This is a genomic window from Halorubrum saccharovorum DSM 1137 (genome assembly GCF_000337915.1).
Taxonomy (GTDB): Archaea; Halobacteriota; Halobacteria; order Halobacteriales; family Haloferacaceae; genus Halorubrum; species Halorubrum saccharovorum.
Genome location: NZ_AOJE01000043.1, coordinates 1 through 57,551 on the forward strand (window position 1 = coordinate 1; position 57,551 = coordinate 57,551).

Annotated in this window: 51 protein-coding genes and 1 pseudogene (1 of these 52 running past the window's edge); 35 read left to right on the forward strand and 17 right to left on the reverse strand. The window is 63.4% G+C overall.

The genetic code is table 11. From position 1 onward, the window contains the following. The first annotated feature begins 1,311 nt into the window (after nucleotides 1-1,311). Both C471_RS08645 and C471_RS08650 read left to right on the forward strand, forming a co-directional pair. Nucleotides 1,312-2,544: a hydroxyacid-oxoacid transhydrogenase gene (locus C471_RS08645; RefSeq protein ID WP_004048263.1), complete on the forward strand. Its 1,233-nt coding sequence runs from the start codon at nucleotides 1,312-1,314 to the stop codon at nucleotides 2,542-2,544. A gap of 6 nt (nucleotides 2,545-2,550) precedes the next feature. After that, a complete protein-coding gene (locus C471_RS08650) occupies nucleotides 2,551-3,552 on the forward strand; it encodes an alpha/beta hydrolase (protein ID WP_239638635.1) in 1,002 nt (333 codons plus the stop codon). A gap of 81 nt (nucleotides 3,553-3,633) precedes the next feature. Here the strand turns inward: C471_RS08650 and C471_RS08655 are convergent, their stop codons facing one another. Next, nucleotides 3,634-4,230 (reverse strand): DJ-1/PfpI family protein, encoded by a 597-nt coding sequence (locus tag C471_RS08655; protein WP_004048267.1) that lies wholly within the window; start codon nucleotides 4,228-4,230, stop codon nucleotides 3,634-3,636. A gap of 384 nt (nucleotides 4,231-4,614) precedes the next feature. On the opposite strand from C471_RS08655, the pseudogene C471_RS08660 reads away from it, so the two are divergent. Further along, a pseudogene (locus C471_RS08660) lies at nucleotides 4,615-5,255 on the forward strand (IS6 family transposase). A 98-nt stretch (nucleotides 5,256-5,353) separates the two neighbouring features. Here C471_RS08660 and C471_RS08665 read toward each other — a convergent pair. Continuing rightward, complete coding sequence (locus C471_RS08665; RefSeq protein ID WP_049909159.1) at nucleotides 5,354-6,511, reverse strand: Fic family protein; 1,158 nt, start codon at nucleotides 6,509-6,511, stop codon at nucleotides 5,354-5,356. A 254-nt stretch (nucleotides 6,512-6,765) separates the two neighbouring features. Here C471_RS08665 and tnpA point away from each other — a divergent pair, with 254 nt between their 5' ends. Continuing rightward, a complete protein-coding gene (gene tnpA, locus C471_RS08670) occupies nucleotides 6,766-7,173 on the forward strand; it encodes an IS200/IS605 family transposase (RefSeq protein WP_004048271.1) in 408 nt (135 codons plus the stop codon). Further along, nucleotides 7,173-8,417, forward strand: coding sequence for an RNA-guided endonuclease InsQ/TnpB family protein (locus tag C471_RS08675; RefSeq protein ID WP_004048273.1), 1,245 nt, complete (start codon nucleotides 7,173-7,175; stop codon nucleotides 8,415-8,417). Before tnpA ends, C471_RS08675 begins: the two co-directional genes overlap by 1 nt. 85 nt (nucleotides 8,418-8,502) lie before the next feature. On the opposite strand, the gene C471_RS08680 is transcribed toward C471_RS08675, so the two are convergent. Next, a complete protein-coding gene (locus C471_RS08680; protein ID WP_004048275.1) occupies nucleotides 8,503-9,705 on the reverse strand; it encodes an MFS transporter in 1,203 nt (400 codons plus the stop codon). Nucleotides 9,706-10,409: 704 nt separating this feature from the next. Between C471_RS08680 and C471_RS08685 the strand changes: the two genes are divergently transcribed. Further along, on the forward strand, nucleotides 10,410-13,115 hold the full coding sequence (locus C471_RS08685) for a hypothetical protein (protein ID WP_004048277.1): 2,706 nt from the start codon (nucleotides 10,410-10,412) through the stop codon (nucleotides 13,113-13,115). Nucleotides 13,116-13,377: 262 nt separating this feature from the next. Here the strand turns inward: C471_RS08685 and C471_RS08690 are convergent, their stop codons facing one another. Further along, nucleotides 13,378-13,986, reverse strand: coding sequence for a trimeric intracellular cation channel family protein (locus C471_RS08690; protein ID WP_394295188.1), 609 nt, complete (start codon nucleotides 13,984-13,986; stop codon nucleotides 13,378-13,380). Nucleotides 13,987-14,128: 142 nt separating this feature from the next. On the opposite strand from C471_RS08690, the gene C471_RS08695 reads away from it, so the two are divergent. The 8 genes from C471_RS08695 to C471_RS08730 all read left to right on the forward strand — a co-directional run bounded on the left by C471_RS08695 (nucleotide 14,129) and on the right by C471_RS08730 (nucleotide 23,711). Beyond that, on the forward strand, nucleotides 14,129-14,452 hold the full coding sequence (locus C471_RS08695; RefSeq protein ID WP_004048281.1) for a DMT family transporter: 324 nt from the start codon (nucleotides 14,129-14,131) through the stop codon (nucleotides 14,450-14,452). A 1,410-nt stretch (nucleotides 14,453-15,862) separates the two neighbouring features. Beyond that, nucleotides 15,863-17,107, forward strand: coding sequence for an MFS transporter (locus C471_RS08700; RefSeq protein WP_004048290.1), 1,245 nt, complete (start codon nucleotides 15,863-15,865; stop codon nucleotides 17,105-17,107). 156 nt (nucleotides 17,108-17,263) lie between these two features. After that, entirely contained in the window at nucleotides 17,264-17,773 is a 510-nt protein-coding gene (locus C471_RS08705; RefSeq protein WP_049909162.1) for a universal stress protein, read from the forward strand. A 160-nt stretch (nucleotides 17,774-17,933) separates the two neighbouring features. Beyond that, nucleotides 17,934-19,385, forward strand: a complete 1,452-nt coding sequence (gene xacF, locus C471_RS08710; RefSeq protein WP_004048293.1) for a 2,5-dioxovalerate dehydrogenase — start codon at nucleotides 17,934-17,936, stop codon at nucleotides 19,383-19,385. 170 nt (nucleotides 19,386-19,555) lie between these two features. Further along, entirely contained in the window at nucleotides 19,556-20,488 is a 933-nt protein-coding gene (locus tag C471_RS08715) for a dihydrodipicolinate synthase family protein (protein ID WP_004048295.1), read from the forward strand. A gap of 126 nt (nucleotides 20,489-20,614) precedes the next feature. Continuing rightward, complete coding sequence (locus C471_RS08720) at nucleotides 20,615-21,694, forward strand: mannonate dehydratase (RefSeq protein WP_049909180.1); 1,080 nt, start codon at nucleotides 20,615-20,617, stop codon at nucleotides 21,692-21,694. Between the two features lie 46 nt (nucleotides 21,695-21,740). Continuing rightward, nucleotides 21,741-22,598, forward strand: a complete 858-nt coding sequence (locus C471_RS08725) for an NAD-dependent epimerase/dehydratase family protein (RefSeq protein ID WP_004048297.1) — start codon at nucleotides 21,741-21,743, stop codon at nucleotides 22,596-22,598. A gap of 54 nt (nucleotides 22,599-22,652) precedes the next feature. Beyond that, nucleotides 22,653-23,711: a lactonase family protein gene (locus C471_RS08730; RefSeq protein WP_004048298.1), complete on the forward strand. Its 1,059-nt coding sequence runs from the start codon at nucleotides 22,653-22,655 to the stop codon at nucleotides 23,709-23,711. A gap of 54 nt (nucleotides 23,712-23,765) precedes the next feature. Here C471_RS08730 and C471_RS08735 read toward each other — a convergent pair whose 3' ends face one another. Further along, nucleotides 23,766-25,523 (reverse strand): glycoside hydrolase family 2 protein, encoded by a 1,758-nt coding sequence (locus C471_RS08735; RefSeq protein WP_004048299.1) that lies wholly within the window; start codon nucleotides 25,521-25,523, stop codon nucleotides 23,766-23,768. 207 nt (nucleotides 25,524-25,730) lie between these two features. Between C471_RS08735 and C471_RS08740 the strand changes: the two genes are divergently transcribed. From C471_RS08740 to C471_RS08750, 3 genes are all read left to right on the forward strand, one after another. After that, nucleotides 25,731-26,510, forward strand: a complete 780-nt coding sequence (locus tag C471_RS08740; RefSeq protein ID WP_004048300.1) for an IclR family transcriptional regulator — start codon at nucleotides 25,731-25,733, stop codon at nucleotides 26,508-26,510. A gap of 319 nt (nucleotides 26,511-26,829) precedes the next feature. Beyond that, on the forward strand, nucleotides 26,830-27,846 hold the full coding sequence (locus tag C471_RS08745) for a mannonate dehydratase (RefSeq protein ID WP_080505556.1): 1,017 nt from the start codon (nucleotides 26,830-26,832) through the stop codon (nucleotides 27,844-27,846). 106 nt (nucleotides 27,847-27,952) lie between these two features. Further along, nucleotides 27,953-28,777, forward strand: a complete 825-nt coding sequence (locus C471_RS08750) for an SDR family oxidoreductase (protein WP_004048302.1) — start codon at nucleotides 27,953-27,955, stop codon at nucleotides 28,775-28,777. Nucleotides 28,778-28,826: 49 nt separating this feature from the next. On the opposite strand, the gene uxaC is transcribed toward C471_RS08750, so the two are convergent. Further along, nucleotides 28,827-30,191, reverse strand: a complete 1,365-nt coding sequence (gene uxaC / locus C471_RS08755; RefSeq protein WP_004048303.1) for a glucuronate isomerase — start codon at nucleotides 30,189-30,191, stop codon at nucleotides 28,827-28,829. A gap of 695 nt (nucleotides 30,192-30,886) precedes the next feature. Between uxaC and C471_RS08760 the strand changes: the two genes are divergently transcribed. After that, nucleotides 30,887-33,760 carry a bacterio-opsin activator domain-containing protein gene (locus tag C471_RS08760; RefSeq protein WP_004048304.1) on the forward strand — a complete coding sequence of 958 codons (2,874 nt, stop codon included), beginning with the start codon at nucleotides 30,887-30,889 and terminating at the stop codon, nucleotides 33,758-33,760. Between the two features lie 187 nt (nucleotides 33,761-33,947). Then, on the forward strand, nucleotides 33,948-34,091 hold the full coding sequence (locus C471_RS16300; RefSeq protein ID WP_004048306.1) for a rubrerythrin-like domain-containing protein: 144 nt from the start codon (nucleotides 33,948-33,950) through the stop codon (nucleotides 34,089-34,091). A 79-nt stretch (nucleotides 34,092-34,170) separates the two neighbouring features. On the opposite strand, the gene C471_RS08765 is transcribed toward C471_RS16300, so the two are convergent. Both C471_RS08765 and C471_RS08770 read right to left on the reverse strand, forming a co-directional pair. After that, nucleotides 34,171-36,324, reverse strand: a complete 2,154-nt coding sequence (locus tag C471_RS08765; protein ID WP_004048308.1) for a PAS domain S-box protein — start codon at nucleotides 36,322-36,324, stop codon at nucleotides 34,171-34,173. A gap of 126 nt (nucleotides 36,325-36,450) precedes the next feature. After that, nucleotides 36,451-36,891: a DUF302 domain-containing protein gene (locus C471_RS08770; RefSeq protein WP_004048310.1), complete on the reverse strand. Its 441-nt coding sequence runs from the start codon at nucleotides 36,889-36,891 to the stop codon at nucleotides 36,451-36,453. Between the two features lie 279 nt (nucleotides 36,892-37,170). Here C471_RS08770 and trxA (C471_RS08775) point away from each other — a divergent pair, with 279 nt between their 5' ends. The 5 genes from trxA (C471_RS08775) (at nucleotide 37,171) to C471_RS08795 (ending at nucleotide 41,171) form a co-directional block, all read left to right on the forward strand. Further along, nucleotides 37,171-37,584, forward strand: a complete 414-nt coding sequence (gene trxA, locus C471_RS08775; protein WP_004048312.1) for a thioredoxin — start codon at nucleotides 37,171-37,173, stop codon at nucleotides 37,582-37,584. A 112-nt stretch (nucleotides 37,585-37,696) separates the two neighbouring features. Then, entirely contained in the window at nucleotides 37,697-38,947 is a 1,251-nt protein-coding gene (locus C471_RS08780) for a M20 family metallopeptidase (RefSeq protein WP_004048314.1), read from the forward strand. Nucleotides 38,948-39,163: 216 nt separating this feature from the next. After that, complete coding sequence (locus C471_RS08785) at nucleotides 39,164-39,400, forward strand: sulfurtransferase TusA family protein (RefSeq protein ID WP_049909164.1); 237 nt, start codon at nucleotides 39,164-39,166, stop codon at nucleotides 39,398-39,400. Continuing rightward, entirely contained in the window at nucleotides 39,397-40,542 is a 1,146-nt protein-coding gene (locus C471_RS08790; protein ID WP_004048317.1) for an NAD(P)/FAD-dependent oxidoreductase, read from the forward strand. Before C471_RS08785 ends, C471_RS08790 begins: the two co-directional genes overlap by 4 nt. Before the next feature lie 2 nt (nucleotides 40,543-40,544). Further along, nucleotides 40,545-41,171, forward strand: a complete 627-nt coding sequence (locus C471_RS08795) for a DUF1641 domain-containing protein (RefSeq protein ID WP_004048319.1) — start codon at nucleotides 40,545-40,547, stop codon at nucleotides 41,169-41,171. 229 nt (nucleotides 41,172-41,400) lie between these two features. On the opposite strand, the gene C471_RS08800 is transcribed toward C471_RS08795, so the two are convergent. Beyond that, the gene (locus C471_RS08800; RefSeq protein ID WP_004048321.1) at nucleotides 41,401-41,973 is read right to left on the reverse strand and encodes a DsrE/DsrF/DrsH-like family protein; all 573 of its coding nucleotides are present in this window, start codon (nucleotides 41,971-41,973) and stop codon (nucleotides 41,401-41,403) included. A 2-nt stretch (nucleotides 41,974-41,975) separates the two neighbouring features. Then, entirely contained in the window at nucleotides 41,976-42,221 is a 246-nt protein-coding gene (locus tag C471_RS08805) for a sulfurtransferase TusA family protein (protein WP_004048323.1), read from the reverse strand. A gap of 248 nt (nucleotides 42,222-42,469) precedes the next feature. On the opposite strand from C471_RS08805, the gene C471_RS08810 reads away from it, so the two are divergent. The 5 genes from C471_RS08810 to C471_RS08830 are packed head-to-tail and all read left to right on the forward strand — an operon-like array spanning nucleotide 42,470 to nucleotide 47,187. Beyond that, entirely contained in the window at nucleotides 42,470-43,663 is a 1,194-nt protein-coding gene (locus C471_RS08810) for an MBL fold metallo-hydrolase (protein ID WP_004048325.1), read from the forward strand. Nucleotides 43,664-43,671: 8 nt separating this feature from the next. Continuing rightward, on the forward strand, nucleotides 43,672-44,229 hold the full coding sequence (locus C471_RS08815) for a YeeE/YedE family protein (RefSeq protein WP_004048327.1): 558 nt from the start codon (nucleotides 43,672-43,674) through the stop codon (nucleotides 44,227-44,229). Then, the gene (locus C471_RS08820; protein ID WP_004048329.1) at nucleotides 44,226-44,684 is read left to right on the forward strand and encodes a YeeE/YedE family protein; all 459 of its coding nucleotides are present in this window, start codon (nucleotides 44,226-44,228) and stop codon (nucleotides 44,682-44,684) included. The genes C471_RS08815 and C471_RS08820 overlap by 4 nt, the downstream gene beginning before the upstream one ends. An 8-nt stretch (nucleotides 44,685-44,692) precedes the next feature. Beyond that, nucleotides 44,693-45,868, forward strand: coding sequence for an inorganic phosphate transporter (locus C471_RS08825; RefSeq protein WP_004048332.1), 1,176 nt, complete (start codon nucleotides 44,693-44,695; stop codon nucleotides 45,866-45,868). Between the two features lie 32 nt (nucleotides 45,869-45,900). Continuing rightward, nucleotides 45,901-47,187 (forward strand): MFS transporter, encoded by a 1,287-nt coding sequence (locus C471_RS08830; protein ID WP_004048334.1) that lies wholly within the window; start codon nucleotides 45,901-45,903, stop codon nucleotides 47,185-47,187. Between the two features lie 100 nt (nucleotides 47,188-47,287). Here the strand turns inward: C471_RS08830 and C471_RS08835 are convergent, their stop codons facing one another. Then, on the reverse strand, nucleotides 47,288-48,127 hold the full coding sequence (locus C471_RS08835; protein WP_004048336.1) for a universal stress protein: 840 nt from the start codon (nucleotides 48,125-48,127) through the stop codon (nucleotides 47,288-47,290). Between the two features lie 264 nt (nucleotides 48,128-48,391). Between C471_RS08835 and C471_RS18450 the strand changes: the two genes are divergently transcribed. The 4 genes from C471_RS18450 to trxA (C471_RS08850) all read left to right on the forward strand — a co-directional run bounded on the left by C471_RS18450 (nucleotide 48,392) and on the right by trxA (C471_RS08850) (nucleotide 50,769). Beyond that, on the forward strand, nucleotides 48,392-48,556 hold the full coding sequence (locus C471_RS18450) for a DUF7512 family protein (RefSeq protein WP_004048337.1): 165 nt from the start codon (nucleotides 48,392-48,394) through the stop codon (nucleotides 48,554-48,556). Continuing rightward, nucleotides 48,546-49,604, forward strand: coding sequence for a sulfite exporter TauE/SafE family protein (locus C471_RS08840; RefSeq protein WP_049909167.1), 1,059 nt, complete (start codon nucleotides 48,546-48,548; stop codon nucleotides 49,602-49,604). The genes C471_RS18450 and C471_RS08840 overlap by 11 nt, the downstream gene beginning before the upstream one ends. Nucleotides 49,605-49,788: 184 nt before the next feature. After that, nucleotides 49,789-50,193 (forward strand): helix-turn-helix domain-containing protein, encoded by a 405-nt coding sequence (locus C471_RS08845; RefSeq protein ID WP_004048343.1) that lies wholly within the window; start codon nucleotides 49,789-49,791, stop codon nucleotides 50,191-50,193. A 210-nt stretch (nucleotides 50,194-50,403) separates the two neighbouring features. After that, nucleotides 50,404-50,769, forward strand: coding sequence for a thioredoxin (gene trxA / locus C471_RS08850; protein WP_004048345.1), 366 nt, complete (start codon nucleotides 50,404-50,406; stop codon nucleotides 50,767-50,769). 19 nt (nucleotides 50,770-50,788) lie between these two features. On the opposite strand, the gene C471_RS08855 is transcribed toward trxA (C471_RS08850), so the two are convergent. The 6 genes from C471_RS08855 to C471_RS16305 all read right to left on the reverse strand — a co-directional run bounded on the left by C471_RS08855 (nucleotide 50,789) and on the right by C471_RS16305 (nucleotide 56,502). Next, nucleotides 50,789-51,772: an ornithine cyclodeaminase family protein gene (locus tag C471_RS08855; protein WP_004048347.1), complete on the reverse strand. Its 984-nt coding sequence runs from the start codon at nucleotides 51,770-51,772 to the stop codon at nucleotides 50,789-50,791. A gap of 122 nt (nucleotides 51,773-51,894) precedes the next feature. Then, nucleotides 51,895-52,317, reverse strand: coding sequence for a hypothetical protein (locus C471_RS08860; protein WP_004048349.1), 423 nt, complete (start codon nucleotides 52,315-52,317; stop codon nucleotides 51,895-51,897). Beyond that, on the reverse strand, nucleotides 52,317-53,201 hold the full coding sequence (locus tag C471_RS08865; protein WP_004048351.1) for a ParA family protein: 885 nt from the start codon (nucleotides 53,199-53,201) through the stop codon (nucleotides 52,317-52,319). Before C471_RS08865 ends, C471_RS08860 begins: the two co-directional genes overlap by 1 nt. A 329-nt stretch (nucleotides 53,202-53,530) precedes the next feature. After that, a complete protein-coding gene (locus C471_RS08870; protein WP_004048353.1) occupies nucleotides 53,531-54,832 on the reverse strand; it encodes a hypothetical protein in 1,302 nt (433 codons plus the stop codon). Between the two features lie 606 nt (nucleotides 54,833-55,438). Next, the gene (locus C471_RS08875; protein ID WP_004048356.1) at nucleotides 55,439-56,047 is read right to left on the reverse strand and encodes a TetR/AcrR family transcriptional regulator; all 609 of its coding nucleotides are present in this window, start codon (nucleotides 56,045-56,047) and stop codon (nucleotides 55,439-55,441) included. A gap of 2 nt (nucleotides 56,048-56,049) precedes the next feature. Beyond that, complete coding sequence (locus C471_RS16305) at nucleotides 56,050-56,502, reverse strand: zinc ribbon domain-containing protein (RefSeq protein WP_004048357.1); 453 nt, start codon at nucleotides 56,500-56,502, stop codon at nucleotides 56,050-56,052. Between the two features lie 226 nt (nucleotides 56,503-56,728). Between C471_RS16305 and C471_RS16310 the strand changes: the two genes are divergently transcribed. Together C471_RS16310 and C471_RS08880 are read left to right on the forward strand one after the other, a co-directional pair. Next, nucleotides 56,729-57,085 (forward strand): HalOD1 output domain-containing protein, encoded by a 357-nt coding sequence (locus C471_RS16310; RefSeq protein ID WP_239638638.1) that lies wholly within the window; start codon nucleotides 56,729-56,731, stop codon nucleotides 57,083-57,085. Between the two features lie 191 nt (nucleotides 57,086-57,276). Next, a protein-coding gene (locus tag C471_RS08880; protein ID WP_004048360.1) for a M48 family metallopeptidase crosses the window boundary here: on the forward strand, nucleotides 57,277-57,551 show its 5' end (the start). Its footprint extends 607 nt past the window's final position; 275 of the gene's 882 nt are visible here — the first part of the coding sequence; its start codon is at nucleotides 57,277-57,279; its stop codon lies off the right edge, out of view.

A 57,551-nucleotide genomic window follows, 5' to 3' on the forward strand; every position in this document is an offset into this window, starting at 1 on the left:
GTCGTGTTCGTCCCCGTGTCAGTTTCCTCTTCGAACGCGTCGGTGGTGCCCGCAGCGCCGTAATACCCGTTCTGGGCGTCAATCGGATCGCCCATCAGCGTGCCGTCGAGGTACGAGTCCATGGTCGCGCCGCAGTTGTACGCGCCGGCTTCGTAATCGGGCGCGCCATCGTCGTCGTAGACCGAGATCTGCTCGTCGCCGTCGAACCAGTCGATGTGGAACTCGCCGTTGGTTCCGGGTCCGGTCTCGTCCTCCGTCTCGTTGGAGGTGCCGTTTGCGTAGCCCGTCGCGCGGAAGACGGGCATATACTCGAGCGATTCGATCTCCGGCGGGTCGAGGTCGATNGTCTCGTTGGAGGTGCCGTTTGCGTAGCCCGTCGCGCGGAAGACGGGCATATACTCGAGCGATTCGATCTCCGGCGGGTCGAGGTCGATCTCGCCGGTGGCAGCTTCGATAAGGACGCGAACCTTTCCGACGACGTCGTCCATCCCGTCCCAGGTGACGGACAGCGAGGGGTTGATGAACACTTCGTCGACCTCGCCGTCATCGCTTTCGAGTGTATCAGGATTGGCTGACGAAATGTCGACCGTGGCGGCAGCGGCAGAGCCAGTTAAAGCCGTGACACCGAGGCCGGTGCCGGCAGCGACAGCACCGGTGCCCCCGATATATTTGAGTACAGTACGCCGATCCGCGTCTTTCAAACCGTCAAGTGGTTGCTTAGACATGTCTGTTACCTACCCGAGATGGGCATTCTCGCATACTCTTGTGTGGCTTCCACCCCCCACCAAGTATGCAAGNGTGGTTGCTTAGACATGTCTGTTACCTACCCGAGATGGGCATTCTCGCATACTCTTGTGTGGCTTCCACCCCCCACCAAGTATGCAAGTGGATATCAATCGATGGTTATTTATAATTTTTGGCACTCTCCAGTTAGCATCTTTTCAGTTGGTGCTCGATCGTCTGCTCCGTGGCTGAGCGGGTGGAACTTCGCCCAGGGCAGGCTTCGCGACGGGTTTGACCCGGTCCGAGGGAGCCCGTGCAGCCGCGGCAGCGACCCCCCGGCGAGCATCACGTCTCTGAGTCGATCCGCTGAATCGATCGACATCGGTGTCAACAGCGTCGCGGAGGTACTCTACGAGAGACGCGTTGGCAGATGGTCGCAGCCGTCGAGAGAGCGGCCCGTCGGCTATCGACTGGTGACTGCGTCGGAACTCCGCGAATGTTCGGCTTCGTCGCAGACGGGCTTCGACCGGCCGACCTGCGCGGGGGAAAAGTATTACCCCCCGGCCAAGGTTGTCAATACCACGCAGAATGGTGTACGAACCCGAATCAGTCTGGGAGTTCAGTACGACGGGAAACATTACGTTCGGCCTTGGTGCCGCCGAGGAACTTGAAGCCGTGGTCCAAGAGTACGAGGCGACGAACGTACTCGTCGTGACGGACGAAGGCGTGGCCGAGGCGGGGATCGTTGACGAGGTGATCGGTCCCATCGAGTCCGGAGAGTACACGGTCTACGACGGCGTGGAACCGGATCCGGCGCTTTCGACGTTCGAGGAGGCCCGAGAGGTAGCAACGGAGGTGGACCCGGACTTCGTGGTCGGTATCGGAGGCGGAAGCTCGATGGACGTCGCGAAGACGACCAGTATCGTCCACGAGCACGGCGGCGACATCCTCGATTACGTCGCAGCGCCGACGGGCCGCGGCGAGGACGTCCCCGGACCCGGCGTCCCCACGGCGTGTCTGCCGACGACCGCCGGAACCGGTTCGGAGACGTCGCCCGTGACCGTCATCTCCCTTCCCGACGAGGACCTCAAAGTCGGCATCTCCAGTGGGTACCAGCGACCGAACGTCGCACTGGTCGATCCCGGACTGACCGTGTCGCTGCCGCCGGGGCCGACTGCCTCCTCGGGAATGGACGCTCTTTGCCACGCGATCGAGGCCTACGTCACTCGGCGGTACGACGCCAAGCCGGCGCCAGCGAGCAGGTCCGACCGCCCGGATTACAACGGGAGGTCGGTTCTCACCGACCAGTTCGCTCGTTCGGCGATCGAACACGTCGGCTCGGGGCTTCGTGACGCCGTGAACAACGGCCAGGACCTAGAGGCGAGGCGAAACATGGCGCTTGGAAGCCTGATGGCGGGAATCTCGTTCACCAACGCGGGCCTCGGTGCGACACACGCCATCGCGATGGCCGCCGGTGCGATTCACCACACCCCTCACGGGGTCACGATCGCGCTCACGCTGCCTCAGGTGATCAGACACAACGCCGCGAGTGCGTTCGATCGGTATGCCGAAGTTGCCGAGTTGCTCGGAGAGGACACGTCTCGGGCGAGCCCGGGCGACGCGGCCGAAGACGCCGCGGTCGCAGTCGAGCGGCTCGCCAGCGACGTCGGTATCGACGGCGGCCTCTCGACGCTGGGCATCGAAGAGGACGATGTCGTTCACATCGCCGAACGCGCCAGTACGCTCGAACGGCTCCTTGCCGGTAACCCGCGCCGCGTAACGAAGACGGACCTCGAAGAGATCATCCGTCGGTCCATCTGATTCACCATGGCATACCTGCGCGCGGAGGAGCCGAACCCCGAGCTAGCCCCGTCATTGAATCCCACACCACTCGGACGACTGCTGTGGAACGCGACTGCGGTCGACGACGATCGGATGCTCCGCTCCAGGGCGAGGATCAAAGTGGTGCGAGCGCTTCGATCGGTGCTGTCCGAGGAGACGGAGAATCTGCCCACGGTGGACCACGTAGCCGAGTTCGCCGTTCCCGGACCGGGACGAGATGTCCCGGTCCGCGTGTACGTCCCGGACGGTGGGGGGGAGGCGGCACCGTGTCTGGTGTACTTCCACGGCGGCGGCTGGGTGCTCGGCGGTCTCGACTCCCCGGAGGGGACGCTCCGACACCTCGCCAACGACGTTCCGTGCGTCGTCGTGTCCGTCGGGTACCGCCTCGCGCCCGAACACCCCTTCCCCGCCGGATTGGAGGACTGTTACGCTGCGACGAAGTACGTCGCTTCCAATCCCGGGACGTTCGGCGTGGATCCGGACCGGATCGCCGTCGGCGGGCGATCCGCGGGAGGGAACCTCGCCACGGCGGTCGCGCTGCTGGCGCGAGACCGGGGCGGTCCGTCGCTCGTCCATCAGGTCCTCGACGTGCCCATCACTGACCGCTCGTTCGACACCAACTCCTATTCCGAGAACGCGACTGGCTATCTGCTCACGCGCGAGAAGATGATCTGGTTCTGGCGGTGGTATCTGCAGACGGAACTGCACGACACGAATCCCCACGCCGCACCGCTGCAGGCTAACTCGCTCAGCGACCTCCCCCCTGCGACGGTGATCACCGCCGGATTCGACCCGCTACGCGACGAGGGAATCGCCTATGCGAACCGGCTCGAGGACGAGGGCGTGGCAGTCCACCTCCACAACTATCCGGACATGATTCACGGTTTCTCCGGGAGAGCCTACGGTGAAGGCCTCTCTCGTGGCTTCGAGGCACTGAACAAGATCGGCGACCACCTCCGATCGGCGTTTGCCGATCCGTCCCCGTAGTAGAAACGACGGTATCGGGGGCGCGTCGTCGCAACGCTCCCGTGAAGCGCCGACACGATCTCCCGTGCAGCATCTGAGCGATCAGTCGTCTGCGGGCGCGACCTCCTCCTCGTGTCGGACCTCGGTCCCGAGCATCTCGAGGAAGATCGACAGGATCTCCGGATGGTCGTCCCACCCCTGGGCCGTCACGAGGTTGCCGTCGCGGGTGACCTCGTCCACCCAGGCGGCACATCCCGCGGCCTCACACTCGGAGCGCAGTGCGTGATACGACGTCATCTCGTACCCGTCGACGACGTCGGCGGCGTTGAGGATGTGCTGACCGTGACATAGCGCCCCGACCGGCTTGTTCGTGTCGAAGAAGTGCCGAACGGTATCGAGGACTTCGTCGTACGTTCGGAGGTACTCGGGTGCTCGCCCACCCGGCAGGTATAACGCGTCGTACTCGTCGAGGTCGGCATCAGCGAGCGTCGCGTTCAACTCGAAGTCGTGTCCCCGATCCTCCATGTACGTCTGGTCGCCGCGGAAATCGTGGATCGAGGTCTTGATCCGATCGCCCGCCTCCTTGTCCGGACAGACCACGTCGACGTTGTGGCCGACCATCTCTAGGCCCTGGTACGGTACCATAACGTCGTAGTCCTCGCCGAAGTCCCCGGTGATGAGCAGTATGTCTTTGGGCATTGAGTGCACCTACCACGCGCTACGCGACGGGGGCTTAAGAAACCTGTCGGTTGAACAATCGGAGTAATCCCCTGAGAGTAACGAGAGTGGGCGGTCGGGTGCAGCGCCGGCGTCGGAGCCATCCCACGCAGAGCTGTGCGTGCCGATAAGACGCACGGCCGTCCACCAAACGCACTCACGAGTTCGGGAAATCCGCGTGCCGTCGTCGCGTCCGCAACGAGATCCCTGGAGCATCTCTCCCCGCACCTGAGGACGCGGGAATCCCGCCACGGGAGTTCAGGCCGAGTGTCTGTTCGGCCCTGCGGTTTCAAGACGCATACGTTCCACGCGTCTCCTGCTTGTCACGTTACGTGAGAGACTGAGGCGGACGAGCTCTGAGTGTCTATGGCAGAATTCGACCGCCTCAGCGGACCTCTCGAATCCACTTGTCGTTTGTGGAGCGAGATCGAACTCCGCGCTGGGCGATTGAAGTAGGACTCTGATGTCAATTATCATGTGTCATTACGTGAGGTAAGTAAATATATCGACAAATACGGGATCGATCGGAGTCATGTCGCTATTCACAACTGGGTTCAGAAAGCCGATCTACAGCCAGCTGACGGTGAGAGCCCGGATCGGATCGCGGTCGATCAGAAACCGATCCGGATCCACGATGAGCAGTACTGGCTGTACGCCGCCGTCGATCCGCAGACGAACAGAATCCTTCATTCGCGGCTGTTTCCGACGTATACGATCCCGATCGCACGAGGGTTGCTCACTGAATTAGCTGAGAAATACGATGGTGAAGACGCTCCGTTCTCGTCGATGACGCAGACGATCTGATCGGCGGTCTCCGCCGCGAAAACTACAGCCATCGCGTCGAACAACACGGTTTCAGAAATTCTATTGAACGTATCTTTAAAGAAGTAGAACGACAAACCTCTTCGTTTTCAATATGTTTCAGCCACGTCGATCAACCGACTGCGGAAACGTGGTTACAAGCCACGCCGTCTGGTGGAACCATGCGCAACTTGACACGATACTAGTTCCGGAAAGCGCCATTGAATCTCTTCTGCCATTGTGTCGCTGTCTCCCGATTCTGATCGTGGAAGCACGTTGCTTCCGGAAACATCCGGAAACCAGGTCACCGGTGTGGAGCGCGCTCTAGGATATCGAAGATATCGACCGCTCTGTACTCTCGGTTGCGCTGTTGGCCAGTCACCTCGACAACGAGGCCATCTGCTTCGACTTCTTCGATCGCGTTGTAGGCGGTCTGTCGGCTCACATTGAATCGCTGCGTGATATCGTTCGCAGTGAAGTAGGGAAGCTCGAATAGATTGCGCGCGAGCTTGTGACTCGTCTTTTGACTCTGATACTGTTCTTCGTACTCTCGGCGAAGTTCGATCAGCTCGAACGTCCGCTCGTAGGAATCTCGGGCTTGTTCTTCGATACCCTCGATAAAGAACGCAATCCAGTCACGCCAGTTGCCCTCTTCGCTGACCGCACGCATCTTTTCAACGTACTCTTGCTTGTTCCGATTGAAATAGGCACTCGGATAGAGGTACGGATCGGACAGATAGCCGGCCTTGAGGAGTTGTAACACGATCAAGATGCGTCCGAGACGGCCGTTACCGTCCGAACAGGGGTGAATTGTCTCGAACTGGTAGTGAGTGATCGCCAGATCGACCAACGGGTGATACTCACCCCCCATCTGAATGTACGCCTCCAGAGAGTCCATTAATTCTGGGACGTTACTTGGTGGCGGCGGAACGAACGGCGACTGACTTCGACGTGGTGCTGGTATGTGAACGTCGCTATCTCGCCACTCTCCGATAAGTTCACCTTCGTTCCGAACTCCTTCGAGAAGTGTTTCGTGTAGGGATCTGAGTAGCGCTAACGAGATCGACTCCCCGCTTTTGATCGCATCAAATCCGTCTTTGAGTGCTTGTTCGGCGTTGAGAACTTCTTGTAAGTCACGACTCACACTCCCGGTGCCGTCGGACTTCCCCCGCGTGTGATACGCATACACCTCATCCATATCGACGTCTGCGCCTTCAATTTCGGCAGTTTCGACAGCTTCGATTCTGAGAAGCGACGTGTACAACACCGGCGAGAAATCGACTGTTGGACTGATTCCATCGATGCGGCCGAGCTGAAACGTTGCGTCCGATATCGTCGCTGTGAGATCGTCATCGATCTCGATTGGAGCTGAGACGGGCAACTTCTCTGGAATGTAGTAGGGACGTGGATGTGACTCCCGGTAGTGTCCCGGCGCTTCCGAAGGCAGATCTCGGATTCTCATTTTGAATTAGATGATGTCTGGTGCGTCTTAATCACATCGGTTATAAACCACTTTGAATAACTTGGAACACACCCACCGGCTTAGCTGGATATAGGCGCTAAGCCCCCACCCTCAACGGAGCGATCGAAGGGAGCGGAGTAGGGTGGGGATACAGCGCCGTCATCATCTGTTCATACAGCGATACGGTTACAGGCCCACAGACCCACGTAGTCGCAACGTTTTTTATTGGGATACCGTACAACAGTACGAACCCAATGGAGTACGACCTCGATTCGGGAGCGCATTCGACGTACTCCCTGCACTACCACCTGATACTCACTACGAAGTATCGGCGCGGAGTGCTAACCGAGGAGCGAACCCAATTCATTCGCGGGATTATCAGGGGGTTCACGGATAAGTACGGCGTCGAACTGACGAACCTCGACGGAGAGGACGACCACGTACACATCCTGTTCCGAGCGAAACCAACCACAGACCTCGTGAAGTTCATCAACACGGTCAAGGGTGCGACCGCCCGCCGTATCCGTAACGAGTACGAGGATGAACTGAAAACCGAACTATGGGGCGACTCGTTCTGGAACGACTCGTACTGCCTCATTTCGACGGGGCAGGTGTCGCTGGATGTGCTGAAACAGTACGTCGAAGACCAGCGGGAGAGCTGATGTACTACGCCTACAAGTACCGCCTCAAGCCGTCCGACGCCCACCGCAAGGAGTTGGACCGCCACCGCGATATTTGTCGGCAACTGTACAACCACACGCTCTACCGCCTCAACGAGTACCAAGACGAACACGGCGAACTCCCGTCCATGACCACGCTTCGGTCGGAACTCCCCGACCTCAAGCAGTGGTGGGATGGCCTCTCCGACGTGTACTCGAAGGTTCTCCAAACCGTCGTGGAACGCCTGTTCGACAACCTCAAAGGACTCTCCGCGCTCAAGGAGAACGGCTACGGCGTCGGTCAACTCAAGTGGAAGCCGCCACGGGAGTTCCGCAGTTTCACGTACAGTCAGTCCGGCTTCAAGCTCGACAAGAAGGGCGGTCAGACTGTGCTGTCACTCTCGAAACTCGCGGACATACCGATTCGGCTTCACCGCGCCATCCCGGACGACGCGAACCTCAAACAGGTCACGGTCAAGAAGGAACCGACGGGCGAGTGGTTTGCCACCTTCGGCGTCCAAATGGACCGTGAACCGCCCGAACCGCCTGAGAATCCCGAGCGGTGCGTCGGCATTGACGTGGGGATTCTCAAGTACGCCCACGACACCGACGGGACCGCCGTCGGGTCGCTCGACCTCTCGGACGAACGGGACCGTCTGGAACGCGAACAGCGGTCCCTCTCACGGAAGGAACACGGGTCGAACAATTGGGAGAAGCAACGGCGGCGGGTCGCTGAGTGTCACGCCGATCTCCGACGGAAGCGCCGCGACTTCCTACACAAGCTCTCGAACTACTACGCTCGGGAGTACGACCTCGTGGCGGTCGAAGACCTGAACGTGAAAGGGATGCTCGAATTACCGTCGAACAGCCGCAACACGGCGTCGGCGGCGTGGCGAACGTTCCTCTCGTTGCTCGAATACAAGTGCGAGCGTGAAGGAACGCACTTCGTCGCCGTGAATCCGAGAGGGACGACCAAGGAGTGCGCGTCGTGCGGCGTTTCGACCGACAAGCCGCTGTGGGTCCGTGAACATTCCTGTCCTGCCTGCGGGTTTGAGGCGGACAGGGACGCGAACGCGGCGTGGAACATCCGTTCTCGCGGCCTCAAGGACGTAGGAGTGGGACACTCCGAAGGAACGCCTGTGGAGACTGCGCTCCCTGTGGACACCGACTCGGTGTCTGCAAAGCGCGTCGTGGAAGCAGGAAGCCCTACCCTCAAGGAGCGAACGGCGTCAGCCGTGAGCGAGTAGGGTAGGGTAGTTCACTCTCATAGGAACGCAGAATTTGTCTACCGCGTCTCCCAGTATAATCTGAATGTCATGTTTGCCCGAACTACTAATTAACTTGTATGGTTCGAGTGTTATCGGTTCCTTGCGAACTGTCGTCACGAATCGGCGACGTGAGTAGCCAGAGTACGCCTGCGGCGATGGAGACGGCGACACCAGTTGCCGCGAGAAACACGACTGGACCGATCTCCTCGGCGACCGGGCCGCCCAGGACGTTCGCGGTCCCGGAGGCAAGCGAGAGTACCATCGAGACGCCAGACAGCACTGTCGCCCGGCCGACGTTCTCCAGTCGATCGTTGATGTACTCGTTGCGGACCGGCCGCACGAGTTGCGAGACGGCACGACGGACGAACACGGCTGGGATGAGCAACAGCGGGACGACGGCGAAACTCGCGTACAGAACGCCGAAGATTGGGACCAGTGAGAGCATCACGCCCCGCGTTCCGATACGGTCCTGAACCGGTCCCGCAGCGCTGGTGGCAACCGCGGAAACGAGTTTGAACCCTGCGTAGAGCACACCGAGGCCGGCGACGGGGACACCGATCTCACGGAGCGCTGGCTGTTCGAACACTCGCGTCACCGAGAACACGACGTTGAACAGCGCGGCGTAGACGACAAGCCAGCCGATGGAGGGGCGGCTGAATTGCCCCCGGAGCAGCGAGGCGGCCCGCCGAAGCGTCATCGGTGGCTCGTCATTCTCGGCGTTCTGGGTCTGGGGCAGTGTAAAGAGGATGGGGAGTCCTACGGCGGCGACGGCAGCGTTCGCGGTAAACGGAAACACGGGGTCGACTGTGTACAGCACACCGGCGACGAGCGCCGACACGGCCGACACCACGAGGAGGACCGACTCCGCCCGGCCGCTCAGGCGTGCGAACTCGCCGTCGAGTCCCTCTCTCTCCAGTAGTTCGTACAGCCACGCATCGCTGGTGCCGCTCCGGAGCGTCCACGCCACCGCCCACAGCAGGTAGATCGCCGTAAAGTGCGTGACCGTGGCTGCGAACACGAACGCCGTCATCACCGACGCGGTGACCGCGTTCCCCAGGGCGAGTGTCCGTCGCCGACCCAGATAGTCGGCGAGATACCCTGTTGGGAGTTCGGCAGCGACCATCCCAAACAGGAAAACCCCCTGCACGAACCCGATCTCTGCCAACCCCAGCCCTCGTGTCTCCATGTAAATAACAGAGACGGGGAGGTAGAACCCGTTTGTGAGCGTCGCGCGGTACGCGTAGTACCGCCTGACCACGGAGACCATATTCGGTCGTCCGGTCGCATTTGGGAAGAGTATTCCCGGTAATCGTATTTTGTTAATTAACTATCATTTCTATCACCGTCACTCAAGTCCCGCCACGCTCGAAGGTCCCAGAAGCGATTCAAGTATTGATTGTGCCCCCATCACGACTAAAGCGACCGTAGTGAGGCGTCAACAACCGGCGTCAGCTGTGGGCGAGCAGAGTGGTCGTGCGTTCGCGGTGAGATCTGTTAAATTGCGACCGACACGAAGCGTTCACGACTTTTTCAATGTCGGCTCCCTGTCGAGCAACAAGTCTGGACATCTGCTCCACTCTGAGGGGCGAAGACTTCCACGGCACCGCACTGGTGGGTTGGAATAGTGTGGTTTCGATGTGTTGGGATACTGTGGTTTACAATTATCGCTCGCTAATGGCCACAGTAGCATCCCCGGAGCCACCCACACGCAGAGACTACAACGCTGATTTGATTTATCGACCGTTTTTTTTATATGCGGTGTCAGTATGTTTGCGTATGGTACGGCCCTCCCGCCGGCGCTTCCTCGGAGGAAGTGCCCTGACGCTCGCAGCGTTAACAGGTGTTCTCACCCCTGAAACCGACGTGCATGGTTCTGACCAACTGACTGATCTTGACGTCGATATTTCGGCCCCATTCGCCGACGCATTCCTCCCTGTTCCGGCGGGCGACGCGCTGTCAACGACGTACGCGATGGTCATTGCGGAGCGCGTCGACGCCGACACGGAAGAGGACCTGAGCTACCGCGCCCGTTCCGCGACCGAGCGGTTCGACGTCGACGCCGGCGAGTTGGCTGCGACCGTCGCGGTCACGCCGTCCGAACGCGGGATCCAGCTAGTGACGGCCGCTGGCGATTTTGATCGACTCGACCACGGAGAGACGATCGCAGTCGGCGAGGGAGGCGGTGAGTCGAACGACGACGCCCCCGCTGAGGTCGAAACGACCGACGAACTCCCTGCCGGCTGGCGACTCACCGATAACGATGAGACCGCGTTCGTCACCGGTGACGGCGTGGCGGCCGCCGCGACCGATAGCGGGTACTCCCCGAGCCCTCGCGGTCGTTCGGACTCGTCGGCAGATGACACGAGCGAGCGGCGGATCGAAGCCGCTCTCGCCGCCGGCCGCGCAGCCGCTGACGAGGCCGACCGCCTTGCGGAATCGCCGCTAGGCACGGCTGCCCTCCCTCGGCTCGGTGGATTCGAAACAGTGCTTTTGGTTCCGGACGCCACTGGCGGTCCGTCTCCGCTCGCGGTCCCTGACAACGTGGACGCCTTCGCCGCCGGCTTCGAGACCGACCTCACGGATCTCAGGGACATCGACGGAACGGTGGAGAACGCATATGTGATCCGTCCGGCTGCTGATACCGATCGGCTCAACGACGAGACTGCGAGGCGGCTCGTGCGTACCGTCGATCCCGCCGTCCCGGTCGAGATGGACATCACCCGTACTGACGGCGTCGTGCTCGTCGACGCCGTCGTCGAGGCCCCGCCGGAAATCGACCGTAAGGCGTCGCCGGACGCCCGCGTCCGGTCGCAATTTGACCGCGCCGCCGGCACCGTGACGTTCGAGCATGTTGAAGGCGAGGCGGTGCCGGCCGACGAGCTGGAGGTGTGGCACGACGGCGAGGTGGTGAGCGACACGGTCCTTGACGGCGAGGAATTCACGGCAGGCGATGCGTTCACCGTCGAGACTGGCCTGATCGGGACCGTCATGGTGCGGTGGTTTGACCCGGACGCGAATGTCTACGACACGTACGCTCGCGAACAGGTCGACCGCGAGGCGTTTGCCGTCGAGTACGACATGAGTGCCGAGACGTTGGAACTCACCTACGAGGCCGAGCGCCCCGCCGACGCAAGCAGCCTTCGGTTGGTCCACCGCGGCGAGGGGGGCGTCCAAACAGTTGGCGACGAATTCACCGACGGAACGCTCGAACCCGGCGACGCAGTTACCGTCACGGACGTGTCGATCGGTGACAGTGTACAGTTAGAGTTTGACGTTGAGACGCCGATGGGCGGCGGCTCGCTCGTCCATTACCGTGCCCGCCCCCCGCGCGTTTGGATCCACTCGCATGCCGAGGACGGGACCACGATCAGGTACGACGGTGAGGAGTCTCGTCCTGCTGACGCGTTCGTGACCCTTCTCGACGGAGAGCCGACCGACGTGCAGTTCGCCGACGAGTACGACACGCTCTCAGGCGGCGAGGAGCTGGTTCTCGGGGAGCTTCCGCTGGGGAGAACGGTCGCGGTCGAGTGGCACGAGCCGGACGAGCCGGTTGTCATTGCCGAACACGAGGTCGTGCCAAACACGCGCGCATCGATAGAGTACGACCCGGAGGCCGGCGAGATTACGGTCCAGCACCGAAGCGGCCGGACGCTTCCCGCGTCGGAGTTGGAGCTCCAAGCCGGTCGCACCCCGACCGATGTCCAGCCGGCGGACAAACTCGACGAGTTCGGTCCCGATGACTCGTTCAGCGCTCCAGTGCCGCCGCTCTCGCGGGTGCGACTCGTGTGGACCGGCGGCGATCGCGAACACCATCTTGGCGGCACAACCACGGCACGCGACGCAGTCGCGGCGACCTACGATGCTGACACCGAGGCCATGACGGTCGAGTACGTCGGCGAACGGCCCGTCGATCCCGAGCGGCTGCGCGTGTCGGTGCACGGTGCTGGGAGACCGCCGGATCGAGAACGAGATCAGGAGTCGGCGTTTGCGGCTGAGTACGACGAACTAACGGAAGGGGACACGATCACGGTCGACGACGTCGGGCTCGACGACACCGTGGTCGTCAGCGTCCACACCGAGTTCGAGAACGGGTCGGCGACCAGCTCCGTCGGCCACTTCTCGGCGGCACCTCGCCGCGGATTCGTGGTTGATGACGGAGAGGGAGATAGCGACGGGTCGGAGACGACGCTCCGTTACGTCGGCGAGGTCCGCCGCAACGCCGATGCCTTTGCGGTTCTGATCGACGGTGAACCCGCGCCAGAGCAACCCGCCGATGAGACGGACCGACTGACTGGTGGGGAGACGCTGTCGCTCGGCAACCTGTCCGCCGGCACAGAGGTTGCTGTCGAGTGGACTGCCGGCGATGAGACCCGAACTGTGACGGAGCACGTGATCCCCCCGCAGGCGAGGTTCGAAGTCGCGTATGAATCGGCTGACGACGGCGAGGGCGGTGTCGTGACGTTCTCCCACGTCGGTGGTGATGCACTTGACGCTGAACACGTTGACGTGGTCGTTGAACCCGAAACCGACGGATTGCGCCCCTGGGATTCCGACACCGACGAGGTGGCCGCCGGCGACGAGACGAGCGTCACGGTCGACGCGGAGCCGGGGCTAGCCGCCGTCGTCTTCAACGAGAGCGAGGTGCTCCACCGCGAACCGCTCGCCCAGGACAGATAGGGGAGTGTCGTAACTCGGTACCGCTCCTTAGGAGGTACGGGTATCGGTCCGTGGATACGTTCGCTACCTGGACCGTTCTCGCCGTCTCCTCGATGAAATAGTTCGGTTGTCCCGGCTTCGTTGTCTCCGTGGGGTGGTAGTAGCTGATGTCTTTCCGATCACGTTTGAAACGATCGACCGGTTGCGGCTTTCGATGCCCGGCGGCCCCGGATGGTGTTCAGCGACGGCTCGTCGGTCTTACGGGGAGTTCAACGGAGCCGAGTCACTCTCTTTGCAGTTCCAAGTTCTGTGCGGTCGGGAGGTTCCAGCCGTACGTGACCGCGGCCAGCCGGGTCCCGACCGTCACGATCGCGCACGCAACGGCGGCAGTCCCGGCACTCACTCCGAGCGTTTCCACCGTCCAGTACGCGCTGCCGCCGAGGACCGCACAGCTCGCGTAGAAGTCCTCGAAGAGGATGAACGGGGCCCGGTCGAGGAGAATGTCCGCGAACGCGCCGCCGCCGACGGCGTTGATCGTCGCGATCGCCACGACGCCGAACGCTGACACGCCGACCTCGGTCGCGACGATCGCGCCGGCCGTCGCGAAGGCTGCCAGCCCGATGGCGTCCGCGACGAGGGTAACCGGATGCGTCTCCGGAGCGGACAACACGACGTTCAGCCCGAGCGCCAAGGCGACGCCGAGGAGCCCCAACCCGATCTCGATCGGAGACTGCAGTGCGAGCGGGACACGCGCTACGAGGAGATCGCGGGTCGCCCCGCCGGCGAACGCCATCGCCAGCCCGACGATGACGATCCCCAACAGGTCGAACTCCTCGCGGATCGCCTTCGACGATCCGACGAGCGCGAACGCGATTAATCCGATCGTGTTCATCACGGCGAACGGATCGCCGAACAACACAGTACCGAGGCTCTGACTCACTACTGCGGGCTACGAGCGCGAGAATCTTGAGTGTGCCGCCGTCGTCGCGAGGCACATCGAAAGCTTTCTCGACGCCGTCGACGAACTCGGCGTGATGTCGTGGCTCATCCTGTTCGTCGCCGGCCTGTTCGAAATCGCGTGGGCCATCGGGCTAGAGTACTCCGACGGCTTCTCAGAGCCGATACCGACGGCTGGTACGGTCGCCGCGCTCGTCATCAGCATGGTGTTGCTCGGGAAGGCGGTACAGGATCTCCCGATCGGGACCGCATACGCCGTGTGGACCGGGATCGGCGCCGTCGGAACCGCGTCGCTCGGAATTCTCTTGTTCGACGAACCGGCGACGGGCGCTCGCCTCCTCTTTATCTCCGTGATCGTCTTCGGAATCGTCGGGCTCCATCTGGTCTCCGGCGGCCACTGAGACTCTCGCGTTGACGCTGCGGTCGATCGCAACACTTCCGCCGATATCCTCGGAAGTATTCATTCCTAATACAATTTCTGTACCTGACATATTTGAGATATGGGGAGAAATTCGATTCGGGTCCGGTTTCGAGGAACTGGCGGGTAGTTCGTGATCGGGAGACGACGATCGATATCTGACCGGTGGACTGGCGACGAGCGGCGGCCTCGATGCTTTTCGAAGGTCCCTGTAGAGCAGTTTTTTCGGACCGGAGGCGTAATAGCCACCGGATCGAGTTAGAGACGCTATATCGGTGGAAGAACAGCGTATCGATGCTAATCTCGCCCAAATAGACAGAGCGACGCCACGGGCGTTCCGTCGGAAGTGACTCGGTACCGATACTGAGAACCGCTAACATAACACACACATAATATAGTATGGGTTTTCAAGAAATAACCAATTAAACATAATATAAATATATCTTAACTTCGGGAACGCCTACTGTTAGCCACACTGTCCGTCGTCTGTTCAACAATCTCGAACGCAGGAAACAACGCATTACATACGTACTATTGTAACACATATTCTCCGCAGTGCGGGACTCCGTCTCGATCACGTTCGCGGCACCCTGTCTCTCGGGCGTGAATTCGCCGTCGATACGGTCGACGTCAAGCCGGTGTTTCGGCCCTGCGATCGAGATAGCGATGTTCTTCGAATCGGGCACCTCGACGGTGATCGGTACGCGATGTACCCGATACCGGGACCTGCCCTCATAACCGTCGTCCTCGCGGCGCCGATCGACTGCGAGGCTGACACGGGTACGTGGCTTGGTAGCTAGTGCAATTGTGACGGGCGAGACCGTCGTGTTCGAGGAACTGTAGGTTCAGTCGGTACCGACCGCCTTCGTGGGTCGCATCTTCTCAGGCCGTTGAGGCCTTGAGACGGGCGTGAGCGCCGCTTTTCCGCATATTGAGTTCGTCCGCCGGTTCAGGGATCCGACAGGGGCTCTCCCCGGATGTTCAATTGTATCGAACGGATTGTCCCCGTAGCCGATTCGGGTGCTTCCTCTCGACGGGACCGTGCTGTTATCCACACGGCCCGCTGCCATCGTTACTAGTTAACAATCAACTATTTCCACGGACACCAGTCGTTCAATATCATCAGACAGAATTTCTCCGAAAGCCACGCGAGAAGCTGCTCGGCCAAGTCTCACGAGATCGGTGAGGGAAGGGTCAGGACCGTTTGTGGGTGTCGCTCGACGAGGTGAGGTAAAGCGAAGAGCCGCCATCTGCGGATGCGACGACACCTCACATTTGGAAAGATATTTATAATGTTTGTATATAATTGAGTGTGTATGCAACGCCATCCCATGGACGGTAGACTACAGACTGCGCACAGTCCAGACGCCTGGACGAACCCTGGTGAGTGAGTATGTCGGAAAGCTATTCTGAGTCATTCAGGTGGTCGAAGCTCCTGACGCTGGTGTTGATCGGGATCATCCCCTCCTTCTCGGGGGCGCTGATCAACCCGACTATTCCCGCGATCCAGCAGACGTTCTCGCACGTGCCGAACTCCGAGACGCTGGCACAGCTGGTCAGCACGACGTCCGCGTGGATCGTGATCGTCGTCGCGCCCCTCACGGGATACCTGCTCGACAAGTACGCCCGAAAGCCGATTCTGATCGCCGCGGTCGTCATCTACGGGGTCGGGACGAGCATCGCGTTCCTTCTCGATTCGATCTACCTGATCCTCGCGACCCGCATCCTCGACGGCATCGCCGTCGGCGCGCTCATGGTGACCGTTCCGACGCTCATCGCCGACTACTATTCGGGCGGGCGGCGCGAGTCGGTCATGGGGTACTACGGGGCCGTGCAGGCGGGCGGTGGCGCCGTCGCGGCGGTCCTCGGCGGCTACATCGCGGGGACCCTCGGCTGGCGGTACATCTTCCTGGTCTTCGCCGGGGCGCTGCTGTTCGTCCCGCCGATCCTCCGGCTCCTGCCCGAACCGGACGTCAAGGAATCCCAGCGCGACGACGAGATCGGCCGGCTCGAGGCCGTGGCGAAGCTCGTGCGAGAGTCGCCCGTGAAGGTCATCGCCGGGATCTACTTCCTCGTGCTGTTCGGCATGCTGACGAACAACCTCATCATGATCGAGGTCCCGTACTACCTTCAGGGCTCGCTCGGAGTGAGCGACTCTCAAACCGGGCTAATCATCTCGAGCGTCATGATCGTCGGCGTGGTCATGGCCTCGATGTACGGCCGCATCAAACAGCACTTCCGGCATATCACGCTCATCACGATCGGGTTCGCCCTGGCAGCGACGGGCTTTCTGCTGTTCACCACCGTGGAGGTCTTCCCGCTGGTGCTGGTCGGCATCATCGTCGCCGGCGGAATGGGATTCGGACTGCTCCTGCCGACGGTGAACGACTGGATCGCGTCGATCGTGCAGGAGGAGGTCCGCGGGCGGGCACTCAGCGGTGTGACGATGATGATGTACGGCGGGTTCGCCCTCTCGCCGTTCGCTCCGATGCCGCTGGTCGACGCGTTCGGACGCGTGGGGATGCTTCGTACCGTCGGCTTCCTCCTGCTCATCGTCGCGGGCGTACTCATGACGACGTGGTTCGTCAGCCGCTCCGGTGCGCCGCCGACGCCGGACAGGTCGATCTCTGACGACTGATCTGCGGACACGATCGCCCACGTGACCGCCGGCGACCGGTCGCCCACTTCATCGTGTACCGTTTGGGCGGAGGGACTCTTCGTGGGGGCTATTTGTTACATATTACCCGTTCTGAAAATATAAATTTACTTGTGTCTGGTGAATTTAGATGCCTCCGTGACCATCGAGACAGTGCTGTTGCCAGTCAGCGACTCGGACGAGAACCGGATCAATCGACTCACCGATGCCGTCTTGGAGATCGCCGCACCGATCGGTGCCACCGTCGTGGTGGCACACGCCATTCCGGACGAGGACGACGGCATCGTGACCACGATACCGGCGATAAGCGGCGGGAACTACCCGCAGGTGCTCTCCCAGCACGAGTACGACGACCTGCTCGACCGGTATCCCGACGACGACCACTCCGTCGACGAGGTCGTCGCCGAACACGAGACCGTCCAGTCGGTGACGGACCGCCTCGACGACGCCGGCGTCGAGTACGAAGTTCGCGGCGCGGTCGGCGACCCTAGCGAGGCGATCTTCGAACTCGCCGGAGACGTCGACGCCGACCGGTTCGTTATCGGCGGTAGCCGCCGGACCCCGACCGACAAGGCCGTCTTCGGGAGCCTGTCGCAGACGCTGCTCCTCGAGGCGCCCTGTCCGGTGACCTTCGTCCACGCCGATTGACCCGACGCCGACATCGACTCAAACGCCGATACCGACGCCGACATCGACTCTGACGCCCACACCGACGCCGACGACTGCGCCAGGTGCGACCGCCCCGCGAGTGCGACCGACTGACCGCTTTATCAAAGCATTTGTATCAGCGGCGGCGATTCCGAGCCGGATGCCAACAGTCAGCGAGAACTACGTCGATGGAGAGTGGACCGTCTCTGAGACGGGTGAGACGTTCGCCGTCCGGAACCCGGCGGAGCCGTCGTCGATCACCGGACGGTTTCAGGCCTCCGCGCCCGGCGATGTCGAGGTCGCGGTCGCGGCCGCGGTCGACGCGCAAGAGGAATGGGCGGACACGCCGGGTCCGGACCGCGGCGACGTTCTCAAACGCGCGAGCGAACTCCTCGAATCGCGGAAGGAGTCGGCGACCGAGCGGCTCGTCCGCGAGGAGGGGAAGACGCGCTCCGAGGCGGCCGGCGAGGTTCAGCGCGCGATCGACATCTTCGCCTACTACGCCCAGAAGTGTCTCGACCTCGGCGGGATCAGCAAATCCGCGAGCGGACGGAACACGGATCTGTACACCAAACGCGAGCCGCTCGGGACCGTCGCGCTGATCACGCCGTGGAACTACCCGGTCGCTATCCCGGCGTGGAAGCTCGCCCCCGCGCTCGCCGCGGGGAACACGGCCGTCATCAAGCCCGCCTCCGCCGCGCCGGGCATGACGGCGCTCCTCTTCGAGTGCCTCGACGAGGCCGGGCTCCCGGACGGGGTCGCAAACATGGTGACCGGCTCGGGCGGCGACGTGGGGACGCCGCTGGCCGAGCACGACGACGTGGACGGCGTCTCGTTCACCGGCAGCACCGCCGTGGGGACCAGCGTCGCGCAGAGCGCCGCGAACGATCTCAAGCGCGTCCAGTGCGAGATGGGCGGGAAAAACCCGACCGTCGTGATGCCGAGCGCCGACATCGACGAGGCCGCGGAGATCCTCGGCGTCGGCGCGTTCGGGACGACGGGCCAGTCGTGTACGGCCGCCTCCCGCGCGATCGTCCACGAGGACGTCTACGACGAGTTCGTCGAGGCGGTGGTCGCGTACGCGGACGACGTCGCGATCGGGCCCGGGCTCGACGACCCCGATATGGGCCCGCACGTCTCCGAGAGCGAACTCGAGTCGACCCTCGAGTACGTCGAACTCGGACAGGAGGAGGGAGCGACGCTCGAGACCGGCGGCGAACGTCTCTCGGGCGGCGAGTACGGCGACGGCTACTACGTCGAGCCCGCGGTGTTCTCCGACGTCGACAACGACATGCGGATCGCGCAGGAGGAGATCTTCGGACCGGTCCTGTCTGTCATCGAGGTGGCGGACTTCGAGGAGGCGCTGGCGGTCGCGAACGACATTGAGTACGGGCTGTCCGCGAGCATCGTCACGCAGGACCTCACCGAGGCCGACGAGTTCGTCGACGGCGTCGAGGCGGGCGTCGCGAAGGTCAACGAGAAGACGACCGGGCTCGAACTCCACGTCCCCTTCGGCGGGTACAAGAACTCCTCGACCAACACGTACCGGGAGCAGGGTGACGCCGGGCTCGACTTCTTCACGTCGACGAAGACGGTGTACCGGAACTACTGACCGCGCGGACGACCGGAGACGTACGCAGTCGAAGAACGGATGCGGTCGAGGTCGCTCGATCGCGAGGCCCCCTGCCGGATCGCTTTTCGCCCGTCAGCGACCGAGTGCGGCAGTTGTAACCGCCCAACGATGGATTTAACCGCTACGGGCGTATCGTGAGACATGATGCCATGACAGCGGAGAAGGTCAAACAGCGACTGCGAGACGTAGCCGTCGGAGTGCTCACGCCCTTCGACGAGCAGCGAGCGATCGAGTACGACAAACTCGGGGAGAACGCGAGAACGCTGTACGACGAAGGGATGCGGACGTTCCTGGCGGCCGCGAACATCAGCGAGTACCACTCCCTCTCACGGCGAGAGCGGATCGAGAGCGTCGAGGCGGTGGTCGAGGCGCTCCCCTCGGACGCGTGCGTCCTCGCCGGCGTCGGCGGGAGCACGGCCGACGCGCTGGAGCTGATCGAGGCGTACGACGAGATCGGTGCCGACGCGATGATGATCATGCCGCCCGATCACACCTACCTCCACGAGCGGGGGTTACTGGAGTACTACCGCGAGCTGTCGGCGGGATCGGACGCGCCCCTCGTTCCGTACGTGCGCGGGTTCGATCCCTCGGCCGAGTACCTCGCGGACCTCACCCGCGTCGACGGCGTCGTCGGGGTGAAGTACGCCCTGGAGGACCCGGTGAAGCTGGGCGAGGCGATCCGCGCCGGCGCCGACGACGTGGTCTGGGTCAACGGGCTCGCGGAACCGTACGCCGTGTCCTTCTGGGCCGAGGGCGTCGAGGGGTTCACCGCCGGCGTGAGCAACTTCCGACCGGAGGTCGGCCGGGAGCTGTTCGACGCGCTCACCGAGGGCGACTGGGAGCGCGCCCGCGCGCTCAGGGACATCTGTCTCCCGTACCAGCGACTCAGAGACGAAACGGGGCGGAACAACGCGCTCGCGGGAGCGATCAGCGTCCCGGCCGTCAAGAAGGGACTCGAACTCGCCGGGCTGCACGGCGGAGCCGTGCGGGAACCGATTCGCCCGCTTCCGCCCGAGGCGGCCGACCGGGCCGAAGCGATCTACGACGACCTCGACGACGACATCGATCGACTCATCGGCTGACGGGCCAGCGAATCGAGCGAGACCCGCTTCGACGAGCCGAGTACGCACCGACGATGTCCAACCGATCGACACGACGATACCGACGTAAGCACGGAACAAGATACCATGTCACAGGATCACGATTCGATGAAACGGAACCGACCGAGCACCGACGGAGACCAGCTGCCGCTCAGGACCGGCCTTCGGACTCGAACCCTGTCGGACGACCGCCTCGCGTTCTGCCGGCAGATCGGCGTCGAGGACGTGTTCCTCGACCATCGGTCCCCGCGCGGCGACGTGTTCGAGGACGAGGGGAGCGGAGACGACGAGACGATCACCATCGACGACGGGGTCGTTCCGAGCGTGTCCGAGCTCGTCCAGGCTCGCCGGCGCGCGGAGGACGCCGGGCTTCGGCTGATGGGGATCCAGTCGCTGAGCTACAACGTCTACGGGAAGATCATGCTCGACAAAGAGGGGAAAGAGAGCCAGCTCGACACGATCAAACGGCTCATCCGGAACCTCGGGAGCGCGGACATCCCGATCCTCGGGTACCAGTGGAACCCCCGCGGGGTCGTGCCGATGCGGACCTCTCAGACCGTGCGCCTACGCGGCGGAGCGCGGGGTCGAGAGTTCGACATCGACGACCTCGACGAGCCGTACGAGCCCGTCGACGACCTGGAGCGCGAGTACACCGAAGCGGAGCTGTGGGACAACTACGAGGCGTTCCTCGAAGAGGTGCTTCCCGTCGCAGAGGAAGCCGGGGTACAGCTGGCGCTCCATCCGGCGGACCCGCCGACGGTGGAGCAGCTCGGCGGGATCCCGCGCCTGTTCCGGAACTTCGAGGCGTTCCGGCGGGCGATGGAGATCGTCCCGAGCGACAACCACGGGCTCAAGCTCTGTCTGGGGTGTTTCTCAGAGATGCCGGACGCGGACATCGAGGAGGTGATCACGCACTTCGGCGAGGACGACGACATCGTGTTCGTCCACTTCCGCGACGTCGTCGGCACCTGGCCGCGGTTCACCGAGACGTTCCTCGACGACGAGCAGAGCAACTTCGATCCCGTGGTCGCGATCGAGCAGCTCCGCGCGGTCGGCTTCGACGGCGTCGTGGTTCCGGACCACGTACCCGATGTCGTCGGCGACACCGAGTGGGGCCACCGGTCGCGCGCCCACGCGGTCGCCTATCTGAACGGCGTCCTCGCGTGTGCCGACGACGGGGGACGGTGAGTCGACACGCTCGGAGGACCGTTCGAAAGGCCATCAACACATCCGCATGAATGTCCTCGTAACCGGGTCCTACGGCAGATGTGGGACCGCGATCATCGACCATCTCGACGGCGACTCCAGATACGACTTCACCTATTTGAACCGGTCTGACCGCCCGGCCGAGCACCGCTACGGCGGCTTCGACACCCACGTCGCGGACATCGCCGACTACGACGCGATCCGCCCCGCGTTCGACGATCAGGACGCCGTCGTGCACCTCGCGGCGTACCCCTACACGGACGGCGCGTGGGAGGACGTGCTCGAGCCGAACGTCGTCGGGATGCGCAACGCGCTCGAGGCCGCCCGCGACGCGGAGGTAGAGACCTTCGTGTTCGCCTCGACGAACCACGTGATGGGGATGTACGAGGAGGAACACGCTCCGGAGCTGTACGACCCGGACTACGATCTGCGGCTCGACCCGACCGATCCGGTCCGTCCCGATTCGTGTTACGGGGCGACGAAGTCGTTCGGGGAAGATATCGGGCGGTACTATACCGAGCGGTACGAGTACCCCCGACGGTTCTACGCGCTCCGGATCTGTTCGGTCCTTCCCCACGGGATCGATCACCCGTACGGGCGGGCCGAACGTCGCGTCGAAAACGGAGAGATCGAGCGCGGTAGCGACGCCTACGACCGCTCGGTAACGCGGACGAAGGCGACGTGGCACTCCCGCCGTGACTTCGCCCACCTGGTCGAGCGGTGTCTCGTCGACAGAAGCGTGACGTTCGACGTCTTCAACGGCGTCAGCGACAATGACCGGCGGTGGTTCTCGATCCGGAACGCGCGGGAGCGACTCGGGTACGACCCGGACGACAACGGCGAGGAGTGGGACGGGCCGCCGACCGACTCGGACACCGCCGTATGAAAGCACGAATTACGGACACGACAGAACCCCTCATGACCACGAACACAGACCACTATGACGACAGCTGAACGCATAGCCGCCGTCGGGACGTACGGCGCGGCGACGGACGAGGGCGTCCACACCGTCGCGGTCGATCCCGACACGGGAACGATGCGCCGACTCGACGCGGTCGCGGCCGGCCCCGACCCGACGTTCGTGACGTTCGATCCGTCGGGAGAGCACCTCTACGCCGCGGTTCGAGAAAGCGAGGAGGGCGTCATCCGGTCGTACGCGGTCGACCGCGACACCGGCGAACTGACCGAGCGAGACAGCGCCCGAAGCGGGGCCGCGGCACCCTGCTACTGCTCCGTCGACGAGACCGGTGAATTCCTGCTGGTGGCCCACTACGCCGGGGGCGCCGTCTCCATGCTCCCGCTCGACGCCGCCGGCGGCGTCGACTCGCCGGCCGAGGTGATCGAACACCGCGGGTCGAGCGTCGATCCGGAGCGGCAGACCGCGCCGCACCCCCACTCGATCACGCTCGGACCGGAGAACCGGTTCGCGTACGTGCCCGACCTCGGTACCGATCAGGTCCACGTCTACGCGGTGGAGCGCGACGAGGCCTCGCTGTCCCGGGTCGACGCGCTCGATCTCGCTCCCGGGGCGGGGCCGCGACACCTCTCGTTCGCCCCGGACGGCGATCGGGCGTACCTGATCAACGAGCTCGACTCGACCGTGACCGTCCTGCGTCGGAAATCTGACGGGACGCTGACCGAACGAGCGACTGTCTCCACGCTCCCTCCGGAGTTCGCGGGAGACAACAAGACGGCAGAGATCGCCGTCCATCCGTCCGGGAAGTTCGTCTACGGGTCGAACCGCGGCCTCGACACCGTCGTCACGTTCGCCGTCGACGGGGAGACGATAGAGCGGGTCGACCAGACGCCGACCGGAGGGGAGTGGCCGCGCCACTTCGCGATCGCTCCCGACGGCGAGCGGTTGTTCGCGGAGAATCGCCACACGAACGACATCGTCGCGTTCGACATCGACGCCGAGACCGGCGCCCTGTCGCCGACGGGGGAGTCGCTGTCGGTTTCGGAGCCCGTCTGCATGCGGTGGCGGCCGGATCGGGATTGACGGTCGGCGACGGCACTCCCCGCGACTGCGACACCACCGACATCGACTGCGGCGTCAGCGCTGCGTCTGGTAGAAGTCGCGCAGCACGTGGAAGGCCTGCTTCTTCCGGCCGTGCTGGTCGACCACGCCCTTCCGGTTGTAGCCGCGCTGGAACTCGTTTTGCCGCATCGGGGCGCGGAAGTCGAAGAGGATCCACGGCGAGAAGCCGACGATCTGGTCGTTCTCCGCGGCGGCCTTCGTCTGCCCGCGGTAGATCTCCGCCTGGTGCTCTTCGGTCCATCGCTCGTCCGCGTCGCCGTGATGGCCCCACTTGGCGCCGCCGCCCGTCTCCGAGATGACGACGGGCGTGCCCTCGGGGTCCTCCTGGAACGCCTGCATGTTGTCGGCGTCTCCGTAGTACCAGCCGTGGTACTCGTTGATGCCGATGACGTCTAAGTGCTCTTGCAGCGGATCGCGGATCTCGAGGCCGTCGTCGGTCTCGTCGACGAAGCAGGCGGCGGTCACGAGCCGCGTGTCGTCGAGGCTCCGGACGTACTCCGCCATCTCCGGGAGGACCTCGTTTCTGGTGTCGTCGGTGTGGTCCGTCTCGTTCGCGATGGACCACATCGCGACGGAGGGGCGGTTCCAATCGCGCTGCACGAGCTCTCGGAGCTGCTGTCGGTACAGCTCCTGAACCTCTTCGTCGCCGAAGTCGATGTCCCAGTAGGCGGGGACCTCCTCCCACAGGAGGATCCCCTCCTCGTCGGCCCGCCGAGCCATCTCCTCGGTGTGCGGGTAGTGGGCCAGTCGGGCGTAGTTACAGCCGAGCTCGTTGATCCACCGGAACCGCTCCTCGATGTCCTCCGCGTCGAGCGCGCGGCCCTTGCCCGCCGACTCCTCGTGCAGCGCGATGCCGCGCAGCCAGAGGGGCTCGCCGTTGAGCAGCACGTCGCCGTCGCGGACACGCAGATCGCGGAGCCCGACGCGGTCCTCGACGGCGTCCCCGCCGGCCTCCACGCGGACCGTGTAGAGGTGGGGATCCTCGGTGCTCCACAGCGAGACCTCCGCTTCCGGGATCCGAAGCGCTCCGGTGAACTCGCCGTCGCCGGCGGGTTCGAGCGCTGTCTCACGGTCCAGCTCCGGGAAGGCGACCGACACGGACGGGTCGTCTCCGTCGGCGCCGTCGATCCACGCGGAGACGCTCACGTCGACGGTCCCGTCGTCGAGATCGGACTCGACCTTGAAGTTGCGCACGTAGGCGTCCGGGACCTCGACCAAGTCGACGGAGCGGTTGATCCCGCCGAAGTTGAACCAGTCGGTCGACTCGTTGGGGATGCCGTCCTCGTACCGCTGGTTGTCGACCTGGACGACGAGCACGTTCTCGCCGTCCTCCAGCGCGTCGGTCGCCTCGAAGCTGAAGGGCGTGTATCCGCCTTCGTGCGTGCCCAAGAGCTCGCCGTTCAGCCAGACCTTCGTCTTGTAGTTGACCGCGCCGAACCGGAGGAAGGTCCGGTCAGCGCCGGCGGCGGCGTCTCGGTCGAACGTGCGCGCGTACCAGACCCACCCTTCGTAGTGACGGAACTCGGGGATTTCTTCCCCCAAACTTGAGGGAACCGCGACGGAACGACCGTCGTGGATGTTGAAGTCACAGGGGTCATTCTCCTCCGACGCACCGGGCTCGTAGATGGACTTCACCGCGAATCCGGCCGGGTTGTCGTCCTCCTCGTCGAAGAAGTCCTCGAAGTATCCCTCGAAGTTCTCGTACTGGTCTGGGATCGCCTGCCAAGTCCCGTCGAGCGATCGCGTCTCTCGAGGGTGTGCTAACAGGTGCATCGCCTGTAACTGGGGCTACGAGTGTATTAAAAATACTGGAACGATCGATCGGTCCTGCGCGCTCGTCGTACACTTCGGCGGTCCTGTCGCCGGAAACTGGAATCGCCGATGGTGGCCCGGACGCTCCGCTCCGGTTCAATAGTATTGGATTCGTCCGGGCCGTAAAAATGAACCAACGCTAAGTCGCCGCCGACCGATCGATCGGTCATGATCGACGACGACACCGCTCCCGGGGGACGACAGATCGATTCCGTGGAAAACGCGTTCAACATCATCGAATCGATTCAGGAGCTCGAACAGTGCGGTGTCACCGAGCTCGCCGACCACCTGGATATCCCGAAGAGCACGGTGCACATTCACCTTCAGACCCTTCGAAACCTCGGGTACGTCGTCAAGGAGGACGGGAAGTACCGGCTCGGGCTCCGGTTTCTGGAGCTCGGCGGGCGGGTCCGCCATAACCGCAGTATCTTTCAAGTGGCGCGGTCGGAGGTCGACGACCTGTCCCGGTCCACCGGCGAAGTCGGAACGATCGGGTACGAGGAGAACGGGCAGCGGGTGCTCGTGTACCGCACGGAGCCGTTCGAGGGCGTCTCGGACAACGCTCCGACGGGCGAGTTCACGGAGATGCACTGGACTGCAGTCGGGAAGGCGCTCCTCTCGCAGCGGACCGACGACGAGATCCGGGATGTCGTCGAGCGCTTCGGGCTTCCTCGTGCGACGGAGAACACGATCACGGACCTCGACGATCTCCTCGACGAGATCGGCGAGATCCGCACACAGGGATACTCGATCGAGGACGAAGAGCGGGTCAAAGGAGTAAAATCGATCGCGGTTCCGATACGTGACGACGCGAACCAGGCCGGCAACTCCGCCATCTCCATCAGCGGCCCGAAACACCGGTTCGACGAGGATCGGATCCACTCGGAGCTCCTCCCCTCCCTCCGCAACGCCGCGAACGTCATCGAACTCCAGTACGAACACTACTGATCGGTGCCGCTCGGTGAGGGCTCTCGCTCGAAGTCCGTCGTTGAGCGCGTTCCATTACAAACGTAATAATGTAACACAACTGCCCGATCGGATCCGGAACTGTTCAACTCTGATGAACAGCAATCACCGCAGATTAGCGGACAATGTGCGGCGTTACATCGGGATACACGGAGCTATCGAGACGTTTTGGCCGTCCGACATCACTGATCACCGTCCACCGTGTACCGGCGACCCGACCTGATCATCGATCGGACCCGTTCGGGCCGAAAAGACCCTGTAGAGCAAATTTTATCTACGAGTGCCTAATTATTGGTGACACATGGTTCGACTATCGCTGATCTTACCCCCGGAGCCGGACGACCGGTGGCATCTCGCCCGGCAGATGGGTGTGACGAGCGCGGTCGTTCACCCGCTGGAGATCGGGGACGACAAGACGAACTGGACGTACGACGAACTCAAGGGGATGTCCAACTGGTTCGAGGAGGTCGGCATCGACCTCTCGGTCATCGAGGGATCCGTGCCGCTCACGGACCGCGTCCGCTTGGGCTTGGACGGTCGCGACGAGGACATCGCGGAGTTCAAGCAGTTCCTCCGCGACTGCGGCGCGGTCGGGATCCCGGTGGTGTGTTACGACTGGATGGCCGGTGTCAGGTGGGCTCGGACCGAGGCCCACGTCGAGACGCGAGGCGGGGCGTACACGACCGGGTACACGGACGAACGGATGTCCGGGGGCCCGGAGATCGACCACGCCGACGTGACGCGCGACCAGCTTTGGGACGCGCTCGAACACTTCCTGACCGAGGTGGTCCCCGTCGCCGAGGAGGCCGGCGTAAAGCTGGGGCTCCATCCGGCGGACCCGCCGATCGACTCGGTCCGCGGGATCCCGCGGCTCGCCAACAGCGTCGAGTCCTACGACCGGATCCTCGACATCGTCGACAGCGACCACAACGGCGTGACGTTCTGTCAGGGGAACTTCGCCGCCATGGGCGTCGACGTCCCCGAGGCCATCCGGCACTTCGGCGACCGGATCAACTTCGCGCACTTCCGCGACGTGGAGGGCGAGGCCGACGACTTCGTCGAGACGTGGCACGACGACGGCCCGACCGACATGCTCGCGGCGATGCAGGCGTTCGAGGACGTGGGGTTCGACGGGCCGATGCGCCCGGACCACGTCCCCACGATGGCGGGCGAAGACAACTCTAACCCCGGATACCACACGAAGGGGCGGCTCTTCGCCGTCGGGTACATGCGCGGGCTCTTGGAGCAGACGACGGCGAACCGTGGCGGGAGCGAGGGCCGCGAGCCGGCGGTCAATCCCGAGACGAGCGCGGATTGATCGCGAGTACCGTCCGACCGCTTTCCGCTCCGAGCCGGTCCGAGAACCGACGAAACGGACGAAAAATACATCACGACGTGTCCACGAGGTAGAGACGAGTCAGACAATGAGCGTTCCCAACGACTTCGATATCGACGACAAGGTGTGCGTCGTCACCGGCGGCTCCGGCGTGCTCGGCTCCGAGATGGCGCGCGCGCTCGGGGAGAACGGCGCGACCGTCGTGATCCTCGCACGCGGCGAAGAGAAGCTGCGCGAGACAGGAGAAGAGCTCGCGGCGGCGGGGATCGAGCACCTCACGGTGTCGGCGTCGGTCCTCGACCGCGCCGAACTCGAGGCGGCCGCCGAGACGGTGATCGACGAGTACGGTCGGATCGACGTGTTGATCAACGCCGCGGGCGGCAACAGCGCCGACGCGACCACCGGCCCCGACACCTCGTTCTTCGACCTCCCGGTGGAGGGGTTCCAGCAGGTGCTGAACGTCAACTTCACCGGCACCGTGCTCGCCTCGCAGGTCTTCGGCGAGTACATGATCGAGAAGGGGACGGGCTGTATCCTGAACGTCTCCTCGATGAACGCCTACACGCCGTTGACGAAGATCCCGGCGTACTCCGGCGCGAAGGCCGCGGTGTCGAACTTCACCGAGTGGCTCGCGGTCCACATGGCACACAACTACTCGACGGACATCCGCGTGAACGCCATCGCGCCCGGGTTCTTCCTCACCGAACAGAACCGCTACCTGCTCATCGACGAGGAGACGGGCGAGTACACGACCCGCGGACAGACGATCATCGACCACACGCCGCAAGGCCGATTCGGACGGCCGGAGGACCTCTCCACGACCGTCCTGTGGCTCGTCTCGCCGGGCGCGGAGTTCGTCCACGGCGCGTCGATCCCCATCGATGGCGGATTCTCCGCGTTCAGCGGTGTCTGAGCACTTCCCGAGTCTCTCGTAAAACAAACGACAAACGGCCGTCCGCGACCTAGAAATCCCACAGCTCCGCCGGACGCTCGTACGCCACCTGTCGCACGCGGTCCTCGGCGACCGTCATCGGCATCTGACCGCGCTCGACCATCTCTCCGACCACGTTCGCCAGCGATCGGCGGAACATCTCGAAGCGGGAGCCGAACGACAGGAGTTTTCGCGAGTCGCTCACCATGCCGCCGTAGTTCGCGAGGAGGTCGACGGTCCCCACGTACTCCAGCTGCGAGCGGATCCCGTGCGGGCTGTCGTTGAACCACCACGCCGCGCCCACGCTGACGTTGGGAAACGCGCGGGCGACGGTCGCGACGGTCGGGTAGTGAGTCGGGTCGACGACGTAGAGGACGATCTCCAGCTCCTCGTCGAAGCGGTTGAGGAAGTACCGCAGACCGTCCGCGAGGTCGAGGTCGCCCGTGGAGATGTCACCGCCGGCGTCGGCTCCGAGCTCGTCGTACAGCGAGTCGCGGTAGTCGCGGACCGGGCCGATGTGGAGCTGCGTCACCCAGTCGGTCTCGCGGTTCATCTCGCCGATCCGCTCGAGGACGAACGCCTCGAAATCGGCGACGTCGCCGTCGGTCAGCGCTTCGCCGGCAGCGGCGCGCTCGTACACGTCGGCGGCCCGTCGCCGGTCGACCGACCTCGAACGGATCTCGCTCAGTCCGTGGTCGCTCGCCCCGCAGCCGTTGGCCTCGAAGTACTCGTGACTCGTTCGGAGGGCGGCGAGAAATCCGTCGAAATCGGACACGTCCGTGTCGGTGGCGTCGCCGAGCGTCGCGACGTACTCACGCCAACCCGCATCACCGATACCCATCGCGGCGTCCGGCCGCCACGTCGGACGCACGGTGACGTCGTCGAGCTCGTCGGCGAGGGTCCGGTGGTGCTCCAGATCGGAGGTCGGATCGTCCGTGCTGGAGACGACTTCGACGTTCATCTCTCGGAGGAGGCGTCGCTGGCGCATCGCCGGTTCGTCGAGCGCCGCCTTCGTCTCCTCCCAGATCTCGTCGGCGGTGGCCGCAGAGATCGGCTTCTCGATCCCGAAGCGGCGCTTCAGATCGAGGTGGACCCACTCGTAGGTGGGGTTGCCGGCGAACTCCGGGAACACCGACGCGAGCGCGTTCCACTTCTCGCGATTGGTCGCGTCGCCCGTGATCTTCCGTTCCGACACACCCCGCTTCCGCATTAGCTCCCAGACGTAGTGATCGGTCTCTCCCTCCACCTCCCAGATGTCGTTCCAGCCCTCGTCTCGCGCCAATGCCGCCACGTCGACGTGGCTGTGTGGATCGAGGATGGGCAAGTCGCTGATCTCGTCGTACAGCCGACGGGCTGACGCCGATTCGAGCAGGTAATCCTCGTCGAGGAACCCCATACTCGCTGGTCCGTCCGTGAGCCTATTAAACCCGTTGTGGTCGTCGACCTCCTCGCGGCGGTAAATTACGGAGAATCGAGGAGAAAGCCTCGCGCTTCAGCGCGGGGAGGATGTCAATCGTTGACCATCTCCTGTGCCAGTTGTTTTAGAACTCTTATAAATTTGCTATAGTATACGTCGATCTAAATTATATCCTCCGCGCAGATTTACAGAAAAGTGTCCGTAGTGAAAAGTGACCGTAGTTTGGACACTCTCGCTGCCTAGAGTGACAGATCATTCTCTTTGCAGGAGGGGCGTACACTGCCAATATCGGTGACGATCTCGTTCACACCGAGCCCGTTAACAACGTGACCCTCTCTTCCAGCGAGCCGTCTACCGATCTTATGAACCGGTTCTGGATGCAAAACCAGGGCGCCGATCTCCGAAATAGTCTAATTCCTGTATTGTATATTAAACCGATATATCGAGTGACCGGGGTTGTACGTCGGCCTTCATCGTTCGTCTTCGTGCCCTCTGGCGTTGGAGTATCTGATTTGGTCTATCACTGCCACTGACGTTGACAGAGCGACCCGGAATAACACCCCCGGTTGATTATTAAACAGTAGAGGTTTTGTTTGTCCATTGAGTATCTGCCGGTATCGTCGTCTCACTGCACATCGAACCGAACTCCGTGATTGGCACCCACCGCTACGCACATGGATTCCACGACGAGTAGCGTTCTCGACACGGCCGCCATCGTCGTCGTCGGCGACACGCCGTGGATAACGTCGTACGCCGGTGCGCTCCGGGAGACGTTCGATACAACGGTCCACACCGTCTCGACGGTATCGGCAGCCCGAGAGAGGCTTCGACAGACGACCGTTGACTGCGTCGTTACGGACTACGATCTCGAAGAGTCCACCGGCATCGATCTCGTCCGCCGCATCCGTGATACGTCGGCCACCCTGCCGGTGATATTGGGCACGACAGACGGCAGCGAACGACTCGCCAGCGAGGCCATCGAAGCCGGTGTCACCGATTATCTCGCTGTCACTGACCCGTCGGACGACACCCTCACCGATGCCTTACGGCGAACTGAGCGAGCCCTCCGGAGGTCTCAGCGCTCAGCCACACAGCGCGAGCGTGCGCGACAGTTCGACGCCATCTTCCACGAGACCAGATCGGCCACGTGGGTACTGGCTCCCGATGGGACGCTTACGCGTGTCAACCAAGCCGCCCGTGACATGGTGGACACGGACGCTGATACCGTCGTCGGTGACCTGTTCTGGACGCTTCCCTGGTGGCCAGACGACGGCCAGACGAGAGCGGATATTCGTCGGCTTGTAGAGGCGGCCGGGGCCGGCGAGTTCGGGCACGCCGTCGTCATTCAGGACGCCGCAACGAACTCCAGCGTTCTGGATCTCTCCGTGCAGCCGGTCACCAACGAACGCGGAGACCTCGTCTCGATCATTGTCGACAGTGTCGATATCACCGATCGCGTCGATCTGGAGCGGGAACTCCGGCGCTCCGAGAAGCTCCACCGCGTCACGCTCAACAATATGACCGATACCGTCCTCATCACGGACGAGGACGGAGAATACACGTACGTCTGCCCGAACGCCCACTTCATTTTCGGGTACACGGCCGACGAGATCCGGGAGCTCGGAACGATCGACGCCCTGCTCGGCGATGACCTCTTCGACCGCGAGAGGCTCGCCGACGAGGGAGTCTTAAAGAATATCGAGACGACGGCCACGGACAAGGCCGGCCGCGAACACACGCTGTTGGTGAACGTTCGCGAAGTCGCTATTCAGGACGGGACGCTGCTGTACAGCTGTCGAGACGTGACGAAGCGAAAGCAGCGCGAACAGTCGCTGGCCTCTCTGCAGGAGACCGCCCGAGACTTCCTCTACGCGGAAACCCACCAGGAGATCGCCCAGCACGTCGTCGACGACACCTCGGACGTTCTGGGTCTCGAGGCCAGTGCCGTCTACCTCTTCGACGCCGACGAGAATCATCTCCAGTCGGCCGTCCACTCGCAGGCGATGCGGAACGCCCACGGTCCACTGCCTGCCGTTCACGCGGACGGGAACGACCTCGTCAGCCACAGTTTCGTCGAAAACGAAGCGCGCTTTTTCGCGGACGTCCACGACGCTGACCGTCTTGCGAACTTCGCGACTGACCTTCGAAGTGCGGCATACATCCCGCTCGGCAATCACGGTGTGTTCGTCGTCGGCTCGACAGAGGTCGGCGTGTTTGACGACGTCACGCGGGAGCTTGCCGACCTTCTCGCGGCAACCGCAGAGGCGGCGCTCGACCGCGTTGACCGCGAGTCGCGGCTTCGCGAACAGGACCGTGAACTTCAGCGACAGAACGACCGGCTTACCGCGCTCAATCAGATCAACGAGACCATCCGTGAGATCGATCAGGCGCTCGTACAGTCCGAGACCCGCGAGGAGATCGATCACACCGTCTGTGACCGCCTCACGGCCGACGGCCGCTTCCAATTCGCTTGGATCGGCACGCTCGATGAGCCGAGCGAGACAGTGACACCGCAGGCGTGGGCCGGCACTGATCGGGGCTATCTCGATACGCAGTCGTTCCCCGTGGCCGCTGCGGACGTTGAGCCCGCCGGTCGGACCGCGGCATCTGGAGCGATGACGCTCGTCTCGAACGTTGCGGCCGATCTCCGCGCAGCCTCGTGGCGCAAGGACGCAATTTCACGCGATCTGCTTTCCGTGTTGAGCATCCCGCTGGTGTACAACGACATCTCGTACGGCGTCCTGACGGTGTACGCGACCACGCCGGATGCCTTCGGTGAGACCATCCAGTCTGTGTTCGCGGAACTGGGAGAGACGATCGCCGCCGCCATCAGCGCGAGTGAGCGCAAGCGAGCACTGCTCACCACCTCGATGACCCGGGTCGAATACACGGCTACCAATCCGTCATTCGTGCTGACGCAATTAGCGAAGGCCGCCGACTGTACGCTCACTTACGAAGGCGGCGTCCAACAGACCGTCAGCGGCAACTACGTCTTCGTCACTGTCGGGGATGTACCACTTGACGACGTCGTCGACGCGGCGGCTGGCCTCCGGATCGTTGAGGATGTACAGCGGATCCGTGGCGGTGACTCCGGAGGCGTGGTACGGCTCCGATTATCTGAACCGTTCCTCGCGACGGAACTTGCTGACCACGGTGCCGTCCTTCAAACTGCAACCGCCGCAGAATCGAACACCGAATTGGTCATCGATGTCGCTCAGGGCGTCGAAGTCAGGCACGTCACCCAATTCGTTAGCGAGCGGTTCAGCGATGTCAAGCTCACGTCAAAGCAAACGCGGGAACAGGCGTCCGAACACGGGCTTTACGCGTCAGTGCTTGACCAGCTGACCGTCAGACAGCTGGAGGTTCTGGAGACGGCGTACTACAGCGGGTTCTTCGAGTCCCCGCGAGAGGCGACGGGAGAGGATGTGGCCGACTCGCTGGACATCTCTCCGCAGGCCTTCTATCAGCATATTCGAACTGCACAGCGGAAGCTGTTCACGGCCCTAATCGACGATCATTCGCCCGTCGTCACTCGGTCTCTCAACTGAACGTAACGGCCGGTTCGTACGTCTTACCACCGGCGGATGATTGTCCGGCTCTCCGTTATCCGTGGATTGAATGATAAACCCTACTGCACACTACTTGCGTTCATACTCAACTACTACATACTCCCTCATACGGCCACTTCGTTTTGGTAGAGTGCCCTGCGAGAGACCGCCGGGACTCTCAACCACCATGAGAGACGCCTCCCAAAATTCGGCCGCGGAATCGGCCTACGAGTGCTTCGAGTGCGGAAACGTCCTGCTTTCGGAAACCAGCCCCGGTAAGTGTCCCGACTGTGGCGGTGAGATGCGGAACCGACACATGCCGATCGAATAACGATGACCTCCACAACAATTCGCGACGAGGAGCCGAGGGAACTGGAGTCTGCACTGAATCGGAGTGCTCGATTGTGCCGTCACTCGATCGAGATGTCGAAGCGCGCACCGCCGCGAGCGCCGTTCGCGGCCGTGACCGTCCAGTCGTGTCGGCTGGCGACCTCCTCAACGATGCTGAGGCCGAATCCGGATCCGTCGTCGGCCGTCGTGTACCCGGCGTCAAACACGCTTTCTCCCGCGGACTCGGGGAAGCCGACCCCGTCGTCGGCGACGTAGAACCCGTCCGCCGTGTCCCCGACTGTTACCGTTACGGCTGGTCCGCCGTGCTCGACCGCGTTCCGAAAGAGGTTGGTTAGGAGCTGCTGAAGCTGATCGCGGTCGGCCTCGACAGTTCGATCGGTCTCCACGGTTACCGTCGCGTCCGCCGTCGACAGCGCTCCCCAGCTGGTCTCGACGAGGTCCGATAGCTGGATGGACTGGAGCGTCATCGCTTCGGCTCCGGTCTGGGCGAGCGTCAGCAGGTCCTCGATCAGCGTATCCATGCGGTCCAGCGCGTGATCGATGTCGTCGACGTGATCGCTGTCGCAGTCCTCTCGCAGTAACTCGAGCCGCCCCTCCGCGACTCGCAGCGGGTTCCGCAGGTCGTGGCTCACGACGCTCGTGAACCGGTCCAGTCGCTCGTTCTGCTGGACGAGATCGCGTTCGCGCCGCTTCTGGTCGCTGATGTCGCGGTCCATCGCCACGAACCGGTCTTCCCCGTCCAAGTTCAGGCGAATGAGATGAACCTCGATGGGGAACGTCGACCCGTCCTTTCGTTCGAGCTCCCCCTCGAATCGGTGCGGGGTGTTCGGTGGGAGCGTGTCCCAGAACGACGACGCCCGATCGGGATCGGCTGTCGGGTCGATGTCCCAGACGTTCCGTCCCAGAAGCTCCGCTTCGGTGTATCCGAGCTCGTCGCACAACCGCTGGTTGACGTCTCGGATCTCGCCGTCGATGTCGTGGACCGCGAACATGTCGGGCGAGTGTTCGAACAGCGCCTCGAGCCGTGCACTGTTGGACCGTAACTGCTGCTCGTACCGTTTGCGATCCGTGACGTCGTCCTGGAACCCGACGAAGAGGTCGACCTCGCCGTCGTCGTCGAACAGCGGTGCGACGCGGACGCGGTTCCAGAACTCAGTCCCGTCCTTCCGGTAGTTCCGGAGTTCGACGGTCACCGGTTCCCGGTTGTCGATTGCGGTCCGAAGCCTCTGGACCGGTTCGTCTTCGGTCGCCTCGCCTTGAAGGAACCGACAGTTCCGCCCGACGATCTCCCGTTTCTCGTAGCCGGTGAGGTCAGTGAACTCGTCGTTCGCGTAAATGATCGGGTTATCGTCCTGATGGGGGTCGGTCAGGAGAATTCCGACGGGAGCCTCGTCTATCGCTTGTTCTTTGACAGACAGGTTCGACGCGGCGGCGTCGGCCGCCTGTGGACTGAGCGTACAGATGAGCGAGCCGTCCGCGGTGTACGAGAGCGTATGTTCGATGTCGAGCTCGTCGCCGCGCTTTCGGACGAACGTCGTGGTCCCCCGCCAGCGGCCGTCGCGCGCTTCCGGGAGGAGCTCGTCGTAGACGTCGTCCACGTCGTCGTCGCGGTAGAACGTCTCCCAGTGAAGGCCGATGAGTTCCTCGCGGGGGTATCCGAGTATCTCCGCACAGGCGGCGTTCGCGTACTCGACACGGCCGTCTTCGTTGAGAATGCTGATTCCGTCTTGAGCGGTCTCGATGGCTTCGATCCCGCGGTTCAGGTATCTTTCGGCCCGGTACCCTCCGACAGCGTTTCGGATCCGATTTGCGAGGACGCTGTACTGTTCCGTCCCGCCCGCCTTCTGGAGGTAGTCGGTGACGCCGGCAGTGATCGCCTCGCTGGCGATCTCCTCGCTTCCCTTCCCGGTGAAGAGAATAAACGGGAGATCGGTATGTGCGTCCCGTACTCGTTCCAAGACGGTCAACCCGTCCAACCCCGGCATGTCGTAATCGCTCACGACGCAGTCTACGGAGCAGTCCTCCGCCTCGAGGACCGCGAGTGCGTCACGGGGGTCGGTTTCGGTGCGAACGGTAAAGGCGTCGTGTTCGCGCTCGAGGAACGTCGCGACGAGGTCGACGAAGCCCGGGTCGTCGTCGACGTGAAGGATCTCGATGGGCTGCGTGTCTGGGCGCAGTGGCGAGCCCGGACGGCCACCAACGTCACCGGTCATACCCTCCGGTTCGCACGCAACTGATAATGGTCTTCTGTGTTCGGTCCGGTTCGTCGACCGCCCTGTACGCCGGGCCGGGCGGTCCGCAGCCCGACGCGCTCGCCGCGCTGAAGCGCGGGGGTGATCTCAGAGGTTCGCGAACGCCTCGTCGACGAGTTCGCCGGTGTCGGCGACGATGTCCGCCATCTCCTCGTTGTCGGGCGCCATCCCGACGAGGCGCGCGATGCGCATGATGGAGACGTGGTAGACGACCTGCTTACCGGGCTCCTCTTCCCAGATAACGACGTTACAGGCCATGAGCGCACCGAGTTTGTTGTCGGTCGCGTCCAGCGCGCGGTCGGCGACCTCGGGATTGCACGCGCCGAGCACGTAGTAGGGGGCGCGGCCCGCGTCGACCTTCTCGTTGAGCATCTCGGAGGGCGAGAACTCCACGGGGACGCCGAAGCCGGCGTCCGTGAACACCTCGCGGACGTGTTCGATGGCGTCTTGGTGGCTCATCTCGAGGGTCGCCTGTTCTTCACCGATATCCGCAGGGTCGATCTGACTCGGGTCGATGGGGAGCGTCATTCGTGTACTGTCTTGGGCCTACAGAACAAAATCTCTTCGGGTCCGCGCCGGCGAGAGCGCGGCTTCTGGGAACAGCTTAGATCTTCGCTTCTACCCTGTTCCGATATAGTGACCACTTCAGTGGTCAGTAATCCACGAGTTCAGTCGTGAGGCTCCTCCTTACGGCTGTGTGAACTGCGGCCACGGCGAGTACTGCTGTCTGGCTACGCGTGACACTATAGTTGATATTGTGTGTTTTGTGCAAAACACATATGTCGATGCGGTTCGAACGGGGAACTAATGACCGAAGACATCGAGGGGATCCGACGACAGAAATTGGCGGAGCTTCGAAACCGTGCCGAGACGGGCGGTGCCGAGGAACCCGCCTCGCAGAGTCCGTCCGAGCCGGTTCACGTCGACGGCGACGCCGAGCTCTCCGAAACGGTCGCCGAGTACGACCCCGTGCTAGTCGACTTCTACGCCGATTGGTGTGGCCCGTGCCAGATGCTCGAACCGATCGTCGAAGCGATCGCGGCCGATACCGACGCGACCGTGGCGAAGGTCGACGTCGACGCGAACCAGCGGCTCGCCTCCGACTACGGCGTTCGGGGTGTCCCGACGCTCGTCCTGTTCGCTGACGGCCAGCCGGCCGAGCGACTCGTCGGAATGCAGGACGAGGCCCAACTCCGCTCCGTGATCGAGGAGCACGCGTGATCCGACTGCCCGCTGGCTGACCGGCCGCTGGGGGCGAGCAGCCGCCTTTCGGACCGCCGGTGGCTCACGACCGACCCAGAGGGTTCGAACCGCGACTGGAACTCGACCGCTCATGAACGATATCACACCCCACGAATACCTGCAAGCCCACCGCGAGGAACTGGTCGCGCTCACCCTCGACCTCCTCGCGGTTGACACGTCCAACCCGCCCGGCGACACGCGCGAGATCGTCTCCGAGATCGAGCAGTTCCTCGACCCGCTCCCGGTCGACACCGGCCGGTTCGCGGTCGATCCGGCGAAGCCGAACCTCCTCGTTCGGGTCCCGGGCGGGTCCGACCACACGCTGCTGTACAACGGTCACCTCGATACGGTGCCCTTCGACGCCGACGCGTGGGCCCGCGACCCGCTCGGCGAACGCGCCGACGACCGCGTCTACGGCCGGGGCGCGACCGACATGAAAGGGGCCGTGGCGTCGATGCTGTTCGCGATCCGGGCCTTCGCCGCGACCGACACGGAGCCGCCCGTCGACCTCCGATTCGCCTTCGTGAGCGACGAGGAGGTCGGCGGTGACGCGGGGCTCCCGGCGCTGCTCGACGCCGGGACGCTCGACGCGGACGCGTGCGTGATCGGCGAGCCGACCTGTGAGGAAGGTCGCCACTCCGTCACCGTCGCGGACCGAGGGAGCATCTGGCTGACGCTCGAAGCCAGCGGTAAAGGGGCCCACGGTTCTCGGCCGGTACTCGGCGTCAACGCCATCGACCGACTCTACGACGCCGTCGAGACGATGCGGGAACGGTTCGGCACCCGGCGACTCGAGATCGACGCCGACGTGATACCGATCGTCGAGGAGTCGATCGACTACTACGCCCCCTCGATGGGTGAAGCCACCGCTCGAGACCTGTTCTGGTACCCTTCAATCAATCTCGGCGTTTTCGAGGGCGGTGACGCGATAAACACCGTCCCGCAGTCTGCGCGCGCCGAGGTCGACGTGCGACTGACGGCGGGGGTCCACACGCCAGACGTGCTCGCGGGGATTCGGGACTGCGTCGCCGACTGCGAAGGCGTCACGATCACCGACGTCGCCTGGAGCGTCGGCACCGCCGAGGATCCCGACGGTCCACTCGTCGAAGCTGTCGCGTCGACAGCGGAGGACACCACGGGAGAGCGCGTCTTCAGACGGAGTGCCACGGGCGGCGGCGACGCCAAGAAACTCCGGAACGCGGGCGTCCCGACCGTCGAGTTCGCGCTGGGGACCGACACTGTCCACGCGCCCGACGAGTACGTCCCGGTCGACGTGCTCGTCGACAACGCGATCGTCTACGCCCGGCTCCCGGCGATGTGGCAGTCCCGGATCGACCGATAGTGGATGTGAACCGGCGGGGTGCCGTGTTGACCGTCCCGTGGCGGCGTTCGATCTACCGCCGTACCACGTCGCGCCGGTGGTCGGCCGGTGGAAGGGCGCTCTCGTGCGATTCCCCGATTTCCGCCCACCGACCGCTCGACGACACATTTTCACTATCTTGGAACTCTTATACAATACTAATACGAGACGGCCCTAATCACCGCCTGTGAGACATCTATGACTGACATCGAACCGGACGCCACCGTTGATGCCCGGGGAGCAGCGTGTCCCGGTCCGCTGATGGACCTCATCGGAAACGTTCGGAGCGCTGAGTCGGGGGACGTGATCCGGCTCCTGAGTGACACCGATCAGTCACTCACCGACGTTCCCGAGTGGGCAGAGGAGGCCGGCAACGAACTGCTCGGGGTCGAGGAGCTCGACGACCACAACGCGTTCTACGTGGAGAAAGCATGACTGAGCACGTCGTCATCGTCGGCGGCGGGACCGGCGGAACGGTCCTCGCGAACGACCTCGCTGACCGGCTCGAACCCGAACTCGACGCGGGCGACGTCGAGGTCACACTGATCAACGACGACCCCGATCACGTCTACAAGCCGGTCTGGCTGTACGTGCCGTTCGGCCAGCGCGAACCGGACGACGGCCGGCGCGCGCTCGACGAGCTCGTCGACGACGCGATCGACCTCCGGATCGATCGCGTGTCCGGGATCGACACCGAGTCCCAGCGGCTCCGGTTCGGCGGTAGCGGACAGTCGATGGAGTACGACCGCCTCGTGCTGGCGACCGGATCGACGCTGGAGCCCGACCAGATCCCCGGCCTCGCGGCGGGCGGCCACGACTACTACAGCGAGTCGGGCGCGACCGCCCTGCGCGATGAGCTGCTGTCGTTCACCGAGGGCGAGATCGTGTTGAGCGTCATCGGGACTCCCCATATGTGTCCGGCAGCGCCGCTGGAGTTCGTCTTCATGGCCGACGACTGGTTCCGCGAGCGCGGCCTGCGCGAGGACGTCGAGGTCACCTACACGTATCCGATCCAGCGCGTCCACGGGAACCCCCACATCGCCGAGTGGGCCCGCCCTATCATGGACGAACGGGACATCAACGTGGAGACGTTCTTCAACGCCGAGTCGGTCGATCCCGACGCGGAGACGATCACGTCGATGGAGGGGACCGAGCTCGACTACGACCTCCTCGTGTCGATCCCGCCCCACGGCGGCGTCGACCTGATCGAGGACGCGGGACTCGGCGACGACGGCTGGGTCGACGTCGACAAGCACACCTTGGAGGCCGAGGCCGCCGAGAGCGTCTACGCGCTCGGCGACACCGCTAACACCGGCGTCCCGAACGCCGGCAGCGTCGCGCACTATCAGGCCGGCGTCGTCGGTCGGCGCCTCGCGAGCGAGATCCGCGGCCGGCCGGCGACCGCGACCTACGACGGGAAGACGCTGTGCTTCATCGAGACCGGGATGGACGCGGCCTCGTTCGTCGAGTTCGACTACGAGACCCCGCCGTCGCCCGCGCCCCCCTCGGAGAAGCTCCACTGGTCGAAGCTGGCGTACAACGAGTCCTACTGGCTCACCGCGCGAGGGTTGCTCTGACCATGTCCGAGACGGAATCCTCCGAGCCGACCGACCTCGAAGCGGCAATCGCGGAGAACCCGGAGGCCGTCGCCGAGTTCGTCCAGCACCTCGACGCCGTCAACGAGCTACTGGACGTGCTCTCGCTCGGCGAGAACGCGCTCGACGACGAGATGGTCCGGGAGCTCTCGGCGACGGGGTCGACGCTGGCGGAGTCTGCGGACGGGTTGGCGACCGACGAGACCGTGGCGCTGGCCGAGACGGTCGGGGAGAACGGGGACGATCTTCGGGACGCGCTCGACACCCTACTCGTCCTCCAGCGGAGCGGCACGCTCGACGAGCTTACCGAACTCGCGGAGGTCGGCTCGCTGGCGACAGCGGCGCTCGACGACGAGATGATCGCGTCGCTGGCCGGCACCGGCGCCGCGCTCGGCGAGGTCGCACAGACGGCGTCCGACGACGATACTCGCGACGGCATCGAAACGCTGCTAGAGAGCGTCGGCGAAGCGGAGCGTGAATCGCCCGAGCAGGTCGGGGCCGTCGGCCTGCTTCGCGGATTACGTGATCCGGACGTCCAGTACGGACTGGGCTACCTGTTGGCGCTCGCAGGCGCGATCGGCCGCGACCGTACCATTGCGGAGTCCGACTAGCAGCCGAGCGGCGTTTCGCGCCCCTCCGTGGCGCGATCGAACGACGCCCGGTTTCGTCGCCCTGACCTCCTTATAAACAGTCTCCAGATGAACAAGCGAGTGCCCGGAGGCTTGACCCCGAGGCGGTTCACGACGGTCGGAGCGATACCTTCCGTGTGGGACAGCACGGCGCCCGCTATGCCAACCGTGGTTCGAGAATCGGGACCGCGGGTTCGTCCGTCGTCGGGAGTCAGACGAGAAGCTGAATGTCGGCGTCGGCCATGTCTTGGAGGGCGGTCGCCGCGCCGACGCCCGTGGTGACGCCGTCGTAGAAGTCGTCCTCGTCGTAGTCCATCAGGTCGATGGTCATCTGACAGGCCTGGAACTCGACGCCCATGTCGAGGCTCGTCTCCAGCAGTTCCTCGATGGTGGCGGTGTCGTTGTCCGCGATCTTCTTCTCCATCATCCTCGTCGTGACGCGGTCCATGCCGGGGAGCGCGGCGACGGCGTTCGGGACGGGCATGTTGGGGTTGCCGACGGAGCTGAGCTTGAGGTTCTTCGAGCGCTCCTCGTGGAGGATGTCCAGCCCCCAGAACGTGTGGAAGACGGTCACCTCGTAGCCGAACGCGGCGGCGGTGCTGGCGAGGATGAGCGGCGGATACGCCATGTCGAGCGTGCCCTTGGTGGCGATAATGCTCATCTTCTTGCCGTCGCCGTCACCGGTGGCCTCGGCGAGCGCGTCCTCCAGCTCGTCCACGCGTGCGGCCAGCTCCGCACGCGAGGGCGCGTCGTCGGCCGACGCGTCGGGTGTGTCGGTGCTCATCGTTACTCCGTCTTGCGGACGTAGTGTTTGTACACGTCGTCGCCTTCCTCCTGGTCGACGAGCTCGATACCCTCGGTCCCGGACGCCCAGCCGTCGATGTCGCTCATGCTCCCCGGATCGGTCGCAACCACTTCGAGAACGTCGCCGGCCCCGAGTTCGTCGATCGCCGACTTCGCTTTTACAACCGGCATGGGGCACGATGCGCCTTTCACGTCGAGCGTCTCTGTGATGTCGAATTCAGCACTCATTGGTGATCTGCTCCGTTCGTCTGTATTGGAGCTATCGCACAATACCCACTACCGAAGTAAAAGATTGTCGGTTCTTGGGGATACTCCAATAATTCGAATACCGGTATATATCCTATTAACACTCAAAACGCTGGTATTCGGAGCTTGTGAGTAGAGACACCGATCTTCTACGAGAATAGTATTGTGTAGTAGGGGAACTTCTATGCAAATGCTTTTGTACGTCCACCCGGTAGGAACGACCGCACAACATGAACGCCGACGACTTCCCGACTCCGGATGTCGACGTGGAATCCGTCGACCCGGAATCGCTCAAAGACCGTATCGACGCCGGCGAGGACGTGACGCTCCTCGACGCGCGTATGCAATCAGACTACGAGGAGTGGCGTATCGACGGTGAGAACGTCACGTCGATCAACGTCCCGTACTTCGAGTTCCTCGAGGACGACATCGACGAGGACGTCCTCGATCAGATACCCGACGACCGCGAGGTGACCGTCCTGTGTGCGAAGGGCGGCGCCAGTGAGTACGTCGCGGGCACCCTCGCGGAACGCGGCTACGACGTCGACCACCTCGAAGACGGCATGAACGGCTGGGCGAGCATCTACGAGGCCGTCGAAGTCGAGCGCTACGACGGCGCCGGCACGCTCCTCCAGTACCAGCGCCCCTCTTCGGGCTGTCTCGGCTACCTCCTCTACGACGACGGCGAGGCCGCCATCATCGACCCGCTGCGCGCCTTCACCGACCGCTACCTGGAGGACGCCGCGGAGCTGGGCGTCGACCTGACGTACGCCCTGGACACCCACGTCCACGCCGACCACATCTCGGGGGTGCGCGACCTCGACGCGGAGGGCGTCGAGGGCGTCATTCCCGAGGCCGCCGTCGACCGCGGCGTCACGTACGCGGACGAACTGACGACGGCTGCCGACGGCGACACCTTCGATGTCGGTGACGCCGCCATCGAGGCCGTCTCCACGCCCGGCCACACGACCGGGATGACCTCGTACCTCGTCGACGACAGCCTGCTCGCGACCGGCGACGGGCTGTTCGTCGAGAGCGTCGCCCGCCCCGACCTCGAAGAGGGCGACGACGGCGCGCCCGACGCCGCGCGCATGCTCTACGAGTCGCTACAGGAGCGCGTGCTGACGCTGCCCGACGACACGCTCGTCGGTGGCGCGCACTTCAGCGACGCCGCCGAGCCCGCCGCGGACGGCACCTACACCGCGCCCATCGGCGAGCTCGTCGAGGAGATGGACGCGCTCACGATGGACGAGGACGCGTTCGTCGACCTGATCCTCTCGGACATGCCGCCGCGGCCGGCCAACTACGAGGACATCATCGCGACGAACCTCGGCCAGAACGCCGTCGACGACGAGGAAGCGTTCACGCTGGAACTCGGGCCGAACAACTGCGCAGCCAGTCAGGACTCGCTCGCGGGTGACTAACGACGCCGATGGTCACTGACCCAGTACTGCTCCAGGCGGCCGCCGAGCTGTTCCCCAACGGGATCAGTCGCTACGCCGTCGGCGGACTGCTCGTCGGCCTCGGGACCGTCCTGATCTACGTCGGAACGGGAATCCCGGCCGGGGCGAGCACGTTCCTGGAGTCGACGCTGTCGTACGTCTCCGACCAGTCCCGCTTCCAGCAGTACGTCGGCTCGCGCGACTGGCGGCTCGTGTTCACGGCCGGCATCATCCTGGGCGGGCTGGCGTTCGCGGCGACGTTCCAGTCCGGGCTGGTCACGAGTTCGCTGTACGAGCCCGGGACGACCGGTCGGCTGTACGAGGTCGCCGGCGTGACGCTCTGGACGACCGACGTCCAGCCGTGGCGGCTGTTCCTCGGCGGCATCCTCGTCGGCATCGGAACCCGAATCGGCAAGGGCTGTACGTCCGGGCACGGCGTCTGCGGCGTCGGCTCGGCGTCGAAGACGTCGCTGGTCGGCGTGATGACGTTCCTGACCGTCGCCATCGGGACCGCCCAGGTCGTCGCAGCGCTGGGGGTGAGCCCATGAGCGACCGCCACCCGCTGTTCAAGCCGCTGATCTTCGTCGGCGGCATCGTGTTCGGCTTCGGGCTCGGGTTCAGCCACATGGCGCGGCCGGAAGTCGTGCTGAACTTCCTCCAGTTCGACGACCTCGGCCTCCCGTTCGTGATGTTCGGGGCCGCGATCGTCTCCGGGATCGCGTTCGCGCTGCTGCCCCGGATCCGGGACGCCGCACCCCTCACGGGCGACCCCTACGAGCGGCGCCTGAAGCCGTTCGACCGGAACGTCTTGGTCGGCGGCGCCGTCTTCGGCGTCGGTTGGGGGCTCTCCGGCATCTGTCCGGGCGCCGCGTACGCGAGCCTCGGTGTCGGCAACGTCACGATCCTCTGGGCGCTCGCCGGGATGTTCCTCGGCGCGTACGCACAGGGCTACTGGCGGAGCCGCACCCGGGCGCGTGACACCGCCGCGACGAGCGCGGACTAACTTCCGTTATGGACCCCGCTCTCATCGCTCTCTTCGCCGGTGCAGCGCTCGCAAGCCTGTTCATGGCGTGGGTCATCGGCGCCGGATCGAGCGGCGCGACGCCGTACGCCCCCGCCGTCGGCGCGAACGCCATCGGGACGATGCGGGCCGCCTTCCTGGTCGGCATCTTCGGCTTCGCCGGCGCCGTTACCCAGGGCGGAAACGTCTCGGAAGCCGTCGGGAGCGGGCTCGTCGGCGGCATCAGCCTGCCCGTCGCCGGCGTCATCCTCGTGCTCGTGTTGGGTGCGGGGCTGATGGCGGTCGGTATCACGACCGGCTACCCGATCGCGACGGCGTTCACCGTGACCGGCGCCGTTATCGGCGTCGGCCTCGCTCTCGGCGGGTCGCCGGTCTGGCCGAAGTACCGCCAGATCGCCGCCGTCTGGGCGTTGACGCCGTTCGTCGGTGGCGGTATCGCGTTCGGAATCGCGAGCCTTCTCCCGCGTCCCGGCGTTCCCGAACGGTACAGCATCCCCGTCCTTACCGGGCTTGTCGGCGCCGTTCTCGTGAACATTCAGTTCAGCTTCCTGGGTGAAGGGAGCGCGGCGGGAACACTCCGCGGTTTCGGACAGCAGGTGCTGTCGGTCGACGGGCTCGCCTCGGCGCTCGGAATCACCGGCCTCGCTGCGCTAGCCGTCGCAACGGTCGTCTGGTGGGACGTGGGTCGCGACGAACGGGGGGGGCTGCGGCGCGTGCTGCTGGCACTCGGGTCGCTCGTGGCGTTCTCCGCGGGCGGGAGCCAAGTGGGGCTCGCCGTCGGGCCGCTGCTGCCGCTGCTCGACGAGGTGGGGATGGTCTCGACGTTCGCCGTGCTCGTCGGCGGCGGCCTCGGAATGCTCGTCGGCTCGTGGACGGGCGCGCCGCGGATGATCAAGTCGCTCGCTCAGGACTACTCGTCGCTCGGCCCGCGGCGCTCCATCTCGGCGCTCGTGCCGTCGTTCCTGATCGCACAGCTGGCAGTCCTGCTCGGCGTCCCGGTCTCGTTCAACGAGATCGTCGTGTCCGCGATCATCGGGAGCGGTGCCGCTGTCGGCGGTCGGGAAGCTGTGGATGCCAGAAAGATTCTCCTGACAGTCGGGGCGTGGGCAGGGTCGTTCGTCCTGTCGTTCGGCCTCGCGTACGGCACCGCGCTCCTCCTCCTGTAACCCACAAATGAACCTGCTGAACTCACGAACTAATGCCTACGACAACTGAACTCGAACAGGGAATCCGCGAACACCTCGGGCAGTTCTCGCTGCACGTCCTGCTCGTCTTCGCGACGGGACTGACCATCGGCTCCGAACGAACCGTCGTCCCCGTGCTGGGGGAGGATGTCCTCGGCGTCGAGTCGTTCCTCGTGATCGGCTCGTTCGTCGTGTCCTTCGGCGTCGTGAAGTCGATCCTCAATCTCTACGCCGGCAAGTGGGGTGAGGAGTACGGTCGCAAACCCGTCCTCATCGCCGGGTGGGCGACTGCACTCCCGCTGCCGGTCATCCTCATCTTCGCCCCGAGCTGGGGCTGGATCACCGTCGGGAACATCCTGCTGGGTGTCAACCAAGCGTTGACCTGGAGCATGGCGATCAACGCGAAGATCGACCTCGCGGGGCCCGACCAGCGCGGGCTCGCAGTCGGGATCGACGAGGCGTTCGGCTACACTGGCGTCGCCGTCGGTGCCTGGCTCACGGGCGCCATCGCCGGCCAGTGGAGTCTCCGGCCCGAACCGTTCTACTTCCTGGCTGTCGTGGTCGTGCTGGCGTTCCTCATCTCGATCTTCCTGATCAAGGAAACCGTTCAGTACGCCCAAGCCGAGGGGGACGACGACCATCACGACGCGAACCTCCCGTTCAATGAGGTGCTGAAGCGCGCGACGTACGGCGACCGGACACTGTTCGCGGCGGCGCAGGCCGGCCACATCGAGAACTTCGTCGATACGCTGTTCTGGATCGCCGTCCCGCTGTACCTGACGAGCCAGGGGCTCGGTATCGCGGCGGTCGGGGTCGTCATCGGGGTCCACAGCGCGATGTACTTCCTCCAGATCGCGACCGGCGGGCTCGCGGACCGAATCGGTCGCCGTCCCCCCGTCATCGCCGGGATGTTCCTCGCGGGCGCGGGCGTCCTCGGAATGGCGCTCGTCGATGGCTACCTCCCGTGGGCCGCGCTGGCCGGCGTCTCCGGTCTGGGGATGGCGCTGCTGTACCCGAACCTGATGACGGTTCCGAGCGATGCGGCCCACCCGACGTGGCGCTCGGCGGGCATGGGCGTCTACCGGATGTGGCGGGACTCCGGCTACGCCGTCGGCGCGGTCCTGATCGGACTCTCGATGGAGTTCGTGAACGTTGAAGCCGCGTTTTACCTGACCACTGGTCTGATGTTCGTTTCCGGCGCTGTGGTGTATCTCTGGATGGAGGAGACCCATCCCGAGTTCGGTACTCACGAGCCGCCCGCGCCTGCGGGAGCTGGAAGGGGAAGCGTCACTGAAGACTGAATGCTCCGTTGGGGGCACGTCCCGTGGAACTCCCACGCGCCCTGAGAGCTGGCAAGGGCTGCCGACGCCCGACGATGTCGCAGCCCTGGTGTCGTCTCTCTCAGACTGCCCGGGGTGGCGGGACGAGAAAGACGTTTCCCGTTGCTTGTGCGACGATCTCCTCGGAGACACTCCCCAACAGGAGCCGTCGGATACGGCTTCTCCCTTTCGACCCGACAAGGACCGCCGACGGTGTTACCTCAGATTCGACGGCGAGGATCTCGTCGGCGGGATCGCCGTGTCGGACCTCGATCCGCGTCTCGATGCCCCAGGTTTCCAGCGTGCTCGCACGCTCGGCCAGCCGCTCCCGTGGGTCGATGTCGGCGTCCTCGTCTTTCGGCGACCGAACGTGTACGAGCGCCGCCTCCTCGGTCGCGTGACGGAGGTAGGAGAAGGCGTCGAACGCTCGCTCGGCGTTCTCGGAGAAGTCCGTCGCGAAGAGCACCCGCCGGAAGAGGTCTTCTCGGAGCACCTCCGGGTCGTCGGTCGCCCGCTCGACGCGGTTAACCAGTAACGGAACGACGGTCGTCCGCGCGAGGTTGCGGGCGGTCGAGCCGATGACACGGTTTTCCAACGGGCTCTGACCCCGTGAGCTGACGACCGATAGGTCGGCGTGGACGGTCTCAGCGATGCCGTTGATGCGTCGATACGGTGTCCCACGGACGACGTGAGTCTCGACGTCGAACCCGGCGGCCTCGATCACCTCCCGATACTGGTCTAGCCCGCGTCTGCGTCGCTCCTCGAAATTCACGCCGGGCATCCCGGAGTGGACGTTCGCCGGAACGACCGTCACGAGGTGGATCGTATCGACGCCGATACGGCCCAGGCACTCGAGGCAGGTTTCGTTCTCTATCGCGGCCTCACTCGCAGCCGACAGGTCGGTCGCGCACAGGGCCCTCATATCGACACTTTCGTCGAGCGTCCACAACACGGTTTTGTTTGATTTTGTATAGGTAGCCGATACTCGGGACCCACGCCGAGCGGTTTCTCGAACCCCCGGAGCACTATACGTTCGCTGTAAGTTATCGGTACTCCAACCGAGGTTATCGGAATATAGTATTGTGCGTTTATCCCAAAACCGTTATAACCTCGAAGCGGGTAGGACGTATTGAGCAGAAATGTGCCAACAGCGAATATCCGTGTTCGGACGTTGGGGGGAGAATCGATGCCGGGACTAGAGATTCCTACGTGGGACCCGGAGACAGCCTTGCTTATCGGCACGATTCTACTGGAAGCGATCGTGCTGTACGTGGGGTACGGCGGCCTCGAACGACTCTTCGGGCCCTATCTGATGAATCTCTTAGTCGGAGGTGAATCGAATGCTCAATAGCCTCCTCGACGGGCTCGGCGCCTTGGGGACCAGCCCTGAAATGATCGCTCTGTTCGTCGGGTTCGGCCTCGTCGTCGGGGTCCTGTTCGGGTTCTTCGGCATGGGCGGGTCGTTCCTCGTTACCCCCGCCCTGCTGATGCTGGATTACCCGGCGCCCGTCGCGGTCGGGAGCGGGATGGCGTTCGTCTTCGGGACGGCCGTCATCGCGACCCTGAAGCACCACGACCTCGGGCAGGTCGACTACAAGCTCGGCGCGATCATGATCACCGGGACGACCATCGGGATCGAGGCCGGGCGCGCCAGCGTCTACTACCTCGAGTCGCTGGGACTCGCCGGCGGTATCATCAGCGTCGCCTACGTGGTCCTACTCGGCGGCGTCGGAGCGATGGTGACCCGCGACGCCCTGAACAGTGACGGCGGCGATGGGATCGACCACGAGGCGTCTGACCGGGACCTCGACGAGTACGAGATCCCCGAAATCGCGAAGACGATTCAACAGACCGTTCGGATCCCGCCGATGGTGACGCTCCGCGGCGACGTCCGCGTCTCCGCGTGGGTCATCACCGCCGTGGCCTTCGCGACCGGTCTCCTGTCCGGCTTCCTCGGCGTCGGTGGCGGCTTCATCCGGATGCCGGCGATGATCTACGCGATCGGTGTCCCCGTGCCCGTCGCCGTCGGCACCGACCTCTTCGAGATCGTCTTCTCCGGCGGTCTCGGAAGTTACCTCTACGGACAGGGCGGCGGCGTGAACCTCGGCATCGTCGCCCCGCTGCTGTTCGGGAGCGCCCTCGGTGCGCGTATCGGCTCCGCCGCGACCGCCGTCGTCGACGCTGACGGCATCAAGATCTACTTCGGCGGGATGCTCTTGATCGGTTCCATCGCGGTGGGTATCGGGGAGATCGGCTCCTACACCGGCAACCCGACTCTCGAGCTGCTCGGGTTGGTACTCGTCATCGGCGCGGCGGTCGTCGTCGCCTTCGCGATCCTCTACACGACGGTCTCGTCGCTCCGTCAGACGCGTCGGCAGGGGGCCACAGCGGCGGACTAACCCGTTCGTAGGTCAATCCACGTCCGTCGGGAGCGTTTTGTTCGTCTACCCCGTTGGGATTTCTAGGGCGACGGGTAGCCGTTATCGGGTACGTCCCATTTCACTCACTCTTGGTTCGTCGCAAAATTGTGCGAACTGTGCAAAAGTCTTTTAACCGCTCAGCACCTACGTGTTATCGATAACGATGCCAGATTCGATGTCTGAACAGCTCCGCCGGGACATGGAGTGCGAGGGGCTGCTGGAGTGCTTCCACGGCCTCAAGGAACTCGATAAGGAGTGCTTCCGAGCGCTCGTCGAGTCCGGAGAACCGCTGACCGTCGACGAAATAGCCGAGTCAGTCGACCGCGAACGCTCGACCGCCTACCGCGCCGTCCAGCGGTTGCTACAGACCGGTTTCATCGAGAAAGAGCAGATCAACTACGACCAGGGCGGCTACTACCACGTCTACTCACCGACGGACCCCTCCAAGATCGCCGACGACATGCAGCGCCTGCTCAACGACTGGTACGCGAAGATGGGGCAGCTGATCCAGGAGTTCGAGACCAAGTACGAACAGTCCGAGGCTACGGCCCCCGCCGCCGAAAGCTAACTCCCTCGCTTCCCTCTCCTTCACTTCCCTCTCCTTCACTTCCCTCTACTTCGGGTCCATTACTCGCGGCGATCGGGGACTTTCCTGTGAGGCTCGGACACCGCCGTATGAGACACAGTTACGACCGCGACTCCTCGACCGTACCTAATGTTGTGTAATATTGTATTTTCTACACAATACTTAATTGGTGCTGGCGCATACGTACTGGTGATGGCAACAGATACTGCATCCGACACCGGTACCGCGACCGCGAACGAACCGATCTACGTCGACGGACAGTCCCAACTCGACGACGTCGTCGCGGAACGCGATGTCGTCCTCACGGACTTCTACGCCGACTGGTGTGGTCCGTGCCAAATGCTCGAACCGATCGTCGAGACGCTGGCTGCCGAGACCGGCGCGACTGTAGCGAAAGTCGACGTCGACGCCAACCAGCAACTAGCCGCTTCCTACGGCGTCCGAGGGGTTCCCACGCTTGTCCTGTTCGCCGGGGGTGAGCAGGTCGAGAAAGTCGTCGGTCTCCAGGGCGAAGACCAACTCCGCACGCTCATCGAAACCTACGTCGAATCACGCTGACCGGTGGACATCGACCGGGCTACAGCGAGATCTCGGTGCCGTCGCCCGACTCGACAGCCCGCCGGTAGACCGTCTCGCCCGCTGCGGCGTCCAGGGTTGCGGACCCGACGCTCGTGACCACCAGCACCCTGTCGGACGATTCACGGCGATATCCGTCAGCGAGGGGCACGCCGAGTTCGACCAGGTCGTCGGCGTCACGGTCGCTCGCGAGGAGGTCGCCGGTCTCAGCGGCTTCCTCTGGCACGTCGGCGAACGTCAGCTCGGCGCGCTCGAGGACACGCGGAGCGAGCTCCCGCATCTCCGCCGTGAACGCACCGATGGCGATGACGAGGCTCCCGGTTTCGAGCGCATCGGGCGGGAAGACGGGCTCGGTCGCCGTCGTCGCGGTCACGACTACGTCGGCCCCCTCGACGGCTTCTCTGGCCGTGTCGACCGCCCGTGCCGGAATCCCCTCCTCGCTCAGGTCGGCCGCACACGCGTCACGCGAGTCACTCGGCGAGTAGATCCGTACGTCCGAGAGCGTCGCGACGGTTCCGATCGCGCGGCTCTGCCAGCGCGCCTGCGCGCCCGCACCCACGACTCCGAGCGTGAGGCCCTCACCACCCGGCTCCGGAGCCAACGCCCGAACCGAAACCGCCCCTATACAGCCGGTCCGTGCGTTCGTGATCGCCGTGCCCGCCATGAACGCCTTCGGAAGGCCGGTCCGTGCGTCCGTGAGCACGATCTGAGCGTTGATCGTTGGGAGGCCTCGTTCCGCGTTCCCTTCGTGAACCCCGACAAGTTTCGTCGCGTAGTGGTCCGCGCCGTGGACGTACGCCGGCATCGCGATCCCGGTCCCAGCGGGCTCGTCGCCGTCGAGACCCGCACCGACGGGGAAATGCGGCCGCCGCGGTCGTTCGACCTCGCCGGCCGCCTGTTTGACCAACGCGTCGTCCACGACATCGACGAGTCCCGCTAGATCGAGGTTCCGGTCGACCTCCTCCGCAGAGAGTACGAGCACCATGTCCGGGGCGTCGCGACCGGGCGACTTAGCCTGATCGTCGGGCTTGCAGCCGCGTACTCGTTGACGACCGTGGCGCGGCGCGTCGCCGCCGAGGCCGTCCTGCCAGAGCGCGCCGAGGAGACTCAACCTAGGTCGTATCCCCACTCCCGGAGCGTCGCGGCGATCTCGTCTGTGTGTTGAAGCCCGACAAGTAACGCGGCCTCACGGAGATCGGCCTTCTTGACCTGTTCCCCGAGCTTTGACTCAAGCGTTCGTGTCGCCTCGCGCTGTGTGTCGACTGTCGACCGTTGGAGGTGGAGCTGCACCGTTTGATCCCGGCCGTCAGTGATACTGTCCCGTGTGAGTACCCAGGGGAGGTCCCGGTCAGACGATCGGGTCACACCTGTCGTCGATTGTATCGCAGTATCCGGTGTATCACCGGCGGTTGATCCGGACGTGCTCTCGGTGGCTCTCGTTTCCGCCTCCGTCTCTGCTGTGGTGTCTGTCTCGTCGGACTCTGTACTGTCCCAGTCGTCGTCGGCAGCCCCGCTTTTGAAGCCGCCCATTACGCCGTCACCTCTTGCTCGTCTTCATCGACCGCCCCGGGTTCAGGCGGATTCGGAGCCTCAACACCACCCTGCGCTTCGATGAATCGGGCGATGCGATCAAACTGCGCAAGCGTCTCTACCTCGTAGTCACGACGACGATTACGGTGGGTCTGAACGTACTCGAAGGCGGAACACTGCTGACGCCAACACCCCTCCATCAACGACGTTCGATCGCCGATGACCTCGGGGACCTCATACGGAATTGTGTCGAGCATCTGTTCCTGATCGCGTGTACCCTTGAATCCGATCGGCACCGCACCTAACACGCCGATGTCGATGTTGAGCTGGTCCGCAAAGTTCGTCGCGAGGTCTTCGAGACCCTCGACAGCCGCTTGTCCCTTCGCTGACGGCTCGATCGGGAGCAGCAGATTCCGCGTCGCGTAAATCGCGTTGTAGAGGTGCGACCCTTCGGTCGCTGGTGGGTCGCAGACGAGAATATCGTATGTATCGGGGACGCTCGCCTCACCGAGGACCCGACGTAACTGTGCGTGGACGTTGTACGCGTCACCGAAGTCCTCGGCCTTCTGCTGTTCTCTATCGAGGTGTTGAGTGAGATCGGACAGCGAGTTGTGTTCCGGGATAATGTCGATCCCCTCGGCCGTCTCGACGAGGTCCTCAAACGGCCCGCGCGGGCTCCCAACCATGTGGCGGACTAAGCTGTCCGCACTGCCGTCTGCGCGATCGGTGTCGACCCCAAGTAGACGGCTCAAGTCGCCGTCCTGTGGATCGAGCGGAACGACAAGCACGTCAAGCCCCGCTCGCTGGTGAGCCACAGCCGCATTCGCTGCGAGCGAGGTCTTGCCGACACCCCCTGCTTCACTGTATACCGTGTACGCGAGCATATGAATGGGATCTGGCTCATATCTAATGAAGGTATGTCAGACACTTATCTACGAGCCACATACATCTTGCTCATCAATCTTAGTTAGACATCTAAGATGCCCAAGACACATATATGAAACAATTACCTATAGATCATATCCAAGAAACAGGTCTAAGAACCAAATCTAAGAAATATATCTAAGATAGCCACCCCTATACTTGGATTAGTATCTTAGATCACTGTCTTTGTTCGACAACGTGGTTATCAAAATGCGATCGCAAAGGTGGTGTCAACGCCAGAAACAACAGTCCAGTGCCTTAGATCACATTCTGACCGGGTTTGAGAGCGTTAGCGTTCATTCACTCGCTGGTCCGTCTGCGAGAACGCCTCGGTCGCCATGTCCGCGCGCTCGGCCGCCTCGATGTGCTGGTAGGCCTCACGGACCTGTTCCTCACTGTTGTCAAGATACCGGGCGGCCGCAGCGTAGCCGAACTGCCGAACGAGCACCTCTCCAACGCCTCGACGCCCGCCGTGCAGTTCGAGATAATCGCCGTCGAGTGAGAGGTCCAGATCCTCGCGTCGGTCGGCGAGCGCGTCGTAGTTCCAGAGTCGCTCCATGATCGACCGCGCCCCGTCGGTCGTGAGGGGTTTCGGCGCGTCGAGGTCGTGCTCGGCGGCGACGATCAGGTCTGGCGCCCCGCCGCGGACGCGCTCGATCGCGTCGTCGTCCAGACCGGCGTCGGCGAGCCCGTCGGTGACGTGTGAAGCGAGAGACGGCCGGTGTAACGTCGTGAACACCGGCCACGACTCGGGCACGTCCAGCACCTCGGCGTACCGCTTCAACGGCCCGATGACAGGCTCGGGGAGTGACGCCTCCTTCCACTCCCGACTCTTCCGGAACACGGTGACGCTGCTGTCCGCGAACGACACATCACGCCACCGGATCCCGTTGCGCCCATCGCGGGCCTCCTTCGGCGCCGAGAGGAACTCCGAGCCGCGCAGGCCGGTGTAGGCGACGACGTACACGAGCGTCTGTTCGCGACAGCGCTGGTAGGCCTCGAACCGGGAGCGCTGTTTGGCCTGCCACGTCTCGCTCTCTGGGTCGCCCCGCTCAGCGTGGGGAACCTCGATCGCGCCGAGCGCGTCGAACGCCTCGGAGACGCGCCGGTCGACGAACTGCGTGATCAGGTCGCGGTGGATCGGCTCCCACGCCTGCTGGTCGCCCGGACGGCGGCCGTCGTTCTCCGGGAGCGGGTCTTCAGCATCCGACTCGCGAGCGTAGTGGCGCGGGATGTATCCCTGCGTGTGGGCCCACCCGCACCACGACGCGACGTGCGCGTAGTAGGTGAGTGCCGTACCGGCGGCGTACCCGGCGGTTGAGAGATATCGCGCATAGTCCGAGAACACCGTCGTATCGAGGTCTGCGAACCGGACGGTGTCGCCGTCGACGACGCCCGCCCACGACTCGGGCGGAGCGGCGTTCGCCGGGTCGGCAATCTCGCCGAGACACCAGCGTCGGAATCGCTGGAGCTCGCGTTCGGCGTCGACGCGGTACGCGCCCTGCTCGCCGGCGTCGCCTTTACCCTTGTCGGTGAGGTACTTCGTGAACGTGTCGTCGATCGCGGTCTCGACGGAGCGGCGGCCCGTCATTGGGCCACGGAGGTGTGAGGGTTGTGCCGTCGGAACGCCGCCCCAGCAGCGACGATTGGGCTGGAGCGCGCGTCGGTGGAAGCGTCGGCCATGATTCTGAATCTGCCTCGTTTGGGGCCACGGGTGGGGGTCACTAAGAGTTTACTCCGTCTTACTCAACTAAGACAAAGTAACTTATTTAGCCGGATATTGGTGTCCCTGCGTGATTATCGGTCTGATTTCGGCCGCGAGAGGCACTTTGCCCCGATCGAGGTCCGTATTATATCTTATGTCGCTATACACAATTCTCCTCGGCAGTAGTTGAGACTGGCTCTCTCAATGCACAGAGCCCAGGCCAGTTGCTCGACTTGCCGACAAGCCGTATGATACTCAGGACCCCCCGCGCACGAACTCAGAAGTCACACGGAGGAAAAAATGGCGAGCGTTGACGACGAGTTGAGCGGCCAACCTGAGGCGGATTCACACTCGCCGACCTCATCGGCAGATCGATCCGAGTGAGCGGGAGCAGTGTCCCTTCCTCGATCACCGATTTCCTTCGAGTGGAGTTCGTGCCTCGGCGATCGCGTCCGCACGACTGAGATTTGTCACCCTATCTCCCCGCTTGAGTCACGACCGGCACCTCAGTTCGGAGTCGATGTACGAGGCCAGCGAGACGCGTGCTGCCGCCGCGGCGCTTTTGCGGTCTGTCGTCACGCGACCGTACATCGCGCCGTTGACCGTCGCTAAGATATGCTCCGCGACCCGCGACGGGTCGACATCACGGAAAGTGTCGTCGTCGATGCCGCATTCGACGATGCTCCGGACGGTGGCTGCCAGTCGTTCATCGATCTGCGTGAATTGCTCGCGAAATACCTCGTTCGTCACGGCTTGGGAACGGAGACCGACTAGCACCGCTTGGAGCTGTCGTTGCTCTTCGTCGGGCTGAAGCGGGAGGAGCTTCTCAATGACGTGCTCGAGATCCTCTGGCGGTTCGTCACCTGTCTCTGTCTCGATCGTCTCTTCGAATCTATCGACGGCGAACTCGAGAAACGCGACCAGAAGGTCGTCTTTCGTGTCGTAGTGGTAGTAGATAGCAGCCTTCGATTTATCGAGTTCGTCGGCGATTCGGGAGATCGACAGGTCGGCGTAACCGTGCCTGAGTAGTGCTCGATAGGTGGCTTCCATAATCTCTTCTTCGGCGGTGCTCCAGTGCTGTTTGGATGAATCAGAAGCCATAGTCAGTCCGATTGGTTCTCGTCGGTTCGTTCCAGTTTGGAGACGTCGACAACGTTGAATTCGGTTGTACACCAGTGGCAGAATCCGAGATCGGGATCGACCGGCTTTCCGCAGGCAGGACAGGCTGGAGATTCATTAGCCCCTGTTGACCCGACAGTATTGTTTGCTTGGAATCTATCGGGTTGTCTTGTAACTTTCGCGATGAGATACGCGTCAAGGGCACTAGCGGCACTGATCAGGACCATCGGGAGAATCGAGAATGGATCGGTTAGCGTACCCGAACTAAGCGCGGTTATCGTTGACTCGGGGACGAACAGAACTGAAGCAGCAACGATGAGTCCTAACCATCCAAGCGCTCTCAGCCAGCGCCGGAGGTAGAAGTGGCCAAGTCCGGTGACTACTGTCCCCAGAAGCGCAGCGAGTAGTGGATTGTTTCTGAGTGAGACTCGTCCCATACTACTGACTAAACGTTCAGTAGGTGTTAAACCCTTCGTCTAACTGGAAAAAGCCATCTCCAGATGCATGATAAGATACACACTATATATCCGGATTAACTAGTTTTAAGCAGTATATTCGGTAGATAGCCAAATTATGGTTGAGGATATTGCCTGGTTCGAGGCGATCTACTCTCACGTGATATGAGGGAAAAGATTGATACTTACCGAACGTTCAGTTAGGGTCGTGGCGCAACCCGAAGCGTCCGAATACACAATGACTGATGAATCTCGGCCCGCTGACGAATTGACAGCATCGTGGCACGGCCGCTACCTGGCTCGCTGGGGCAATGAAACACCCCTCTACGAAGCCGTCACCGACGCCGTGTCGACCGTTACCGGCGATGCCCGTTCGGCAGTCGCCTCCCGCTATGATCGGACGCATGCGTTCGCGCTCAGTCAGCTGTTCGGCGGAGCTGACGGAGCGTCGACGCCATCGACTGGAGTGGTCAAGTTCGTTCTCTCCGAGTGTGTTGTCTCGGTCCACAGCGACGGGCAACTCTCGGTCAGCCTCGCTGACCGTGAACGTAACGCGATTGACTAATCACACACGTACATGCATAGACTCACCGCGAACAGCAGACCCGATACAGAATTGACGGCCGGACTCGATCGAACAATCGTCAACCGGAGACTGAATCGGGTTGATAGACCAGCCAACGCCGAATCTGAGTATACTCCCGAGACCACCTCTACAACATAACACACATGAGACATATTGGACTTAAAATACGGATGGCCGTCGTCGGTACACTTCTCGCGGGATTCTACCTCGTGGCCGTCGCCGCAGCGATGGTCGCGTTCGGCGAGGGCATCCTCCCGATTGCTATCGTCGGCAGCATCCTCTTGATCGGAATCCAGTATAAAGTTGGCAAGTGGGCCGCGTTACGGAGCGTCGGGGCCGAAGACCTGTCTGAGACCCAATACGCAGAGATTCATCAGTTCGTTGAGCGCGTCTGTCGAGAGAAGGAGATGAAGAAACCGTCGTTGAAAATCGCCAGTATGGGCGT

Coding starts and splice junctions, on each gene's coding strand:
- C471_RS08795 (WP_004048319.1), top strand. CDS start 40,545: ATGTCCGAGACGGAATCCTCCGAGCCGACCGACCTCGAAGCGGCAATC.
- C471_RS08680 (WP_004048275.1), bottom strand. CDS start 9,705: ATGGTCTCCGTGGTCAGGCGGTACTACGCGTACCGCGCGACGCTCACA.
- C471_RS08805 (WP_004048323.1), bottom strand. CDS start 42,221: ATGAGTGCTGAATTCGACATCACAGAGACGCTCGACGTGAAAGGCGCA.
- C471_RS08830 (WP_004048334.1), top strand. CDS start 45,901: ATGCCTACGACAACTGAACTCGAACAGGGAATCCGCGAACACCTCGGG.
- C471_RS08845 (WP_004048343.1), top strand. CDS start 49,789: ATGCCAGATTCGATGTCTGAACAGCTCCGCCGGGACATGGAGTGCGAG.
- C471_RS08690 (WP_394295188.1), bottom strand. CDS start 13,986: ATGAACACGATCGGATTAATCGCGTTCGCGCTCGTCGGATCGTCGAAG.
- C471_RS08785 (WP_049909164.1), top strand. CDS start 39,164: ATGACTGACATCGAACCGGACGCCACCGTTGATGCCCGGGGAGCAGCG.
- C471_RS08800 (WP_004048321.1), bottom strand. CDS start 41,973: ATGAGCACCGACACACCCGACGCGTCGGCCGACGACGCGCCCTCGCGT.
- C471_RS08855 (WP_004048347.1), bottom strand. CDS start 51,772: ATGGTGCTCGTACTCTCTGCGGAGGAGGTCGACCGGAACCTCGATCTA.
- C471_RS08760 (WP_004048304.1), top strand. CDS start 30,887: ATGGATTCCACGACGAGTAGCGTTCTCGACACGGCCGCCATCGTCGTC.
- C471_RS08780 (WP_004048314.1), top strand. CDS start 37,697: ATGAACGATATCACACCCCACGAATACCTGCAAGCCCACCGCGAGGAA.
- trxA (WP_004048345.1), top strand. CDS start 50,404: ATGGCAACAGATACTGCATCCGACACCGGTACCGCGACCGCGAACGAA.
- C471_RS08870 (WP_004048353.1), bottom strand. CDS start 54,832: ATGACGGGCCGCCGCTCCGTCGAGACCGCGATCGACGACACGTTCACG.
- C471_RS08815 (WP_004048327.1), top strand. CDS start 43,672: ATGGTCACTGACCCAGTACTGCTCCAGGCGGCCGCCGAGCTGTTCCCC.
- C471_RS08650 (WP_239638635.1), top strand. CDS start 2,551: ATGGCATACCTGCGCGCGGAGGAGCCGAACCCCGAGCTAGCCCCGTCA.
- C471_RS08685 (WP_004048277.1), top strand. CDS start 10,410: ATGGTCATTGCGGAGCGCGTCGACGCCGACACGGAAGAGGACCTGAGC.
- tnpA (WP_004048271.1), top strand. CDS start 6,766: ATGGAGTACGACCTCGATTCGGGAGCGCATTCGACGTACTCCCTGCAC.
- C471_RS08740 (WP_004048300.1), top strand. CDS start 25,731: ATGATCGACGACGACACCGCTCCCGGGGGACGACAGATCGATTCCGTG.
- C471_RS08770 (WP_004048310.1), bottom strand. CDS start 36,891: ATGACGCTCCCCATCGACCCGAGTCAGATCGACCCTGCGGATATCGGT.
- C471_RS08645 (WP_004048263.1), top strand. CDS start 1,312: ATGGTGTACGAACCCGAATCAGTCTGGGAGTTCAGTACGACGGGAAAC.
- C471_RS08790 (WP_004048317.1), top strand. CDS start 39,397: ATGACTGAGCACGTCGTCATCGTCGGCGGCGGGACCGGCGGAACGGTC.
- C471_RS08840 (WP_049909167.1), top strand. CDS start 48,546: ATGCTCAATAGCCTCCTCGACGGGCTCGGCGCCTTGGGGACCAGCCCT.
- C471_RS08720 (WP_049909180.1), top strand. CDS start 20,615: ATGAAACGGAACCGACCGAGCACCGACGGAGACCAGCTGCCGCTCAGG.
- C471_RS08695 (WP_004048281.1), top strand. CDS start 14,129: ATGTCGTGGCTCATCCTGTTCGTCGCCGGCCTGTTCGAAATCGCGTGG.
- C471_RS16305 (WP_004048357.1), bottom strand. CDS start 56,502: ATGGGACGAGTCTCACTCAGAAACAATCCACTACTCGCTGCGCTTCTG.
- C471_RS18450 (WP_004048337.1), top strand. CDS start 48,392: ATGCCGGGACTAGAGATTCCTACGTGGGACCCGGAGACAGCCTTGCTT.
- C471_RS08700 (WP_004048290.1), top strand. CDS start 15,863: ATGTCGGAAAGCTATTCTGAGTCATTCAGGTGGTCGAAGCTCCTGACG.
- C471_RS08825 (WP_004048332.1), top strand. CDS start 44,693: ATGGACCCCGCTCTCATCGCTCTCTTCGCCGGTGCAGCGCTCGCAAGC.
- C471_RS08860 (WP_004048349.1), bottom strand. CDS start 52,317: ATGGGCGGCTTCAAAAGCGGGGCTGCCGACGACGACTGGGACAGTACA.
- C471_RS08730 (WP_004048298.1), top strand. CDS start 22,653: ATGACGACAGCTGAACGCATAGCCGCCGTCGGGACGTACGGCGCGGCG.
- C471_RS08865 (WP_004048351.1), bottom strand. CDS start 53,201: ATGCTCGCGTACACGGTATACAGTGAAGCAGGGGGTGTCGGCAAGACC.
- xacF (WP_004048293.1), top strand. CDS start 17,934: ATGCCAACAGTCAGCGAGAACTACGTCGATGGAGAGTGGACCGTCTCT.
- C471_RS08725 (WP_004048297.1), top strand. CDS start 21,741: ATGAATGTCCTCGTAACCGGGTCCTACGGCAGATGTGGGACCGCGATC.
- C471_RS08750 (WP_004048302.1), top strand. CDS start 27,953: ATGAGCGTTCCCAACGACTTCGATATCGACGACAAGGTGTGCGTCGTC.
- C471_RS08675 (WP_004048273.1), top strand. CDS start 7,173: ATGTACTACGCCTACAAGTACCGCCTCAAGCCGTCCGACGCCCACCGC.
- C471_RS08745 (WP_080505556.1), top strand. CDS start 26,830: ATGGTTCGACTATCGCTGATCTTACCCCCGGAGCCGGACGACCGGTGG.
- trxA (WP_004048312.1), top strand. CDS start 37,171: ATGACCGAAGACATCGAGGGGATCCGACGACAGAAATTGGCGGAGCTT.
- C471_RS08735 (WP_004048299.1), bottom strand. CDS start 25,523: ATGCACCTGTTAGCACACCCTCGAGAGACGCGATCGCTCGACGGGACT.
- C471_RS08875 (WP_004048356.1), bottom strand. CDS start 56,047: ATGGCTTCTGATTCATCCAAACAGCACTGGAGCACCGCCGAAGAAGAG.
- C471_RS08655 (WP_004048267.1), bottom strand. CDS start 4,230: ATGCCCAAAGACATACTGCTCATCACCGGGGACTTCGGCGAGGACTAC.
- C471_RS08835 (WP_004048336.1), bottom strand. CDS start 48,127: ATGAGGGCCCTGTGCGCGACCGACCTGTCGGCTGCGAGTGAGGCCGCG.
- C471_RS08715 (WP_004048295.1), top strand. CDS start 19,556: ATGACAGCGGAGAAGGTCAAACAGCGACTGCGAGACGTAGCCGTCGGA.
- uxaC (WP_004048303.1), bottom strand. CDS start 30,191: ATGGGGTTCCTCGACGAGGATTACCTGCTCGAATCGGCGTCAGCCCGT.
- C471_RS08665 (WP_049909159.1), bottom strand. CDS start 6,511: ATGAGAATCCGAGATCTGCCTTCGGAAGCGCCGGGACACTACCGGGAG.
- C471_RS08765 (WP_004048308.1), bottom strand. CDS start 36,324: ATGACCGGTGACGTTGGTGGCCGTCCGGGCTCGCCACTGCGCCCAGAC.
- C471_RS08820 (WP_004048329.1), top strand. CDS start 44,226: ATGAGCGACCGCCACCCGCTGTTCAAGCCGCTGATCTTCGTCGGCGGC.
- C471_RS08810 (WP_004048325.1), top strand. CDS start 42,470: ATGAACGCCGACGACTTCCCGACTCCGGATGTCGACGTGGAATCCGTC.
- C471_RS16300 (WP_004048306.1), top strand. CDS start 33,948: ATGAGAGACGCCTCCCAAAATTCGGCCGCGGAATCGGCCTACGAGTGC.